Below are 56,078 nucleotides of genomic sequence, written 5' to 3'. Positions count from 1 at the left end.
CCGCATGTAGTCTTTCAGACATCAATACTTATAACAATGGGAAAACAGCTACTGCTAAAGTTAAGCATGAAAGCACTGGCTACTATCCAGATAAAAGAACAGATAAAGCCAAGAATGTTGTATCTGCCGATCCTAAACCCCTTCAGGATGAGGACTTCACAATATCATATCGGTCGCACAAAATTGATAAGAATACGGATATAAAAGAACTTATCCATAAGTGGGGTTACAGTGAGGGATACGATAGCTTCAATCGGGGATATATTAGTGGGAATGGAACCTACAGAAGATGGAACTTATCTTATCCTAACTATTTAGATTCAGAAATTCGATTTGTAGTTTTATCTAAGATCGAATTTGAAGGGGAGGAACCGGTTGATGGTGAAAGCTATTTAGTAGCCGTGAGCTTGGAAAATCCCAAGTTTGAAACTAAAAGAGGATTGAAAATCGGTGATACACTTGGCAAAGTACTGCAGCTCTACGGCCAACCCAGTGTCATAACAAATGGAAGTCTGCTTTACTCCAAAAATGGCCTGCATTTGAGTATTCATTGGGATACTAAAACAGAGAAAGTAGATAATATTTTCATTGAATATAACATGGAGAAATCCGTAAAGCAGCAACGTAGCGCTGATTATGTAGATGAAGATGCTCAGCCCGACCCTGATCTGGAACCATATACTATTCAAAGGGAACAATCATTTACCACCACTCTTAATGGATGGGGAGAAGTAAAGTTTATATCCACTTTGAAAGATGAGGATACGAATGATCTGATACAAGCAAAGTTTTTTTTGGAAGCTAACAGCGGGAAGCATGCGGAAAACAAGGTTCTGTACGAATTCCCCGAATTTTATGGTAACAACGGTAAGATGATTGATAGAATCAAAGCAGTAAGCTTTAAGGATTTGAATCAGGATGGACGTACGGATATTGTTATTATTGCTGATTATATCACCGGAGTTAATGCACACGGGATAGAGACACTGCCTGTCGCGGGGATTTACTTTCAGAAAAAGGACAATACGTACACTACCCTGCCTGAGTTGGATAAGAATATTAATCAAACAGGCCATAACCGAACACTTCAAAATGTCATTCAATACGTAAGCAAACAACGGATACACGTAAACTAGCTGAGAAAAGGAGCAGAAACATGGGATATCCAATCATAAAGTATAACGGGGCTGTTCTATCTCTTCAAAATCCGAAAGTTAAAGTTGTACAGAAGATGAATGAGCATGTGAAAGTCTTTTTGACGGGCGTGCTAACCGGTACTCAAATAGAAGAGTACACAGATCATATGGAGGCAGGAGCTAAGTTGGTTGTTTCTTATGTGAATGATGATCAGAAACAGATGGTATTGTTCATAGGATTAGTCACGCAGTTCAGAATCAAGTCGGTGTCCAATGTAGCCTATTGGGTCGTCGAAGCCCTATCCTGTACAAGCCAGCTGGATGAGGTAATTCATAGACAATCTTTTCAAAATGTGAAAATGAAGGTACAGGCATTGCTCGAACATGTACTCAAATCATATCCTAAAGCCAATTGTACGAGTCGCTTAAAAGATCAGCTTTTACAGGAATTTACGATGCAATTCGATGAGACGGACTGGTCGTTTCTGAAACGTATAGCGTCTCGGCTTGGCTGGGGACTGATACCTGATCCGATAGGAGAAAACCCGCAGTTTTATTTTGGATTACCCGATGGTGTCAATAAAGGTGAGCTGAAACAGTATAACTACTCCATGACCCGAAAGACCAAACCAGGGGCAAGCAAGGATGACAATCTTTTGTATTATAAAGTGCAAACGACGGGAGCGAAAGATGTGCTACAAATTGGAGCTGAGGTCAAATTCAAAGGGAAAGCCTTATACGTCTTGCAGTCTGTTGCCTTTATACGACACAGTGCCTTGTGGCATGAATATGTGTTAACTACATCAGATGGAATGAAGCAGGAATTGATCTTAAACGAGAGTATTCGAGGCATGTCATTGAAGTCGAAGGTGATTGGAATTGAAGAGGATCATGTGAAGGTATTCTTTTATGAAATGGATAAGGTCAAGCCGAATGTGAAGGAAACCTGTACTTTTCCACATGCTACATTTTATACATCGGAAGGAAATACGGGGTGGTACTGCATGCCGGAGCTTTTTGACTTTGTAGATATCTACTTTCCGACCCATAACGAAAAAGATGCCATTGTAACCCATTCAATCCGAAAGAAGTTCAAAGGGGGCGACTTTATTAAGGACCCGTCGACGAAAATATTTATGACGAAGTACCGCAAAGCCATTATTTTTGAGAAAAATGAAATTTTAATCACGGGGAACGACGATGAAGTGGTGATTCGACTGCTGGATGACCATGGAATTGAATTGCGGAGTAAAAAGGACATCCGGGTGAAGGCCGATGGAAACCTAGTATTCAATGCGGGTAACACTATACAAGTCACAGCGAAGGATGCCATCGGTTTAAAATGTAAAACGAGTTTGGTAGAAATGGATGGTAACATCAAAATGACTGGAGAAAAGATAAAGACGCAATAGCTAAAACCACCAAGAGAGGGTAAACGCATGGCTAAAGTAACTACAGGAGCAATCGTGAGTGAGAAACCGCCAACCCAAGAAGATATGATTCAAGAATGGAAACGTAAAATAAGCAAAGGCGAATATCCTTTTATTCATGTGACTCAGCATAGCATCAAAAGTGAAGAACGTTAAATGTGTCTAGCGACGACTGAATAGGGCTCCTAAGGAGCCTTATTTGGGCTTTTGGCTGTCAATCAACCAACCTAGTCCTGTAACATCCACGATTTTTTCTTTTTATAGTCATATAACCCAAAATACAATCCCTCCGAGTTTGTTCTCATTTGTATTCCGATGGATGCTCGAAATAAACATAATACATTATAATGATACTGCTTCCTGAGAATGGAAGAGTGATCTTATTTACTGAGAAAAGTGAATCTTATTTTATGGAACAGATACGTCCTTTTTGGGATTCCGACTGTCGATGAACCAATCAGGTCCAGTCACGTAGAGAACCTCTTTTTTCTCATAGTCGTAATTTATTGAAATGATTTGACCTTCATGCTCTTTTATATAGCCACGAAGATAAACGGTAGAGTTAACATAGCCGCCAATAAAGTCGTAATTTTTGTATATAAACTCGGCATTATAATATTTCTTAATGTATTCTTTTCCAATGGATATGCCAGATCTGACGTATTCTTCTTTTTCTGCATTCGCCGTATATTTCATGTAATAAAAGATTCCTACAAGGATGGTTATCAAGGTAAGAGCAGAAATCCAAATTTTATTTTTCAAATTTCTTTTCTCCTATAATGGAAATAATATCTTTTTATAATTTTATAATATATCAGCTATTTAGACAAGGTGGGGAAAAATTGCAATACGTTAAAGACGAAACCTACTGGATCATATCGAATGAAGCTTACGATTTGAATATTGTTCCAAACACTTATAGAAATGATCACATTCCCGGTTGGAAGGCTGTTAATTTGGATGAGAAACTATTACATGACACGAACGGTTCTGGATTCGATGCGACTGTATTCCACAATGAAAAAACCAATCAGGTCATTATAGGTTATAGGGGGACAGAACCGCCGGATCGCCCCAAGTGGAGTGTGGCCATGGACTGGGGAACGGATGTTAACGATGTCGTAGGTGGTCGGGAAAAAACTCTGAGTCAAATTCATGATTATTATGTAAATAATCTGGAAGAGGTAAAAACCTTTCCTCCACAGGTACAAAGTTCATTTCAACAATATGAGGCACAGTATCAAAATAATCAATTCACGCATGCCCAAAACTTATACGATGAAGTGAAGAAAAAGTACCCATTTGCTGAAATCTCTACAACAGGCCATTCTCTTGGAGGAGCCGAAGCAGAGTACGTTGCGGTACGAAACGAATTATCATCTGTGAGCTTTAATGCTCCCGGCATTGTACACCTACTACCAGAAGATCTTCAAACTAGGGTAGAAGCAGGAGAGTTCAAGAAAACAAATGTGGCTTTTGCCCATCCAGGAGATACAATTGGTGGAGGGGAAACAAGTGCTAATCGACATGTAGGAGAAACTTATTATATTGGAAAAAATTACAATACTGCCAATGTAGCTAAGGTTACTATTCCTGTTTCAATTCCCATGGAAAGAAAAAACGAATGGGAAAGACTTATTTTTGGCCCTAAGTGGTCCCCAACTGTATATGTTCCAGTCACACTGCCTATGATGCAGCAAGATGCATTTACCAAGTTCTATAACTCTCTATTAGGTGGAGAGCACACGCATAGAATGGCGCACTTTACGTTTGATAAAAACGGCAATATCACCAATCCATTGTACACCATAGACGGACAATTGGTGAAATTTAATCCGCGGCTGCAAGCATACGAACAAAGGCTGGCGGCGGAGGCAGACTTCAAAGAAGTCATGGGCGATCTGGTTGAACACTATGGTGGACAAATGGGATCATTCGGGCAGCTTGCTGCTACTGCGTTAAGAGTGAATATTATAGGAGAAGGACAACAGAGTGGCCGTTCCAATGGTGGGGCTTATTTGGGGGGGCAAAAAAATGGAGGAACAATTCAATTAACAACTGGGGAGCTAAAGCATGCGGCTAACCAGATGCGTTCCAGCCTGCACGGATTCTCTAGCGACACAAGGGCATCTATCCAGTCATTTCAGGCACATATCGGGACAAGTGAGAGTCGGTATCTGACCCCGATTGCGCATAGTGCAACGGCCGCGTTAGATCGGATTAACCGTTGGTATCAGGAATCGATAACGGAGATAGCGGAATATATAGATCGCAAGGGTCAGGAATTTACCATGATAGATCAATAGCATTTTACAAGCAATACATCTAGAAGCAGATAACAGGGGGTAAGAGAAATGAGCAGAATATCTGTGAGTCTGGGGGATCTGCGGAGGGCTGTACAGCAGTGCGGACAGCTAAAGCAAAGACTTCAGCTTCAGGAGCAGCAGATGAGAAATATATATGATCGTCTGCATGAGTGGAGAGGCGAATCAGCTACAGAATTAACACGTAAAATGGAGGCTTTTCTCCAAGGAACAACTGTAAGGATGCAGGAGTTAGACGAGCATAAGGAGCAATTGAAACGATATATCCATGAAATGGAAGAGAATGATCATCGGGAAAAATGTAAGTGGGAATCACAATGGTAATAGAAGGTTCCCCCAACCACAGTCAATCCGAGGAAATCTTTTGCTGTGTCTGCTTTACCAGAATCTACTTTGATCTGTCCCTGCACTGCGGTTAATATAAGTTTCGTCTGGTCATAGGAAATGGTGCTTGTTCCACAAAGTTCGACATATTGTTCGCTTTTTCGCGCCATATTCTATTTAATTAGGGATTTTGTTTGCTATTTAGCATATATTTATGTATAATCGAACGTATTAAAAGGTAGATTGTACGTAATATGCTGATGAGGGTGGGTCTATGACGCTGCTCGAAAGTAATGAAGGCAAGAAGCGAATGTGTCAGATTTACAACGAAATTTCAAAGGAACTGTTCGGCTTCGGGACCACGCTACTGCGGGCCACCGTTGAGAACAACATTGTTACCTTTGTGGCAAAGCACCGGCGTTCTCCACGCTCGGCGGCATTGGAAGCCGAAGCTCCCAGCTTGAAGCTGGAAGTGGATTTTCGAATGTCCATGCTGTATAAGAAGAGACTTCGCGAGAAGCTGATTGAGGATATGGGGCTCGATATTGAAGCTCTACTGCGCGACTATGATTCGGCAACGCAGTGGGCAATCACGAACATCATATTGAAAGTATCCTAATACAATTGGATATTCGGCTTTTCGCTTCGGATCTATCTGAGGGGAGAACCTGTTGTAACGCACAGCGGGATCAACTTATTCTTTGTTTACGAAGAAAAGTATTCTTGTTTATACAAGGGTACTTTTCTTTTTTGTTTTATCAGGTTCGCAGAATGAATAAATAGGGGGAGTTTCAAATGAGGAAATGGTTTAAAGGGTTCATGGTTTTGACCTTGGCATCTGTTGTGCTTGCAGGCTGCGGCAGCAATGCTACCGGAGGTCAGGAAAATGGAAAAAGCAGCTCGGCTGATGGCAAGAAGAAGCTAATCATTTCCACATGGGGCTTCTCCGAGGACTTCCTTAACAAAGAAGTGTACGAGCCTTTTGAAAAGGAACATAATGTTGATATTGTAGTAGAGATTGGGAATAACGCAGAACGGTTGAACAAAATTAGTCAAGGAAGCACAGATGTCGATCTGATTTATTTGTCTGATTATTATGCCCAACAGGGGATTCAACAGGGTTTGTTTGAAAAGCTGGATCGCAGCAAAATGCCGAACCTGAATCAAATTTATGATATTGCCAAAGCACCGCTGGGTGAGGAATATGGTCCTGCTTATACGATTGCCCGCCTTGGTATTGCTTACAACCCGGAACTGGTGAAAAAGAATGTGACCTCTTGGGCTGACCTGTGGGGCAGTGAGTTCAAAGGAAACGTGACTCTGCCGAACATTACGTCTACGGCTGGACCGATGGTCGTAGATGCGGCCTCCAAGGTAGCGGGTAGTAAAGAGTTTAATGAAGACCAGGCATTCGGGAAACTGAAAGAGCTGAGTCCACATATGGTTAAGTTTTATAGCAAAACATCCGAGTTCGTCAACATGTTCAGTCAGCAGGAAATCGCGGGCGGGCCGATTATGGAGATGTACTTCAAAGATTTGCAAGCAGCTGTGCCAGGAGCGAAATTTGTATCTCCAAGTGAAGGTGCTTATGCAGTAATGAACACGATCAACGTGGTTAAAGGCTCCGATCAAAAAGAACTGGCTGAGGAATTTATCAACTGGCAGTTGAGTAAGGAAGTGCAAGAGAAGTCTGCTAAGGCAAAGGTTGATTCTCCGGTGAATACCCAGGTGGTGCTGTCCGGTGCGGATACAGAAGGAATTACATATGGTACAGATGTGGTAAACAAGTTGACCAAGTTGGATATGAAATTCGTCAATGGCCATATCAAGGAATGGACGGATCGCTGGAACCGGGAAGTTGCCCAATAATGAAAAAAGAATGTATGCTGACCCGGAAGCCGCGCGGATCGTATGTCATGCCGGATTTGGGCGGTTGATACAGGTGGGACTGGATGTAACACGGAAGGCGCTGCTGACGGCGGACCATATTGCCCGTCTCACTGATCCGGGCGATTCGCAGCTATGTGGCTGAAAGCACCACCATTTATACCAAGCGTTATGAGGAACGTAACAGAGTAAAAGCGTGTGCGCTTCATGATCCACTTGCCGTAGGCGTGGCACTGAATTCGAGGCTGGTGGAAACTTCGCTGATGTATGTCGATGTGCAGAACCGTCTCCATCATAGCCCAAACATGAACGTGTGCGGACAGGTGGACAGCGAGACATTTCTGGAGCTATTTATTCAGATGCTGAACAAGGAATAACATTTTGACCGCAAGGAGCTACCCATGAAGAAAACATATTTGTATTGGCTGCTGCTGCCTGGTCTGCTCTTTCTGGCGGTGTTCATGGTCATGCCAATTGTGTTGACGATCAGCTCGACCTTCGTACAGAACAGCTCATTCACCCTGGAAGGCTATCTCCATTTCTTCAAGGACCCTTATTTTCTGAAAATATTGCTGACTACGCTGGAAGTCAGTGTCGTTACGACGCTCGTATGCATATTGCTTGGCTTCCCGACGGCTTATTATATTTCGCAAAAGGCCTCGCGTCGTAAAGGGATTTTGTTGGCCTTGGCTATCTTTCCCTTGCTGACCAGTCCGGTGGTTCGGTCATTTAGCTGGATGGTCATTTTGGGTCGCAAAGGGCTGTTGAATCATGTGCTTATCGGTCTAGGACTCGTTGATGAGCCGCTGAATATTTTGTATACCCCGGCGGCGATGATTATTGGTCTGGTTCATTTGTTTCTACCGCTGATGATTATTTCACTGATCGGTGTGCTTGAAAATATCGACGGTGATCTCGTCTATGCGGCTCAGAGCCTCGGTGCATCACGTTTCAGCGCATTCCGTAAAATTGTGTTTCCGCTGTCTGTGCCGGGCCTGATTATCGGAAGCATTCTCGTTTTCGTGGGCAGCCTGACGGCTTATACGACACCAGCACTACTTGGAGGAAAACAGCGCGTCATCGCTACATTTTTGTATCAAAATGCGATGACGTTGAATGACTGGTTTCTCGCCTCCGTTATTGCAACGATTATGATTGCCATTACGTTTATCGTGGTCGGTCTCTTAAATCAGGCGGCCCATAAACTCAATCCGAAGGGGTAGGTGGATATGCGGGAGAAACATTACGGACTAGGCTTCTTTAGCCTGCTGGTCTTCATCTTTCTGCTCGGTCCGCTGTTGATCATATCGGTCACTTCTTTCGAGCCGGGCACGGTATTAAAATTTCCTCCACAGGGCTTTTCCTTGCGCTGGTATGAAAATATTTTTGAAGTGAATTTGTTTATGTCCACGTTCAAAACGTCGATTGTCGTCTCTCTGCTGGGTAACGTTTTGGCGCTGCTGATCGGCGTGCCTGCCGCTTATGCGCTTAGTCGTTTTTCGTTTCGCGGGAAGGATGCGCTGAATGCTTTGTTCCTTTCCCCGCTGCTCATACCGGGTATTGTGCTGGGCTTTACACTGCTGCGTTATCTGATCATTGTTTATCATTTGCCAGTATATGCAGGGCTGTTGATCGGACATACAGTAATCATGCTGCCGTTCATTATCCGGGTCATTGCGTCCAGCTTGTCCAATTTTGATTTTGCGATTGAGGAAGCAGCGCTCAGCTTGGGAGCCGGACGGCTGGAAGCCTTTTTCAAGGTGGTTCTGCCCAACATCCGTTCAGGCATTATTGCGGCTATCCTGATTGCCTTTCTGGAATCATTCAACAACGTCGACATTTCCGTCTTCATGACAGGACCGGGATTTAGCACCTTGCCTATTCAAATGCTGACCTACGTCGAAAATTATTTTGACCCGACGATTGCAGCGATTTCGGTAATGCTGATGATTTTGACCGGTATTCTGATGTTCTTGATTGAACGACTGATGGGATTGTCTTACTTCACTAAAAGGTAATGGAGGCTCCAACCATATGGCACTGCTTACTCTGGATCGTGTATCGGTCGCTTATGACAACCAACTGATCTTGCAGGATTTCGATTTGCAGCTCGAACGGGGGCAACTGCTCTCGTTGCTCGGACCGAGTGGATGTGGAAAAACGACCACACTTCGTCTGATTGCAGGATTTTTCGAAGCTAAACAAGGAACATTTTGGTTTGGCGATAAGGATTACACTCGGGTTCCGGTGAATAAACGGAATTTCGGTTTTGTATTCCAAAACTATGCGCTTTTCCCGCATTTGTCTGTTTTTGATAATATTGCCTTTGGACTTCGGCTGCGCAAGGTGAAGAAAGATGATATAAAACGCCGTGTTATGGCTATGCTGGATACGGTCAGTCTGGGGGGCTTTGAAAAGCGATTCCCCGGCGAACTGTCCGGTGGACAGCGTCAGCGTGTTGCGATTGCGCGGGCACTTGTGATTGAACCCGATCTGCTGCTGTTCGATGAACCACTGAGTAATCTAGATGCGAATCTACGCGTGAATATGCGTGTGGAGATTCGCCGTATTCAACAGGAACTGGGGATTACCACTGTATACGTATCGCATGATCAGGAGGAATGTTTTTCGATTTCTGACCGGGTTGCGATTATGAACAAGGGGAATATCGAGCAATTGGATGCGCCATCGACGATTTTTAAATATCCAACCACCGAATTTGTCGCCCGTTTTATTGGATTCAATAATTTCCTGTCCTTTGACGAACGGGCTGAGGAGGGGGAGCGAATTTGCCTGAGTACAAGCGATCTTTCGTTCAGTGTGGCCCGTAATCAGGGTACAATCCAGCCGGGTGTCCTTCAGGGGGCTATTCGTCCGGATGATTTGGTTATCCGCACAGCAAGCGATGAGACGGGAGAAAATGAGCTTCCCGGCATCATTACAGTGAGCACTTACCTGGGGCGCAGCTATCAGTATGTGATAGAAACGGCGAAAGGAAGCTTCACCGCCAATCAGGAGATGGACACCCCGTACCTGAGCGGTCAAAGGGTTACCCTGCATTTTCCGGTGGATAAAATGGTGCTGGTCCAATAATCAGCGGGTTCAATGAAGGAGATACATCATGCGTGCAGACAAAATGATTTTACAAGTTAAGGTGTATAACAGCTATTACAAGACGTTCGAGGAAGGCAATGTTGCTATACTTGACGGCAAGTTTATGTATATCGGTCAGCGTGGCCTGGAGTCGTTTGAAGTGAATGAAATTGTGGAAGGGCGCGGGGGATATATGATTCCGGGCCTGATCGACATCCATCTGCATATTGAAAGCACAATGGTGACACCGGCAACCTTTTCCTATGGACTCATTCGCAACGGTGTGACGACGATTGTACCGGAACCGCACGAAATGGCGAATGTTTTTGGATTGGAAGGCATTCAGGAAATGATGGCGGCCAGCAAGGATTGCGTGGTTGATATGTTCTACGGTATTCCAAGCTCTGTCCCGGCTACGCCGCTCGAAACCTCAGGGGGCGAGATTAATATTCCTGAGATTGACGCACTGCTGCAAACCGGTGAGATGATCTGCCTGGGTGAAATTATGAACTATGTGGATGTGATTCGTGATCCGGAAAGCAAGACTAACCGCATTTTGCGCCATGTTCGTGAGCATTACCCGGACCTGATTATTGAAGGGCATACGCCGCAGTTGCTTGATCTGGACCTGCATCAGTTGATCTACGCGGGAATTGGCTCGGACCATACCCACCAAAGCATTGAAGGCATGAAGGCGCGGATGGCTGCGGGGATGTTCATCGAGATTCAGGAAAAATCCATGACCCCTGAAGTGATGGAGTATTTGATTCAGGAAGACGTGGCGCAGCATTTTTGTTTCATAACGGATGATGTGATGCCGGATTCCTTCGTAGAGCGTGGGCATCTGAACCATATTGTAAGCAAAGCAATCGGGATGGGCATGAAGCCTGAGGATGCCATTTATGCGGCTACGTATACGCCGGCTGCACGGATGCGTATGCATGACCGCGGGACGATTGCGCCGGGAAAAATAGCCGACTTTGTATTGTTGTCCGACCTGAGCCATTTTGAAATAGAACAGGTGTGCAAGGATGGGCAAAAGGTATTCGATAAATTTGAGGGATATTATCAAGAGTCGTTAAGCTGCCGTTTTCCACCTCATTTTTACCAAAGTGTAAAGCTGAAGCCGCTCACAGAGCAGGATTTCACCGTAGAGCTGGATGTAGCAGAGGGTACGCATCATTGCCGTATTATGATGGTGAAGGACGGATCGACATTTACGAGCGAACGAATTGCACCTGAGCAAGTGTCGAAGGGTGAGTTGATGTGGGAACAGAGTGAACACGGACTCATCGCTACTTTTGAACGGTATGGTAAGAACGGTAACCGGGCCTACGGTTTGATTGGGGGAGACACCATTAAGCGCGGGGCGGTAGCAACCACGTATTCGCACGATAACCATAACTTGCTGGTCGTGGGACATAACAAGCAGGATATGATGTTGGCGGCTAATACGGTCCTTTCCAGTCAAGGCGGATTTTGCGTAGTTGAAAATGGCAAAGTGCTGTCCCATCTGCCGTTAACCGTAGGTGGGATTTTAACAGAAGGACCGCTGGAAATGGTAGCGGCCCACGTGAAGGAGCTGCGTTCTGCCTTGCTGTCGCTCGGCTATCGCCATTACAATCCGATCATGTCGCTGAGCACTCATTCTTTACCAGTCAGCCCGGCTTTGAAAATTACGGATCACGGCCTGATTGATGTAAACGCAGGCAAGGTTGTACCCTTGATTGTGGACCCTTCGGAGATAAAAGAATAATAGTAGAGCCAACCCTCTTGCAGGTCGGCTCTTTTTTGTAGTGGTTAGGGTTAGGGTTGAAGTGATTTTATTTCAGCTTCTAATTATGTAGATACGGCTGTGAACAAGGTAGTGATACTGACGACGCTTTAGCAGACAAAACTAACATATTCTATACTCGTATGGATGTAACCTATGTATAACGCATGGGCAACGGATTTGATTGCATTTCGACGGGAATTGCATCGTTACAGACTCCATTTTTCATGATTAAGCCCTAATAAGCTCTTGCAAATAACTAATCTAGTGTTATAATTAAAACAGGATTTAGATTAAGTCTAAATTAATTACTGAGTATTGATTAGGATTACGCATGGGATTTACAGGTTAATCAAACACGAATGTCAGCGGGAATTCAGGCTTACTCCAACTATACTATTGATGAACATGAGAGGGGAATTACACATGAGTACATTAAATCACACGGACGTCCAACCTACACAAGAGGCTGTTCAAGAATTGCATAAGGCTTTGAACCGTCAAGTAGCTACCTGGTCGGTGCTGTACACGAAGCTGCATTATTTCCACTGGTACGTAAAAGGACCTCATTTCTTCACTCTGCATGCTAAATTTGAGGAGCTTTATAATGAAGCGACAGCTAATTTAGACACCATTGCTGAACGTTTGCTGGCTATTGGCGGCCGTCCGGCTGCTACCTTGAAGGAGCATTTGCAACTGTCAGCCATTCAGGAGTCCGCAGGTGAGCAGGCAGCCGACGCTATGGTAAAATCCGTGATTGCGGATTTCAAAACCATCACTACTGAGCTGGCTAACGGCATGGAAGCAGCGGATGCGGCACACGACAAAGCGACAGAGGATCTTCTTAATGGTCTGAGAGAAGCAGTGGATAAACATATCTGGATGCTCAGCGCATATTTGGGATAAGCTTTTTTGGGGGGGATTCCCACCGATATGAAGATCCTGTAAACAAGCACACATCCCGTTGGCTCCAAGACCGCCACTGGAGTATAATGACGGATAGGCGTGGAAGACAACTTGCTCATAAGTATTGAGGGCTGCCGGGATGGGGTGTACGTATGGAAGTGAAGCAACAGCTTTTGTGTGAAGCGGAGCAGTTTATATATACATGTTATGAGGAGCTGGGCCGAAGCCGCGATGAAGCGGAGGCCCGGCTTCTTGATATTCGCCATGACATAGATACTACGGGAACGTATGATCATACCTATGATGAGTTGGAGCATGGGGCACAGATGGCTTGGCGTAACAGCAATCGTTGTATTGGTCGTTTGTTTTGGGACAAGCTTCTGATCAGGGATGCCCGCGACGCTTCAAGTACAGCGGAAGTAGTCCATGAGCTGTTAGAGCATATACGTATAGGAACAAATGGCGGTAAAATAAAGCCAACGCTTACCGTGTTTCGCTCGTCCAAGCCGGGGCAACCGGATATTCGCATTTGGAATCATCAATTGATTCGGTATGCCGGATATGAGACCGCTGATGGAGTGATCGGGGACCCGATCTCGGTGGAATTTACAAATGCGTGCCGCTATATGGGCTGGCAAGGAGCCATGACTCCTTTTGATGTATTGCCGCTGATTGTGGAAGCAGGTGGACAGCCTCCTGAGCTGTTTGATATTCCCGAACATTTGGTGCAGGAGATACCTATAGAACACCCGGAAGTTCCGGGGTTGGCTTCGTTGGATTTGCGTTGGTATGCCGTGCCTATGATTTCGGATATGACGCTGGAGATTGGCGGCATCATCTACACAGCAGCTCCTTTTAACGGCTGGTATATGGGGACAGAGATTGGAGCGCGTAATTTTGCGGATACCTTCCGTTATAACATGCTGCCGCAGGTAGCTGAGCTGATGGGACTGAATACCTCAAGCGAAACGACGTTATGGCGTGATCGGGCGCTGGTGGAGTTAAACAGTGCGGTGCTGTATTCTTTTAAAAAAGCGGGAGTCAGCATTGTCGATCACCATACGGCAGCTGCACAATTCCGGCTGTTTGAGGAACGAGAAGCCCAGGCCGGGCGTGCGCTCACAGGTGATTGGACATGGCTGATCCCACCGTTATCTCCGGCGACAACGCATATTTTTCACAGTTCCTACGATAATCGGCTTGTAAAGCCCAATTTCGGAGTTCAAGTGAAGCCGTATATGCAGAAGAAGCCCCAAGGCTGCCCTTTTCATTCTTGATCATGGAAAGCTTTAAGTATCAGAACGGTCAAGTTGGAAAAATTGAGGCAGCGTTTATTTCTGCCGTTATTGGCGAGTCCTTGTTGGCCTATCGGGTCCCGGTTATGAAGCAGTCTGAAATGCATGAGGATTATGATCCGAGAGCCGACAGGCTCTTTTTTTGTGCGGCGAGATCAAACGCGGGTAATTGGAACGCTTCAAAGCAGAAGTTTTTTAAGCTGTGACACGCGTCCCTGAGACAATTCGAGCATCTCAGCCAATTCTTTTTGTGAAACATTAGGGTGCTCTTCCATGAGCAGTTTTAGTTTATACAGGAGTTCAGTCTGATTTCTGTAATTCCTTCTTTTCTTGGGCTGAGCAGAACGTGTTTCGCCTAAATGACTGGAGGGATTATCGCTCTTTAGTTTCTCAATGCAATCGTTGCATATCAGATGATCTCTGAAGTAGCTCAGGTTATCTACAGTACCGCAAAAATAACAAGATACCCCTGTGTATTTACGGATCATCAGGCCCTCTGGCGTAATAAAAAAATCAAGGGCATCTCCAATATTGATATTCATAGAATTGCGTAGCTCCTTGGGGAGCACGATGCGGCCCAGATGGTCTAATGGTCGTGTCATTCCTGTATTTTTCATTATTCATTTCCCCTTTCATAAATGCGCTTATCGGTGCAAAAATCGTAGGTTATGTATGTTGTAAAGTACTAAGCGCTTATATTGCAGTTTGAATTGTATTAGCTATGAACAAAAAAGAAGCTCCGGTATGACGAACCATGACGTCTGCCGGAGCGTGGTACAGCCCAATGAATCTAAGGTGTAGAGTCAAATTATTGTGGGTTGGTTGTCCAAATACCGGCTATTTTTAATTGAACTCGCGAAGGCAGCTTCAATGCCGCCAATGTCAGATCGGCCATATCTTGTGGCTGAAGCATGCGGTCCTCGTCGCCAATCGACAGACCTGCATTTGCCGCCAGTTCCGTATTGACTGTGCTTGGAGTCAGCGCGGTGACGCGAATGTTGGATTTGCGAACCTCCTGCATCAGCGCCTCCGTGAAGCCCATCAAAGCAAACTTGGAGGCGCAATACGCCGAACCTGTCGCAAAGCCTCGTTCCCCTGCTGTGGAGGATACATTAATAATGTTGCCGCTCTGCTGAGCAAGCATGTTCGGAAGAACCGCGTGTGTGACATAATAGGTTCCCAGCAAATTCACGCGGATCATGCGTTCCCACTCTTCGGGGTCCATGTCTGCGACTGTGCCGAACGTAGCAATTCCTGCATTGTTGATCAAAATATCGACAGCGCCCAGCTCATGCTCTAGCGAGGCTACAGCCGCAGCGGCCTGTGCGCGATCGGATATATCCGCGACAGCGCTAACCACCTTCACGCCGTATGTACTTCCCAGCGAATCTTGCAGCTTTTGCAGGTCAGGTAGTGTGCGCGAGATGAGTCCCAGGTTGACGCCTTCCTTGGCCAAGGCCTCAGCAATGGCTTTACCGATGCCTTTGGTGGCGCCTGTAATAATGGCTGTTTTATTTTTAAGTTCCATCCAGTCTCCTCCTTATGGCTACATGTCATAGTTGCGCATTTAGGCGCATGGTTATATTATACTGATTTAATTTCCCTGAACCAAATTTCAACTCCAACCAGATTACTTATTTGGCTTTGCTGCGATCTGGAATGGAAGGCCTCTGACAAAGGCCATGACGGCCTATTTGGAAATAGCAATATCGCCTGAAGTCGTTTCGACCTTCATAACGTTCACACTGCCGGGAACGGATTCGGGAGTATCTATACTTCCTGAGTCGGAGCGGACATTATAAATACCTTTAAAATCAGGAGCCTGCTTAATCCTCACATCACCGGAGTGTGAATCGACTTTCAAGTTGGCTGCGGTACGTTGTGTGATATTCGTACTACCGGAGGTCAGGGAAACTTGACCATTGCCGCTATAATCGCGAATTTTGGCATTCCCTGAAGTGAGGTGCAATTCCATATCTGCTGTAACCTGACTAGCCGTAAAATTGCCGGATGTTAACTTGGCGACCAAGCGGGTACTTTGTAGGTTTGAAATCTCAGCATTACCTGAAGTGGCTGTGATGCTTGTGTTCTGAATGGAGGCATCCTGTAGTTTTACAGTCCCCGAATATACATTTGCCTGTAATCCTTTTAGGGTTTCACCAGCGGGCATTTCTACTGTGATCGTTTGTTTCAACTCAGGAGAGATCAAGAATGCCAGGGAAAGGGATGGCTCGGATTGAATGGAAAGCTTACCGTTCTCAATGCGGGCATTGTGAATCTGGTCGGCTACTTGCGTCTGAACTTCTCCACTCATGCGTATCGTGCCCTGCTCTCCGGAACCGGGAGTAAACACAATAGAGACATCATCGGAGCTATTCACATTAAGATCCTGTAGCTGTCCACGTGTGAACGTCCATTTTTTATCAATAGCTGTTATTTCCCGCACCGCTTGTTGATTCCATGGAGCACCGTAGGCTACCATCCCGGCCACACCGATGATAATGCATAGACCCGCTGCAATAAACCATTTTTTATTCATGTTACTCGTTAGCTCCCCTCAGGATAGTCTGGTTCCATTTCCAGTATCGAACCGCACCTCTGACCAGAAGATTCAGAAGGTAGCGTACTCCAGGCAGCAGGAATAGGCCAATCCCGGTCAACGTGACGGCAAAAAAGAATTTAGCGGGATAAAAGTTGCCGTTCAGCGCATAATCTGCGACAGCGAGAAGGGGGGCCGCTATGAAGCTGACCGCTGCTGCGGCCAACGAAATCCATACCACCCACAAAGAGGCTAAGACAGGAATGGAGATTAGCAAATTAAGAAACAGCAGCCCCAAGAAAGTAAATAAATTGCGTGCGAAGTTTCTCTGGCGAGGCGGAGGAGTGGAAGTATCCCAGGTTGCGTTGGGATTATCCAGCGCTTCACGAGCGATATCCTTGGGGTTGCCTAGTTCACTGGCAATTTCGACCTCACTTTTTCCATTCACCAACCCATAGTCAAAATGCTGACTTAAATCACCAAGCAGCTCATTACGTTCCTCTGCGGGGAGAGGGGAGAGACGTTGCTCCACCTCTGTAAGAAACTGTTTTTTATTCATCGGGATTTCCTTCCTCCAGTAGGCTTGCGACATGGTGGACAAATTCATTCCATTCCCGTGTAAGTACTCTCGTGTAATTGCTGCCTGCATCAGTCAGTCGATAATATTTACGCGGGGGTCCCTCGGTCGATTCCTGTAAATAAGTTGTACAGTATCCCTCTGATACCAGACGGCGAAGCAGCGGATACAAAGCTCCTTCGGCTACTTCGATATGACGGGAGACGGCCTGAGCCAGTTCGTAGCCGTAACGGTCCCTGCGCCCAATTAAAACAAGAACGCACAGTTCCAGCACCCCTTTCTTGAATTGGATGTTCACATTCACGAGCGGTGCTCCCTTCCTGGATGTTATCATTGCTTCATAGGTGTCGTTTGGAGTATGAGGGAGAAATGTGTGCTTGATCATAAATTAGTTCAGGTACTAATCATAAATCAGTAGTCAGGTATAATTTAACATCATGTACTGATTAATGCAAGGTATTTAAAATTTAAAAATAAGTCTATGAGCTCATTTTAGGAGTTTTCTTTTGCTTTTGGAGTCAATGAGATAGCGAATGCTGTTGAAGAGAGAATCCGGATGAATACGCGCCATGCGTGGAGCAGTCGGAACAGCTGTTGTCCAAATCCTTACGGTCATAGCCTTTGGACAAGGCAACGAACGAGTAAGGACCGATAATAACAGGTTTACCTTCAATGCCCAGTTCCCGCCAATACATGGATATCACAGGTTACTGCTGATCAAGCCGGGCAACTCAGGCAATTCGGTAATGACATGTACTTTTCATCCTAGGCTGGTAGCCCGTTTGTTTTTGCGTACAAAAAAAAGACGATCCTTCCCGGTATGTGGACCAGTGGGTGTATCAACAACTGAAAATTTCCCGTTTACAGTGGCGGGACCGCGCCGGACTTGCACCGGCTTCCCTTTTGAGCCTGAACTGAATAGAACAGACACCTATCTCCAAGCTATGCGATTATGGTGTGGCGAATAATTATGCACTCGTATACTTGTTCACCACATAAGTGAAACTTGCAGGATCCGCAATAGAAACTCCGTTGGAGCCTATAATGAATCTGTTAGGCTAATGCAACTATAGATCCTGCCTGAATGCTGGCCTTCACATCCACCAGTCGTTGATTGCGGCTGCCCCGGAAGGGAAGGGTCAGATCCTTTTGCTGTTCTACAAAAGGGCCGTCCACAATCACATCGCACAGTAGCGCCAGCTCCCGCCGGGCCTGATCCGTAAGCAGCTCCTCATAGACAAAGCCCGTATAGGCCCACACGGTTCGGTCAGGGCAGGTTGCGCGGAAGTCGCGCACAAACTGCGAGCATTCCGCTGCCGAGAAAAAGGGGTCTCCACCGCAAAGGGTTAACCCGTCCAGCAGTGGATTATCTGCGATGTCACGGATAACCTCCTGCTGCCGTTCAGATGTGAACGGTTCGCCTGCGCGGAAGCTCCATGACGCCGGGTTGAAGCAGCCGGGACAGGCATGGCGGCAACCGCTAATGAACACAACGGTACGCAGGCCATGCCCTTCGTTCAGAGATTCTGGAATGTAGCCGCACAAATTCACCGATGCTTCACCCGGTCACGTACCTCCGCCTGTTTGGCGGCGTTGAAGCGAATGGTATAATCACCTGTCAAATATCCGGTTACCCGGCGCAAGCGCTGAAAATGCGTATGTTCCTCATCTGTGCCGCATTGGGGACAGCTCGTCCCGATAATGCCCTCGTAGCCGCATTCTGTGCAGCGGTCTACCGGATGATTGATGGAGAAGTACCCAATGTTCTGGTGGAGTGCGTATTGTACAATTTTAAGAAACGCCTCCGGGTTGTTCCGCGCATTCCCATCCAGCTCGATGTATGAAATCGCACCAGCGTTGCACAAATTATGAAATGGGGCTTCGAGGCTGATTTTGCGAGCAGCCGGAAGCGTATAGTACACAGGAATATGAAAAGAATTCGTGTAATACTCACGATCATTCACACCGGGAATGACTCCGAAATCACGCTGATCCAGCAATGTGAATTTGCCGGATAGACCCTCGGCAGGCGTAGCGAACAGCGTAATATTAAGGTTATGCAATTCACTCATCTGGTCGCAATAGACACGCATGGAAGCTATGATTCGTTGTGCCTCGCGGTATACAGCGTCATCCTCCCCGTGGTGTTTGCCGTACAGTGCCTTCATGCACTCAGCTAACCCAATGAATCCGATGGAAAGCGTACCGTGCTTTAGTATGCTCCCCACCTTTTCATCCGGCTCCAGCTTTTCTCCGCCTTCCCATACTCCTTCGCGCATCATAAAGTCTGAGGCTTTAGCCGGCTGGCTGGTCTGTATCTGGTAGCGATGGATCAGTCCGTCCACGGCAATGTGCATAACCTCTTTCAATCTGGTACCAAAGCCATCCCGGTCAGGTGTTTTGCGCTTGCCTGTGCAAATGCCGTACTCAATGCCAAGACGCACCAGATTAATGGTATTGAATGAGAGGTTGCCCTTGCCACTCTGGCGGTTTCTTCCGAAACGGTCAGCAAGAGTGCGGGTACGGCAGCCCATCGTCGCAATAATGGTATCCGGATCATCTGCGCGGTAATAGGGCAGGTTGAAGGTAGCATCCACATTGACAAAATTGGGATACATACGTTTGCTGGAGCATTCTACTGCCCGCAGGAACAAGTCATAGTTAATATCGCCTTCGGCCTGATTGATCCCTTTTTTGCATTGGAAAATATGCTGTGGAAAAATAGGAGTTTCCCCGCTGCCCAAGCCACGAATAGTGGCCTCCAGCAACGATTGCGTAACAAGCCGCCCCTCAGCAGATGTACACATGCCGTAATTCAGTGATGTGAACGGAATTTGCCCGCCTGCCCGACTGCTCATAGTGTTCAGGTTATGAATAAGTGATTCGGCGGCCTGCCGGGTTTCCGTCTCCGTTTCTTCGCGTGCGAATGCATATGAACGTGGGCAGGCCTCCTGTAATCGGCTGCTGGCTATATGTAATTCTTCATCAGGCAGGGCGGGTTCTATTTCTTCTCCGAACAGACGGAGTCCCTTGCGCAGATGCTTGCGGAAGGACCGGGCCACGAAAGGAGCAAGGTCCCAGTCTATTTTATTGGCAGAGACACCTCCGAACTGGCTGTTTTGCTGAGACTGAAATATGATAGCCACCAGTGCCATAGCAGACATAATAGTTTGTGGTGTGCGCACAGATCCGTTGCCTGTATTAAAACCATCGTGCAACAAGCGACCAAAAGGAATAAAAATACAGTTCGTAGTCCCGAGCGCATATTGGTCCAAATCGTGAACATACACATATCCGTGGTCGATAGCGTCTGTCAGTTCAGATGGAAGCACACGCAGGCGTGCATACCACTTGGCGTACTCAGAGCCAAGCTTGCTCATTTTGCCACTGAACGATTCTCCATTCAAATTCGCATTCTCCCTCAGCATGTCCAAGTCTTGTGCCCCAATGACCCGCTCGCCGATGTTGTATAATTGATGTTCCTCCAGCACCTTCATTGCGAAACCCTCCATATAGTAAAATATATATCATTCTCCAAAAACAATATATTGACGATATCGTGTACTAATCAATTGTTTCAGTCTATATATTGTATATATGGATAGAGAGAGAGTATGTGATTATTGTCACGTTAACAGAGAGGGATAGCATAAAAAACCAGATGAGAAATCAGGAACACATCGACGAATACGTTCCTGACTTTACATCTGGCGATCAAATGTTTGACGGAAAATAGCATGATGGCAGGCTCATTAGAGCTGATTGTATTTGGGATATATTGCTGGATAGTTTACAGCAGCTTTTTCAGCTGGGACACCCGGCCTTGTGAGATATCGAGCATTTCCGCATATACCTTTTGCGGCAGGTTGGGATGTTCCTGAATCAGCTTTCGGAGCCTTTTTACCATTTCTCCTTGCTGCACTCTGGATGGTTTAGGCTGCCAGGTTGTATGGCTACGAACCGGCTTGGTATGTTCCTGAGCCTGGATGGCTATGGTGCTGGTAGGATGTACATTTTCCTCTGTCTTTAATACCTGAATGCAATCGGCGCAAATAAAGCTATCACGAAAATAAGTTAAATGATCAATTGCGCCGCAAAATTTGCAGGATACACCTGTATATTTCTTTAATACAAATCCTTCTTCATTCACGAAAAATTCGAGCGAATCACCAATATTGATATCCATCGTGGTGCGCATTTCCTTGGGAAGCACGATTCGCCCCAATTGGTCCAGAGGTCGTGTCATTCCGGTATTTTTCATAATTTCATCCTCCTTCAATTATTTATCCTGATTATACCAAAAAATATTATTTTTTGCTTTGTTTATTGAAGAAAATATTTTTTATGATTTTGGCATAATTTTGTTCGGCCCTCATACGTATGCTTGAATATAATTAGTAAAATATGGTCCCCATGTCTGGCTCCCGTACTATTGCGACAAAAGGCCGCCGTTTGACCTTCACACGTATTGCCGGGGGCAGAAGACGTTTGTAATATCAGCCTTTTGCATCTCGATTCCCAACGCTTAAAAGTACAATATATAGACAAGCTAGACCGTTTTGATCTATATATTGCTGATCTGAAACCTGCTACAATAATATAAATTAATAAAGCAGTGCTGGATTAAAGATGTCACACGGCTGGGGATGGCTGCGTAACCCACACAAGGCGACTTACAATAAGGTGTACAATCGGTCAACGTTTGATATATTTAAAGTACTTGGTCAATTGTTCAAGTAGAGGAATTAAGTTATGGACACCAAGGGAAACATGGAATCGAAATGGGAAGAGATCACTGCAACAAAAAAATGAGCGAGAAGCCCTCTTCAAAAATTTCGAAGATAATAAAGATCGAATTGCTGAAATGCATTTTGAGGTTGAGATTAGCAATTGCAATATATGTTTTTAAAGCGCGAACAACTCGTGGGGTTGAAAAAACTGCAATTGATCCAGATAGCGTGATGGAAATTGAAAATATAAACGAAACTGTGTGGCGCTTGTTAAAAAACGACTCATTGAATACGGTTATGGAGAACGCCTCAAACGAGAAGGACTCAGTTAACAAAGGAGATTTGGATATTTCGATAGTGTAGATTTATGATAGCGTACTACGGGACAGTGAATAAACACAAGCAATCCCCGCCGACCAATTAGAGGTTAGCGGGGATTTTTGCTTACGCTGACCCAATTGTTTCCTGGGGTTGAATAACCTTATGACTATTCGGCACAGGCATAGCTAAGGTAAAAAAAGCTAGTTGCGACGATCAGAAGAACCATTTTCCTTAACATTGTTTATCCACACCCTCTCAATGAAATCGAAAAACTCTGTTTTGATTTCAGTAACTGCATGCACTTGAAAGTGAGCAAATAATCCTATACATTTTATAAATTATGCCTCATTTTTTAATCCAATTTTATCAACTTTTTTTGTCCACCCACTGAACTATTAAATATATTCATATATGCCATAAACAGGTTGACAATATTGATAGACTCATTTATTCTATTTATGGATTTACAAATTTTTCAAGGAAGCGTTTTGTTATGAAAGTAAAATTTCTACCACAAGCTCTTCTAGCTGCAACGTTACTCATCTCTTTGGGGGTCGTCAGTCCAGCAATCTCTCATGCTGAGAAAGGAGAGAAAATCCCTGACCAAATGTTAGCGGGTACCATCATCCAATATGATGAAAACAATAACATGGTTGTATTGGAAAAAGGAACTCCGGTACCTGAACAGCAAAAATCTAAAACTGCTATTGCTCACTTACCGCTGAACAACAGGTTGAGCTAGAAAAAGAAAAACAACAGGATAAAGAGATCGAAGAAGCAACCAAATCACTGCCGGTATATCATATTGATAACCCTGACCCTCAGCCTGGTTTAAAAGTAATTTATGATGGCGAAGGTTTTATCAAAGATATTATCATGCCTGATCAAAAGGAAAATGCGATTACTACTAATAATGTTTCACTTCAAGCATTACCACGCGGTGCACGCAAATCACCTGGGACTTATACATATGGAGATCATGATAATCAAATTAAAATTCGCGGAACATCTGATGGCTATGTTCGAGGCACAGGGAGAGGAACAAACTTCACAGACACGTATGGGGAAAATTCCAATAGACTCGAAAAAGGTGACTGTGCAACAAAAGGGGCAATTGATAATCCTGAATTCGGAACAAGAATTCGGGTAAGGAACTATGATAATGATACAGTCCATGTATTTAGAAAGGCCGATAATGGGAGTCTTCCAGATGCAGTCATTGATATTTGGAAAACGGGTGTAGAGGATCTAGGTTTAGAATGGCATTCGTACGTCTCATTTTCAGCAAGATATTCCTATGATTTTTAATATCTTTATACTAAAAAAGGATGGGATCTCGTGTTCTATCCTTTTCTCTTTGTTATCATCTTCAGTTTGATTCATCACTTATCTCAGAAAGGATGCTTCGTTTTGAGAACAAGCAGCTACAAATTCTTTAGATTCTTTATACTTTCCCTGCTCGTGCCAGCCTTATTGTCATCCTGCTCTCCCTCTTCTACCCCACCAGCAGAATCATCTGTACCCATAAATGAAAAAGTAGCGTCGGCCGGGAAAGGCCAGTATCTATCCATGACTTATACAGAGTATGTGAATGGGAAAAACACAGATCAAGGCATGGTTATGCGAGTTATGACGTACGACTTAAGCAGTAAAAAATTGACCAAACTGGCCGATGTTCCTTATACCTCTCAATACCCGCTTTCTGTAGTGTCCTTGCCTGATCACAAAATTTATTACTCTGCCGATGTTGATGACAAGGGAGACCAATTATTTTCGTACGACTTGAATACCAAAAAAACCGAACAGCTTTCCGATAATTTGTTTGCCATTAATCGTATCGTACCAACTACTCCAGATGGCCCACTCGTTCTGGTTGCGGTCAAAAAAGGAGAGCGGACACTTAAAACTATTTTCTACAATAAATCAACGCGTATCATGAAATTTATGCATGATGAAAACCAAGATGAAAACACTTGGTCTGTAGCATATAATCCAGCAAAAAAAGCAATTTACAATACACAGTATTCAGAGAAGGAAGAGCGTAAAGAATTCGACATTGCCTCAAAAAAAAATACTAATTCAAGACCTCCAGACTACAAGGTAACAGAAATCAATTGCATCACCAAGCAAGAGCGTTCTATCATCACACTGAAAAAAGAGGGAATATCTTCAATGTCCAGCGGTAATGATAAGCTGCTCCTTGTAACTACCAATTTAACTAATTTCGGCAATATTGAGTATAGTCTGGTTGATATTGCAACAGGTAAACGTACCCCAATAAAGTTGCCTATTTTATCCCGCCAATTTATCTATATGTCTCCGGACGGCAAGGGAGTTTATTATTTAGGCAGCACCTCTCTGAAAAATCAGGAAGAAGGACGCGGTGTATACTATTACGATTTCACATCGAAAATCCAAACCCCCATTTTCATACAAGAAGAGGGTTTTATCAATAACTTCATGCTGCTGAACAAGTAATCGTTCTGATTAGCGCCGTGCCAAAAAGCTGGAAAGAAGCAAGCTAACGCTATCTTTCTGGCTTTCTTTAGCTGATTCCAATCACTAACCTTCTGCGGAACCTCTCCTACAGTCGCACCTTTGAGTACTCCCCTCTAGGCTACGGAGCAATAGCCTTTCCACTGCTCTAAGGCGGCTTGAGTCCAATACCGCAGGAGTTGAAACACCGTGAATTTGCGGGCTGTATCTTCATAGCTTTGCTCCTCAGCTCCGGCTTTCACTTTGGATTCATTAAGGATAGTGGGTAGCAAGTTCTGAAATAAGAGGGCCGCCTCCTTTTGGAATGGTTGGGTGGTACTTTCCATTACCCGAAAAGGCGGTTCTTTTTTTCTATTTTTGGTTAATCAACTGGCCTGATAAAACATTGAATCCTATACAAAAACATTCCAAAAGATGGTATGATTATTCCAGAAATGGTATTCTACCATTTGATTGTGCTAGACCCTGTTTAAATTGATATCCTAAAAAGTTACCTTATAAAGGGGTGGTTAAATTTTGACAACCACGATACTCGCAGAGATATTTAAGTACATGGGCACAAATGGTGTAAACATTAGCAATCTAGCCAGGCTGGTAAAAATGAATCCCGGTACGGTCAGTAGTCTCATTAATGGTAATCGGAAGTTTTCAGTCTTTCATTTGGATCAAATGACGGAATTGATGGGACACCCTGTTGGTTACTACTACGAACGGTATATCCCTGAATATCTAGCCGACTCTACTCCGAATTGGCGCAGAATGAGTCCATTTTTGGAAAGTTGTGCAAAGTTGAATAAATTGGATTGTATTCAGCGAGTTGTGAATATGTTATTAGATAAGTTAGGCTATGCTACTCCATTATTTGAACTGGCTGAACAATTTTTTGAAGAAGGATTGTATGAAGCGGCGGCTATACTTTATGAGAATGTGGCGCTCACTGAGAATAAGCAATACTCCGAACGTTTGGCTGTGTGCCAGTACCGCCTGTTTCAGAGCAGGCAAGGGGATGACCAGGAAAAAAATTATGAAGCTGCTGTCCAGTTTGAGACTTACGTTGATCGTCTTGATGTAATTGTCCAACTAGATGCGTTAAAGGATTTAGTGAACACATATCGCAAATTGCGCAAGTGGGACAAAGTAAACAAATTTGCTTCTGTTTTGGGAGACAGAGCTGAAATTCAATACAAGCTAGATCGCCAGCAACATAAAGAAGAGAAAGAAAATCCACATAATCTGATTTACCCTCCATTTGCTTACTGGGCATTTTCACATTTACTTCAGGCTGAAGTCTGTGATGTTAATAAAGATTATAAGACAGCGCTCCAGCATATCCAAAAATATGCCGATTTAGGCTGGGTAGAAGAAAGCGATGAAACGACACTAAAATGGAAAAATCAATTTAAAGAGTGGGCAAGTGCTAATACCTATGTGAATAGGCTTATGTCAGGCGACGTAAGCGTACTCCCTGATTATGTTGCTTATTTCTCTTCGAAAAAAGATGAAATCCTTCCCGCATTAGATAACATAATTGATGCAGCTAACCAATACAATATAAATGTAGATGATATACTTATCCAGTTTGAACCAGAGATATTATCACTTCTGGAGGAGCAAAAAGGTGGCGGCGTTTACGATCAACAATTTATCACAGAACGATTTACTCATTTCACGAAACAGTTGGCTGTTTACTTTTTACGGAAAGAGATGTATTCAAAGGGCTTTACGTTTTTGTTAAAATGTTTGGAAAAATCCACTACAATTAATAATAATTCATATATACTAGAACATGTGAGGCTATTTGAGTCTTTTAAAGAGAATGCATCATCTGAGACAAAAGAAGCCAGGTGGACGGACATGAAGAGTAAATTGGCTTTGACCTTATTGATGTATTATTGACAGTAATTACTATCTCTTTCCCATATCAGGGAAATGGGAATAATTACGAACCAACAGGACAACATGGAGGATTTTGATCATTCTTGGATTGAAAAATATTTCATTCCAGGACCTGCTTATAAGAGCAGGTCTTTTTTTGATCGGCATAAAAAATATAACAAACTATTATTTTTTGTAATTTTATACATACTTCTCTAAACTGAAAAACATGAAAAGGAGGGATATATTATGATAAGGGACGACATTTTGCGTCAAAAGCTTGAGAAGGCTCGACAAAAGATGTATGCCTTGCAAGCAAAACACGGATTCGATCACGCCAGTGTACTCAAACAATCTATGATCCTGGACGAACTCATCAATGATTATCACCACACTTTTTATAGACGAGGAAAAAATCCGATTGCTTAAATGCAAACAAATGGGCGAGAAACTTTTGGAGGGGGCACTCGTCCCCTTAGTGTAACCTGTAGTTATTTAATTTAGGATGATCATTTATTCGCCTTATTTTTTTAGATGGGATACATAGGTTGGCGATGTCTCTAGCATAAGGGCATAAGTCTTTAAGGTAGCACCCGGATACTGTTTCATTAGGTCTAATAGCTGATTGATTATTTGCGCTTCAGATACTTCTTTAGAAGGTAACTGATCGTCTGGAATAGGATTACCTTTTAGATCATTTGCACAGTAGATGCATATCAAAGAATCTTTAAAATGCATCAGGTGCTTTTTTTGCTCGCAAAGGGTACATGATTCGCTATGTAACCGGCGCATCACAATAGCTTCTTTGGTTGTGGTAAACTCCACTTTGGCATAATTGTTTAGACCTAAGTGATTTCTTATTTCAATCGGTATGGCGATCCTGCCCAGGCCATCTAAATTTCTTACCATTCCCGAATTTTTCATTGAATACACCCTCCATCTTATATAATCCTTATATTATAAAATAAAACAATATATGATTATAATTGTAAAAATAATAGAATGGAAAGGGCGAATATGGGTATTACTTATATTAAGTGATAGAATTAGAGCCATAAAGCATGAATATAACGGATTACATCTCTAAAACCTAAACTAAGCATACAGACCGTGCTATGTATTTCCATTTAAAACGCAAATAAAAGCCTGTAGTGGTTTTCTACACTACAGGCTAAAAATGCTTGATATTATTGGTATTTTTACTTCGTCAGGACAAGCTCCTCACTAGTTGGCTCTCTTGGATTAGATTTATTTTCCTACATACTTATCCAAAAAGCGATCTACTCTTTTGAAATATTCAGTGGGGTAATGGTTGATGGCATCGATATGCTCCGTATTTTGCGGGTACCATACTTCTGCATTGGGGTCATCTTTTAAGGACTCGTAAATAACTTCTGTATTTTTATAACTAATTTGCTGATCTCCAGTACCATGAATGAGCATGACTGGCTTGTCTTTCATCTTTTTTACCGCATCCATAGGAGATATGGAATCAAGATCAACCTTAAAGGCCCAATTTGCCATCCATGTCGATGTATAACTGAATGGAAACGCAGGTAAACCTGAAAAGAAGGGCAAACCCTCTCTCAGAAATAGACCAGCATTACGAAAAGGACTATCCGCAATTACGGCTTTGATGTCATTACTTTCACTTGCGGCTAGCAAAGAAGTAACAGCACCCATTGAAAAGCCGATAACTCCAATGTTATCACCCGTATGGCCTCTGGATTTTAAATAGCTTACAGCTCCTAGCAAATCGTATTTTTCATTGAGGCCCAGTGTAATCAAACCACCATCGGATTTACCTTGCGAGCTGAGGTCAAATGCCAATACATTGTAGCCTTTCGGAACGAAATGCTCTACTAACTTTTTGGTCCGCCCTTTGACTAAACGATTGCTCGTATATCCATGGACGACAATAATCGTCTTATTACTTGTTTTACCATAAAGACCGTTCGCAGGAAAGAAGGAACCTCTAATCGTATTATCATTTTTCAAACTCTTGAACTCGACCTCTTCGTAGGGAGTTTTATCGATATTCAATTCGTAGCTGACATTAGTGTCTCTAGGATGGTGCAACAAGGTGTCTATTACTTTATAAGATATAAAAAATACAAGAGCTATCACAAGCAAAAGCACGATCCCTAGGCTCCATAAAATTTTCTTCCGTTTTTTTACACGAACGTTAAATGTCAGATCGGGTTGTAATGAGGTTTGACTCATTCAGACTCCTCCAGTTTTTCTTTAGGTTGTATGGGTGCGAACAAATAAAAGGCATGCCCCTTCAAATTTTCCCACTCGGGATGATGAATAATACTTTCTTCAAGAGTTAAGGCCACTCCATTAAAGAAAGAGATATAGGCACGAGAGATCATTGCTGGAGAAAAGCTTTTGTTGAATTCTCCCATTAACTGTCCCTTGGCATAGACGCATTCGATCGCATCTGTCATTACCTTTGTACTTTCAAGGACCTTTTGTGTAAGTTCAGGGAATCTTATTCGTTGTCCTAAGACAGATTGAACAAGCCGCAATTCATTTGTATATAAGTAGATATGGTTGAATTGCTCTGCCACCATGTTCTTAATCAATACGCCCGGCGTCCCCTCTTGTTGTAGACAAGCAAGCGATTTCGCCTGAATATCAGCAAGCGGCCCAAGGACAGCGGCGTAGTATAAAGCTTCTTTGCTAGGGAAATATTGAAAAATGGTTCCAGGAGTCACTCCCACACTCTGCGCAATGATAGCCGTTGTGGTATTAGAATATCCACTTTCTGCGAACAGGACAACAGCTTCTTCTAGGATACGTTTACGCCGCTCCAGTCTTTTTTCTTCATTAATGGGTCTTGCCAAATGTATTCTCCTCTCTTTAAGCTAAACTTTCATTAATTAAATGATCGGTTATTTAATTAAAATATATCTTAAATTACGACTTATAGCAAGAGTGAATTTATCTTACTTCTGATAGTTGATTATGCCGAAAATATCCATCCTTCATTTGGTGAAGCAGAAGAAATCTACTTTCACGATACGACTTACATATGCATTGCGGCGTTCAACGGTGTTCAAGATGATTTGCATATCATTACGGATACCTGTTGCCTCAGGAGGGATATTGAGCATATTGATTAGATCATTGGTGGATAGGTCAGGCTTGAACTTGCTTCTTACTTCACGTACAATGCATTCAACGAAGTTTCTACACTTAGGGGTGTCATTTCATTTGAATAGTGAGAAAAGACTACGCACTGCAACGCCCAAATGGCTTGGAGTCGCGGTCAAGGCGCTTGTCTATTTGGAGAAGCATGGAGAGCTCTGTGCCAGTGGTTCCATTGCCCGCTCCATTGACTGCGAAGTAACCTTGGTGCGCAGGGTGCTGACGCGACTTGTACAGGCAGATTTAATTGCGGCACGCGAAGGCCGTGAGGGGGGCTATGTGCTTACCCGCTCGGCAGATCATATTACACTCGCTGATTTATACCACGCCATTGAAATATGCGATCCGATTTTTCCCGGCATGATGCACGAGCCGCAAAGCAGCCCCTTTTGCGAGGATGTGGCGACAGCAGTTTTCGAAATTGTAGCCGAGAGCGAACGCCGGATGCTGGAAGTATGGAAATCCCATACCCTGGCTTCGCTTGCCAAACGTACCAAGCTGGTGGTGGGCGGCAGCAGCCATAGTGAAGGCAAGGATGCCAAGGCTTCTTCCAAAGGGGATTAGCACATTTTTTAAAAACGGATAATAGCCGATACAGCTCTTCCGAGAGAGGGTTGTATCGGCTATTTCTGTAGGGTGCTCATATTGTGCGAAGTCGTAAATGAAAAGAATGCCCCGGCTTTATACCTCATAGGAGCAGACCCGATTGCGCCCTGCATTTTTAGCTTCGTATAGTGCTTTATCCGCCTGCTCCAGCAGAGCCGCCCCGGACATATCCTCCCCGGTATCGGGAAAGGTCGTTACGCCGATAGACACCGTGACTTTGATTACAAGCCCGTCCAACAAAACGAACTCGTACTGTTCTACCCCGCCAAGGAGCTGATTCGCTATGCGCAACGCTTGCCGGAGCGCACAATTTGGCAGAAGTATGGTGAATTCCTCCCCACCGCTGCGGGTTACCACATCAGAGGAGCGACATTTTTCTATCAAAATCTGACCTAGCTGACGCAGCACCGCATCCCCGGCCGCATGACCATAGGTATCGTTCACTTTCTTAAAATGATCAATATCCAGTACAAGTACAGATAGATGCTCATGGCGTTGACGAGCTTGGAGAAGCTTCTCTTCCAGTGAAAATTCAAGGTGTCTCCTGTTGCCCAGATTCGTGAGATGGTCTGTAAAGGAGGTATGCTCCAGACGAAGTAACAGCTCATTGGACGTGTTGATGGATTCGGCAATGAGATACAGGAGACATCCGCCGACCATGGAAATGAAGAACTGAAGCGGATAAACGCGCAGAACATCATAGATATCGCCCAAATTGATCAGTAGAGAGCAGAAGATTATCCCTAAGGCAAAAAGATTCATGGTTATAAGCTTGGGTAAACGTGACCAGGACAGACGTGACAGCAGAGCGCATCCCAGACCAATAAGTATCATGAAAAACGCGCTGACGATGGCTTGCGTAGTTACACCAAACAGCAATAATCTGCCCACGCATAAACAAAGGGTAGCTATGAGTGCTGCCGGACCGCCAATGTATGTTGCGGTAGCTACAACGGCCAGATGGCGAAGATCGGCAATGGTATTCAATCCGACTGGAATCGAGTAGTACATGATCACAATACCGTAGCTACCCAATAGAGCGCCACCGATCCAATGAGCCTTACGTTTTAAACTTTGGAGACGTATTTTATATCTTTGCGATATGAGACCAGTTATGTACAGAAAGGTGACAAGGATACAGGTATTTACAAAAAACGTACTAAACAAGATGCTAACCCTCCCAAGAGGCATATTACTTCATTTTATCAAAAAAAATGAAATTAAGCTTGAAAATGAAGAATTTTGTTGAAATTTAATACGTTTGGCGTGGGATATACGTTTCAGGCACAGGGGTCAGTGCATAACTGGGAATTGATTGAGCATACTCCAAACATACAAGAATAAGGAAAAGTAGATGATATCTATTGCTGCCTTACTGGAGATGAGGTTTGCTTATGATTCGCTATCCCTATCGCAAACATAACAAAAAGTCGGGTGCGGACAAGAATAATGGAAACTCGAATAATGGAAACTCTTCGCGTTCCTTAAAGATCGAGACTCGTTTGGAAACCAACTTGCAGCAAATTAAAGAATTGACGTCAGACAGCCCAGACTTCTTGATCCGCCGTTTTAATTTGGGCATGAAGGCTGATGTCCCTGCCGCCATTGTATTTCTGGATAGTATGGTCAAGACGGATACGGTAAATGAACTCGTCATGAAATCATTGCTTAGCCGCCCATCCGCCGAGGTGGCTGCTGAGACAGAAAGTGCGGAAGGGCTCTACAGTCAGATACAGGGCCATGCACTTGAACTGGGTGAAGTGAAGGAATGCGAAGATTGGAATTCCATGATGGAACAGCTCTTGATGGGAGATACGATTATTTTACTGGAGGGCTGTAAAAAGGCGATTGCGTGCGGGACACGTGGAGGAGAGGTGCGGGCGGTCAACGAACCCTCCACACAGTCTGTCGTTCAGGGGCCGAAGGACGGGTTTGTGGAATCCCTGTTCACGAATATCTCTCTTGTACGCCGGCGGATTAAAAGCTCCGATCTTACGATGGAGATGTTCAAAGTGGGAAGTACGTCTCTCACGAATGTGGCTATGCTGTATATGAAGAATATTGCAGATGCAAGTGTCGTAGATGAAGTTCGTCAACGGGTAAAATCCATCAATATTGACGCAATATTCGAAGCTGGCATGGTAGAAGAGATGATACAGGATGACAATCTTACACCATTTCCAACGATTTATAACTCGGAAAGACCGGATTCGGTTAGCAGCAACATCATGGAGGGACGGGTGGCACTCATTGTGGATGGAAATCCATTCGTACTGGTGATGCCTACTGTATTTGCCCAATTTTTTCAGAGTTCTTCGGATTATTCGGAGCGTTATGATATGGCGACTGTCGTCCGACTCATACGGTATATCAGCTTTATTATACTGATTTTGGGGCCTTCACTCTACATTGCGTTAACGACGTATCATTATGAAATGATACCGACCCCACTACTCATCAGCATACTGGCACAGCGGGAATCCGTTCCTTTTCCGGCATTTCTGGAGGCGTTTATCTTGGAAATCACCTTTGAAATCTTGCGTGAAGCGGGTATTCGAATGCCACGTGTGGGTGGACAGACCGTATCTGTTATCGGTGCGCTTGTATTAGGACAAGCGGCTGTGGAGGCTGGAATCGTCACCCCGCTGCTCACGATTGTAGTAGCGCTGACGGGGATTGCCAGCTTCGCAATTCCGGCATATAACATGGCGGTGGCTGGGAGATTGTTCCGGTTTGTTTTTATGATATTGTCGGCGTTTATGGGGCTGTATGGCATTACATTGGGGTTGATTGCGCTGATCGCCCATATGAACAGCCTGCGTTCTTTTGGGGTGCCCTACATGGCCCCTTTCAGTCCCCTCGTGCTGCAGAGTCAAAAGGATGCCGTATTGCGGCTCCCATTTTGGATGATGCGGAAACGTCCTAAAAGTATCGCATCTACGAATCAGAAACGAATGAAGGATGGAAGCGGAATTCCCCCTTCCAATAAAACCTCACCGATGCAGGAGGGGGGTGTTCGGGGTGCATCAGGGGAAGGGGAGTGAACGTAGAGTAGCCCTCAAATGGAGAATATGGATTCTGAGTTTGACGGGGATATTATTGATGCCACTTCTATCTGGCTGTTGGGATTCCGTGGAGCTTAATGAGAGGGCAGTAGTAGCAGCTATAGGTATTGATGTGGATGAGGAGTCGGGCTATGCAGTTTCCCTGCAGGTAATCGTGGCAGATGAAATTGCCGGAGCCAAAGCGAGGGGAGATACCCCTGTCGTCCTGTATCAGGAAAAGGGCAAGAATCTGTTTCAAGCGATCCGCAAAGCTTCACGAAAGATTCCGCGGGTCATTTCTCTGGCGCATGTCAGACTGGTGGTTATTGGAGAAAAGCTGGCACGGGGTGGAATTGGCGATACGCTGGATTTTCTGGAAAGGTCTGCAGAAATCCGGCTGCCGGTGAAAATGATGGTGGCACGTGCTAGCACTGGGAAGGATGTGCTGGGAGTCATGACCGCGATTGGTCGTATTCCCGCCAATGATATTTCAGGAAAGTTGGAAACATCGGAGCGTATGTATGCTGGGGATTACGCGGTGAATATCGACGATGTCATTCGCAGTATGTCCAATAAGGGTGGCGGTCCTGTACTGACGGGCATAGAGGTCGATGGCGATTTGGAGCAGGCCCCAAGTAAGGGAAATGTGGACAGTATTTTACCGAAAGCAATTGTTCAGATTCACGGGATGGGGGTGTTCCGAAGGGATCGGCTTGTGCGCTGGCTGGACGATGACCAGGCCATTGGACTGTCTATAATCAAAAACAAGGTAAAAAGTGCTCAAACAACATTGAGCTGCGGTAGGAATAAGGAAACCATTGGCATCGAAACCTTGTTCTCTGCAACCAATATATACACTCAGATGGAGCGAGGGGAGCCTGTTTTTGTCATTAACTTAAAACAAGTCGGGGCGTTACAGGAAGCCGAGTGCCCGATTAACTTGAAAAGTCGAGAGGAGACGAAAAGATTGCAGGAGCAATGGACAGAGGTAACGAAAAAAGTGATCACTTCAACAGTCAGGGAGGTTCAGCGCATCCGTAGCGATGTGCTCGGCTTGGGTCTTGCGCTGGAGAAAAGCCATCCCAAGCAATGGAAAAGGTTCTCTTCCGAATGGAGCCGTTATTTTGCGGAAAGCACCGTTCGTATTCAGGTGACTTCGGTACTGAAGCATACGCAATCGCGGACTAACCCGTATCCTAGGGGAGACTCCAATTAGTGAAACGGGAAAGGAGGCAAGGCAATGAAAAAGACACAGATGAACGCAATAGAGATGATCTCTCTCATGGTGCTGTTTGAATTGGGCACGTCCATGATGTCCATCCCCGGAAGGGATGCGGGCAAGGATGCATGGCTCTCTATCCTCATCGCCACGGCTTTTGGGGCATTGCTTTTTCTATGCTACGGCAGCCTTCACCGGCGCTTTCCCGACTTGCTCATGACACAATATTGCAAGGTCCTCTTGGGCAAGAAAACAGGGAGTGCGCTTGCTTTTTTATATATTGTGTTTTTTCTTTACGGCGGAGCACGGGATCTTCGAGATACGGGGATCCTGATTGCCGACCGGACACTTCAGCATACGCCGTTGACAGTCATCTGTGCCTTGATGATTGGACTTGTGATGTATGTGATGCATTTGGGAATCGAGGCAGCGGGCCGAACGGCCATTATAATGTTGATCTTGTTGCTGTTGCTGGGCCTGGCTACGAATAGTATGATTTTGTTGTCAGGCATTGTTGATCTAGACAATGTATTGCCTATAGCCCAGCACGGCTGGCAACCGATATGGCAAGTCGTTTATTCACAAGCCCTGATGCTGCCATACGGCGAGATGGTGACGTTTGCGATGCTTCTTCCCACTTTAAGAAAAGACTACCGTGCCAATGGGGTAGGGGTGACCGCTGTATTGTTGGGGGGGCTGCTCCTGTCCTTTGTGACGCTCTCCAATGTACTTGTACTGGGAGAGAATGTGTTCAAACGGGCGACTTACCCGCTGCTCTCGATGATCAGCAAGGTACAAATATCTGATTTAGTCGACAGGATCGATGTAATTGGGGTCATGACCGTTATTATTTTTGATTTTTTCAAAATCTTCATCTTCTATTATGCGGCGGTTAAGGCTGCGGAGGATGTATTGAAAATATCCTACAGTAAACTGATTCTGCCATTTGGACTGATTATGCTCGTTTCTTGCGTATTGATGGCTCAGGGCTATCAAGAACATCTTTTAATAGGCGAGTATGTGCTGAAATGGCTGTTTCCGATATTTGCTGTGTATTTCCCTTTCTTGCTACTTATCGTGCCATGGCTAAAAAAGATCCGGAATAAAGAAGGAGAGGAGAATGCGTCGTGAGCTATATTCATCCATTATTTGTTTACCTTTTCCCCGTTCTGTTTTTTCTGATTACTCTGGTGCGAAGAATCAGAGTTAGAAGAGGGAACTCTCAGAAAACGTGACCATTGTGAGAAAATGAAGCGAAACGCGTTTCCTACTTGCTTTTTGCCCGCGTTTACAAAGAGCGAAAGGAGCATTCCTGCCAGGACGATATATTCCGATGGTCGCATGGTGCGAAAAGCCAATAAAATAGTCTCCCAAGGGGTATGAGCACCGAATAGCCAGTTCACCAGCAGATTGGTTCCGAGCATGAGTATCATAAAGAATGTGAATATCCAGAGTATTTTCATAAAATATCCCTCCGATGTGTATGAGCTGAGCGTGTATCCTGTATACATTGTGTTGCAAAGCGGCTCAATTTATCCGATTCCATTGACTTGAAATGAATCAGGATTTATACTTATTCTAAATTAATTTTTATTGTAATTATAAGTTGAGAATAAATATAATCTGTGTTCGTTAAGGGAGATGCGGTATGAGAACCTTGAATTTAACTTCGCAGCGCCAAGCAGTGTACGATGTGGTCCGCGAGGCTCACGATCATCCTACTGCGGCTGACGTTATGAACCGGTTGATGGAGCGCGGATATAATCTTGCCTATGGAACGGTCTATAATTCACTGCGTTATTTGACGGATAAGGAATTAATCCGCGAATTAAAGCTGGGGGAGGCCGCCAGCCGTTATGATGGACGGATGGACGACCACCAGCATATTATTTGTCAGGTGTGTGGACGGGTAGATGAAGTGATGAGCGAGGTTCCACACGATTGGATTGAGACGGTTGCGCATGAAACGGGGTACACTATTGCCCATGCCCATGTCGTATTCGGAGGAGTGTGTAAGGAATGCCAAAGCAAGCGAATCAGGTAACGAATCGGCTCAAAGCGGCAGATATGCCCAGACGGGTCAAGGGTATCTGGACATCCATGCTGTCAGCTCCCTCTGCCCCTGCGTTCCAGGCGGTTCCTTCCAATGAGCCGTTGTACTGTCCAACGACGCGTCGCATCGTTCTGATCAGTTCGGTTCCGGGTGTGGTTCACGGCTTGGTGCGTACGTTGTCAGATGCATGCTTTGACGTGATGGTTTTCCACCGCTGGGAGCCTGAAGTACAACGTCATCTGGGAAGCGATTTGTTGATTTACGATTTGACCGCTACCGATACACGGAGTGAATTACTGGATATCCGTAATCGTCTTGAGGCAGAACAGATGAAAGACACACCTGTCATGTATGTGGTTCAGGATCGGATGGCTGTACGTGCGCATGAGCTGCTTCCTTCGGAAGAGGTGCTGGTATGGGCGTTGGCTTCCAATCATATGGTGCATGATATTGAACGGATGATTGTGCGCAATCCGGCAGCTTCCCGTCAGGCAACGCAAGGTAACCGTCGTACGGTGTTCAAGGACATCTGGATTGATCGTGATAAAATGTTAGTATATAAAGAAGAGAATCCATTGAATCTGACCAAAACGGAATATGATTTGCTGTTGAAGTTGATGGATGCTCAAGGCAAAGTCATTTCTCGTGAGCAGATGATGCACGATATCTGGGAGACGGATTTTGTAGGCGGTAGCAATGTCGTGGATGTGCATGTCAAAAGCTTGCGGAAGAAGCTGGGCGATCGGCCTGCGGAGCCTGAATATATTGCAACGGTAAGAGGTGTAGGCTACAGATTGGCGGATTGAACTGAAGCTGATCAGGCCATGATTGCCGCCGAATGAAGACATTCGGCGGATGTATATAAATCCCTTCGAAGATACTGCCATTAGGTGTGATGGTTGACTTTATCAGGATGTATACACTACAATCGGTAGTGTGAGGTGCTTCTTATGAAACGACTGAATTTTAAAACTGGCGAAACCGGACTCAACCGTTTTTTCGGGCCTCTGGAAGCCAAAATTATGGATATTTTATGGTCCGCTTCGGATCGGAGTATCAAAGAAGTACAGACCGCGTTGGAGGGGGAACGGGACTTTAACTTCAATACGGTGATGACTGTTATGAACCGTCTGGTGGAAAAGGGAATACTGAGCAAGAGTATACGCGGGAGAACGTCTTTGTATCGACCGGTTTTGAGCAGGGAAGAATTCATGAATGAACAGTCCAAGGAGTTAAGCCACGAACTGGTGAATGAATTCGGTCTACTCGCTGTAAATCATATGATTGATGCTCTGGAGGTGGCCGATCCTGTGCTGATCGAACGTCTGGAACAAAAAATTAAACAATGGAAAAAGGATATGTAGACGATGTGGAAAACACGTTCTAAATTACTGTTTACAGCAGGCGCCTTTATTTCGGGTTTCGCCCTTATACATCGGAAGTGCATTGCTCAAACTGCTGAGTATGACGCCCACCAATGCCCATCTGGTGAATTCCGTTGCTTGTTCCTCTTTTGCGGAAACGTCCATCAACTATCGGATCTCACGTATTCTGGACCCTCAGCAAGAGAGCGCACAGGTCTAAATGACCATAGAATCGCACCCTTAGTCGCATAGGATGCGGTTTTTTTTGCTTGTTTATGAAAATTTACTGTAAATTATTTGCTTCCTCTAACCGATATAGTTTTCATAAGTGTATTTTAAATACATAGCTTTTCAAGCAAAGGGGACAAACACATGGAAATAACGCGAAAGAGAAAGACTATATGGACACTCAGGAACAAGCTAAGTTTAGGTTTTTTGCTTGTTTTGTTGATTCCAAGCTTAAGTATCGCTATTGCGACCTATAGATCATCGTATGATGCTATGGAAAAGCAGCTTTACAGCAGTGCAAATCAGGGGGTAACGACGGCTAACTCGATTATTGAATATACAATTTCTTCTAAAATGAAAGATGTGCGTTATTTGGCGAATCGCATAGACGCTTCTATGATGGATGGTCGAAATAGCCCGTTGATTCAGCCCAAGCTGATCCAATACAAAGGCTTGCACGAAGATACGAACGATATTTTTGTCGGTACAACAGAGGGCTTGATGATCCGGGGGGTGCCTAAGCGGGACGAAGGGACATTTGATCCTCGCAAACGACCATGGTACATCGAAGCGATGAAGCAACCCGGTAAGGTAGCGATCACCTCTGTTATCATCAATTCATCGGGTATTCCTGTTGTGGTGGTATCTCAGACGCTTTCCGACCAGTCCGGGGTTATCGGGATCTCTCTAAATCTGGAAAGTGTACGTAAACTGGCCTCTATCAAAGTGGGCCAGGAGGGGTATATTATTATTTTAGATCATACGAAGAAATTTGTGGTCCACCCTACGGCTAAAGCGGGTTCCTCTCCAGAGGGAAATGTGCTTGATCCGATGTATGATGCACCGAGCGGGAGCTTTAACAATGTGATTGATAATCATGAAGAATATTTGACCTATGTAACGAATGAGGCTACAGGCTGGAAAATCGCGGGTACATTCTATCATTCCGAGATTAGTGATGCGACCGCAGGCATGCGTAATGTAACCATTATCGTGCTGACAGCCTCGTTGGTGATTGCACTTATTGCTATCTTCCTGATTTCCCGTTCGGTTCTGGTGCCGATCCGCAGGCTGCAAAAATCGGCGGAGCGAATCAGTGAAGGAGACTTGAACGGAGATCTGGAAACCGGAAAAACAGATGAGGTTGGCGAGTTATCTTCCCATTTTCAAACGATGGTGGATAGTTTACGCACGATGATTCGAAGCGTACACGAAACAACAGATTGGGTAAGTTCCTCGGCAGAGGAACTGGCTGCAGGTGCAGACCAGACGACCAGAGCTATCGAGCACGTCACCATTGCAATTCAGGATGTAGCCGTAGGCAGCGAACGCCAGGTCCAGAGTGTAGAATATGGCACCGAGCGTATGGAGGAGCTTGCCCGGCAGGCTGAGAACGTATCTGAGCGTATGATGGGCGTATCTGAGAATGTGAAGCGAAATGCCAAGTCAGCTCAAGAGGGCAGCAAGGCAGCTTCGCAAGCTGTACAGAAGATGTATGACATCGACGAGACGGTTAATGATCTCGGACAAGCGATGAATTCTCTTAGTGAGCGCTCCGGTGAAATTGTGGATATTATCAGCGTTATATCTGGAATTGCCAAACAGACGAATCTGCTGGCACTGAACGCGTCCATTGAGGCGGCACGCGCCGGGGATCATGGTAAAGGGTTTGCTGTGGTTGCGACAGAGGTACGTAAGCTGGCCGAGGAATCGGCCAAATCGGCTACATTGATTTCGCAGCGCATTGATGCGATGCAGGTGGATATGAACCATGCTTTGAAGGCTACGCATCAAGCACGGATACGGGTTACGGAAGGAATTGATTCGGTAAGCACGTCGGAGCAATCCTTTGCAGAAATTAGCCATGCCGTGGAACGAGCGACGGAGCATATCAATGACGTTACCGAAGTGACACAGGAGATGGCTCGGGGAGCAGCGGGTGTCGTAGGCATTATGAACGACATTTCCCATATTTCGAACAAGGCAGCGGGCAACACCGAGTCGATCTCAGCTGCCGCTGAGCAGCAGCTCGCTTCCATTGAGGAAATCGCTTCTTCCTCAGCGGACCTGAGCCAAATGGCAGAGGAACTGCGCAAACTGGTCGGACGTTTCCAGGTGGAAGGAAAAGACCAATAAAACCAAAAAAGCGCCCGGATCCATGAGTTTATCTCCATGTCCGGGCGCATTTTTACATGCTTTTTGCCACAACTTCTTGTCGAAGGTATAAAAATTATCTTTGGAATGACTTGCGACGACCCAGCCCAAAACGCATGCGGCGCGGGCTGCCGGAAGTGCGTAGAGAACTTCTTTGAACCATATTGTTGAGCAGCAGTGCGAAAATGACCAGCACTGTCCCGTACAGCTCAAAGTGGCTGATGGTATAGCCTTGGAAATACATAAGCACCAGCGTGGTAATCGGTACAAAGTTAATAAACAAAATTCCGTTCAGCGGTGAAAGCATTCGGATTCCAGCATTCCAGCTCAGCAAGGCAGCCAGCCCCGGAAGCAGGATCATAAAGCTCATTTCGTATTTGACCGACCATACATGCTGCCAGTCCGGTATCGCAACCCAGTTGAAGGCAGAGGCGGTCGTGACGACTACAAAGGAAACCAGGGTTCCGAGCAGGCAGGTTAAGGTAGAGTAGCGAAGGGTAGACCATCCTGCAAAATGGTTACCTCCCATGGAATACACAACCCATCCAATCACCCCTGCGAAAATAAGCAGCAGCGGCAGCAAATGCTGTCCGGCGAGTGTGAAGAAGGTCCATTTTCCGTTCGTAATCACGAGTACAGCTCCAGCCAGTGCGATTATCATACTGATCAGTGTATATTTTGGAGGCATGTTGCGGGTCATGACCCATACCAGTGCAATGGAGATCATCGGCATCAGCACTTCCATAATAGACGCAACAATCGTACCTGCTGCACCCATTGCGTGCTGTCCCTGGAAAACGGCCATATTATAGATGGTAAATCCCATCGTACCGAAGAACAGCAATGTCTTGCCCTTGCCCTCAAAGCGAAATGCAGACCGTCCCTCTTTGAGCCACAACAGTACAATTAATATGAGCGTAACCGAGAAATAACGTAAAAATGAAAAGTACAGCGGATTGACTTGTTGCAATGCAATGTGCGAAACCGGAAACATGGCTCCCCAGGACATACTGGCGATCAGGCACAATAAAGATCCTGTCATGATTTGTCTATTCATGGTGAAAAAAAGCTCCTCCTTGCCGGCATCAGCGGACATATCTTATGGACACATCATAATGGATAGAGAGCTGTTGGTAAAATGATTGAAAATAAATGTTATCATCATTTAAAATGATAATAAGTGACAAGACCCGTCAATTTTCGATGGCCTTGCCCTTCACCATAAGGAGGAGCAGTAGTGGATCTGAACGACTTAAACATTTTCCAGACGGTGGCTGCTCATGGCAGTGTCAGCAAGGCGGCAGTCGAGCTTAGCTATGTCCAGTCCAATGTAACGGCCAGAATCAAGCTACTGGAAAAAGAACTGCAAACGCCTTTATTTTATAGACATAAGCGGGGCATGGTCCTCAACGCGGAGGGCAAGCGTCTGCTGCAATATACGAAAAGCATTTTGTCGCAATTCGAGGAAATGAAACATGCGTTTCAGAGTACCTCTGCACCTTCGGGGGTACTGGAGATTGGCATTGTGGAGACGGTGATCGCGCTCCCGGCGATTTTGCATGCTTATTACAGCAAGTACCCGGATGTCGAGCTGTCCCTCAAAGCCGGGGTTACGGAGCGCTTGGTACAGGAGGTTGCGGAGATGAGGCTGGATGGAGCCTTTGTGACTGGGCCGGTGAAGCATCCCCTCATTGAACAGTTGGATGTGTTTCAGGAAAAGCTGGTCCTTGTTTCCCAAGGAGATGACTTTTCCGTTGAGGATGTAACGACTCGTCCGCTCCTGTTATATAAAAAAGGCTGCGGCTATCGCGGGCGGTTGGAAACCTGGCTTAAGATGGAGGGCATCATTCCCAAGCAGATTATGGAGTTTGGGACATTCGAGACGATTATCGGTAGCGTGGCGGCTGGCATTGGAATGACGGTTTTTCCTGAATCTTCAATCAGCGGGCTGGCGGCCCAAGGTCTGGTGCATTGTCATGCAATACCTGAGCCGTACAACGAAGTGACAACGGTGTTTATCCGCCGCAAGGAAGCCTATGTGACTAGTACCTTGCAGTCTTTTATGGATGAAATTATCGCTCAGACAGAGGCATAGCTTTATCGTTGGGGCTTGGGTACAATGAAAAAAGGTTTGATCTCATTTTTCTTCCTGAAGGAGGGCTACTATGTTCACAATATATCCGGCTGCTTCCCGATTCAGCTTCGATAAGGGATGGCTGCGGGGCAGTCACAGTTTTTCATTCGCGGAATATCAGGATGAGAACAATACAGCGTTTGGTCCCATGCGTGTCTGTAATGACGACGTGATCGCACCGGGACGGGGCTTTGGGGCGCATCCGCACAGTGATATGGAGATTGTCTCCATCGTGCTGTACGGCGAGCTGCGTCATGAGGACAACCGTGGACATGTGGCGGTGACGAATTTTGGAGGTATCCAGCGGATGTCCGCGGGTCACGGGATCATCCATACGGAGCACAACGCTTCGCAAACGGAGGATGTCAGTCTGCTGCAATTGTGGTTTAGCCCGCATACGAGAGGGCTGGAACCCTCGTATGAAGCTACAGCATTCAACCCTGAGCGTCTGCACGGTCAGCTTCTGCCCGTCGTTGCCGGGAAGCGTGTTCCGGGCACAGAGGGCGAAATAGCGGCCATTCATCAGGATTTGACGATTTATTTAAGCAAGCTTCAGCCCGGAGAGTGTGTGGAATTCGCACAGTCTGAAGGGCGACGCGTGTTCTTGTTTGTTATCGAAGGCTCGCTGCGTGTGAACGGTGAACATATCCTGAGCGGGCGCGATTCGGCCCGTATTGAGCAGGAGCCGAAGCTGTCGCTGAAGGCGCAGGAGCCTGTCTTTTATATGCTGATTGATTTGCCCTAATAAGGAGGTGCGCGCAATGGCGCAGCAGGAAACATGGCTGATCAAGCATGCCGTCACGGGTCGCAGCTTTGCTGACAGCCGCAAGCAGACTTTCGATTGCCGTTTGGCATCGGCAGACGGCGTGTTTCGCTTCACGCTTCAAGAGCTGCCGCGTGAGGCGGCGGAGGTGATTGTGCGTTATAGCGGGGAACTGAATGTATTCCGTTTTGTAACGCCGGAGAACGGAGCCGTTGTGAAGCATTGGTATTACGTCACCCCGGAAAGCGTACAATACGATGATCAAACCGGGGAGCTTACGTTTGAAGCCGGTTCTGAGATTGAGTACCATCCTGACGAATATTGGGGAGATTAATCACTATTTTATTCACCATTTTATAATGATGTTTTCGAAGACTCTGCATGATTGGGGGCCACTGAAAAAGTCCCCATTGTTGAGCGTAAGAGAATATCTAAAGAAAAACGAGCTTCTAGAATCGCTTCTAAGGCTCGTGTCGCGTTCTGGGAGACATATTTGTACCCCAAAAATCTTAGCGCTCTATACGGGTGTTTAATTTGGACTTGATTTCAGCATTGTAAATGCGGATTAAGATGTAGTAACACTCTATATGAGTGTTTATTTTAAGCCTAAAGTGCCAAAGAAAGTACCGACTCCACTAGCAATTAGACTGCCAGTGGAGTTTTTTTGTTGAGCTTATCCGATTAATATTTACATAATACTCCAAACCGATTATACTGATAACAACACATACGGAAGCACCGTTGTGCAATCCGAAAGCATCGGTGATACCCTACTGGCTAAGCTGGTGGGGTGTTTTTATTTACTAACATGCCCAGTCACAGAGTGTATTCACACATATATTAAGGTGACGACAAATAAAGGAGGGCTTAGCTATGAGTGGATGTGCAGGTCCAGCTGTTTGCAATGTGTGGACTTCTACAGCTGCAATTTTGGTGCTCTATATCCTTTTAGTTATTATCCTTAAATCGTGTTGGGTTTAATTTTCTGAAAAGAATCTTTAAATTGCACGCCTACTTCACCTTATTCTGTATAATTTGATTCCTTCTAAAAAAACGTGTAAACACCCTACCGGCTGAACTGGTGGGGTCTTTTTATGTTTGCAGGAATTTACCACCATGTGCCGAATGGATTACTGAGGTGATCAGCATGAAACATACATATAAAGTGTTGAAATCGGATATCGAATTGTTCGCAGCTGCATTAAGCCAGGTAAGAGTATATGTGGTCCAGTCGTTGGGAGAAGATTACACCAGAGTCGATTAAGATTAAAGGATATTATTTTTTACGCAATCAGTTTGAATTTAGAGTAGATAAAAAGCCCAGTTAATTTTAATGGGTCGGCGGGGATTTTTTATTATTTGAAATGATTAAGATTTCCTCAAAATACAACGAACCTAAGAAACAAAAAAAGAAGCCCCAAACCTTCATCGTCGGTCTGGAGCTTTTCTTATACAAAGCTTTAACTTTTAATTAAAGTTCATATGGGCTATTGGCTGAGATACCCCATGCCGAGGCGTTTACATAAGCTCCGCTAGCATGCCACTGTATTTCATAGTTTCCTGATCGCATTCCGTTTGGAAACCCATCCATGCTATACCAATTAAATCGTTCACCACCACCCACATACTTGGTAAGTAAATAATCCCCTGTATCGACATTCTTTAAGGTAAAAGTAAGCGTCGACTTGCTGTAGTTTCTTACACGTAGCTTAACATGACCATATCGAGGAGATATGGAGAACTCTGTTAATGGCGACTTGCCGTCAAGGTTCACATTAAAAAGATCTTTTCTCTTAAAAAGGCCCACGTCATGATTACCAGGTGTTTTCACCTCATCATGGGTCCCGTAAGTCAATGTACTTGCAGAATTAGTTACAGCATCTGAATCTGCAAAAATCGCACTCGGCAAAGCAATAGCCCCCAGCAAACTAACAGATAAGGCTGATGCAATTAAATGTTTTTTCTTCATATATATCCCTCCTTATATTAAACTATCGTATCATTATACCAGAAGATTCAACCTTTTATATAATTTAGAAAAAAATAAGTCGTGATATTACAATTAATAAGCTTTTTTCTAATCTAGTCTAGCTAAAGTAAATACCAGAAGCGAATACCTCACAAAAGTTACAAAAGTTATTGACAGCTGTTAGATTTTGGACAACAATAGAATGCAATAATATAAAAATTTTGTAATTTTTATGTGAGAGGTGGCTATGACATGAAGCATACACCTACGATAAGAGCAGAATTGGAAAAATATCTGAGACGGAAAGGATTGAGTATGACCAAGTTTGGACATATCTCAGGATTGAATCCGGGCACCGTCAGTGGTATTGTGACGGGGAATAAGCCCATTTCCATGAATCAATTGGATCTGATTACGCTAGGAATGGAGGTACCACCGGATCATTTTTATGAGTGCTATATTGAAGAGTGCATTATAGAAGAACCCCTCGACTGGCGAAGAATCGGCCCCCTTTTGTACCGATGTGTGCAGTTTAATCGGCTGGATTGCTTGCAAAAAGTAGTGAGCCTGTTGTTAGATAAACTAATCTATCCCCCCTTACTCTTTGAACTAGCCGAAAATTGTTTCAAACATGGTTATCAAGAGGCAGCGGCTTACCTTTATGAAAACGTGTCCGAGAGTGAAAAGTACCAGCACTCTGATCGCTTGGCAACCTGTCAATATCGTATATTCACGATTCAGATTGGAGCCGATCAAAAACGCAATCTCAGGGCAGCTACAATATTTGAAGCTTTTGTTGAACGCCTAGATGAAATAGACCAGCTTGACGCATTGAAGGATTTGGCGAACGTGTATAGGTCTTTGCGTGAATGGGACAAGGTAGAGGAAATGGCGAGAAAAATGAAGGTGAAAGCGAAAGTTCAATATTCGATGAAACATCAACAGAAGAAGCTAGAGCGCAATGAGTCTGAAAAGAAGCTGAGTCGTCCCATGTTTGTGTACATCACCTATGCCGATTTGTTGTGTGCAAGTGTCTGTGAAGCCCAAGGCGATTATCAACAAGCTCTACAATATACATACGCCTACGCAGACTTGGATTGGGTCAAAGAGACGGACGAGGATACTCTGTATTGGATCAAACTGTACAAAGATTGGACGCAATGTAATACTTACGTTAATAAACTTCTGTCTGGTGATATCAGTGTGCTTCAAGATTATGTTGAATATATAGCAGCAACATCAGGTTCTAATGAACAAGAGAAAATCTCCAAATTGTTGAATGTTATAATTGCAGCAAACCGATTTGAATTGGAAGTGGATGATATACTTCAACGGTTTGAAACGGAGATTAATTCGTTTTCTAAACAACCTCTATCCGATGATATGTATAACCAACAGGTGATACCGGACTATATTGCGTGGTTTGGTTACGAGTTAGCTTATTATTATTTACATCGAGGTTCTTACATTGATGGTTTTAATCACTTGTTGTGTGCAATGGTAAACGCGCATACACTAAATAATAAGGATTATTTTATAAATTATACAGGGCTTTTTGCACACTTCCAAGCATATGCGCTTCCTGAGACCAGAGAAGAGTATTTCAAACTATTAGAAAAGGTGTGGATTAACAATGTTAAAAAAAATGGTACTGCTGATCGTCGCAGCTAGTTTTTTGTTTATTGTTACTGTACCTGTTCAGTCGCATGATATACGGCCTCAAGTACAGGTTGGAGGTTCTTAAACGTAAACAAAATAATCCCCGCTAACCTTAACTGGTCGGCGGGGATTGTTTTTTATAGCGCTGCTTGTAATATAGACTTTTTTGTTGAATGATGACTTTTTTGTATAAAATATATAAAGAGTGAAATCTTTTGGTATAATGACATGGTATTTTAATATAAGGAGGAATATATATGAACAAAAAACATTTAATTGCATCTGTCTTATCTTTAGGTTTACTAGCAGTGGGCTGTTGCCATAACAAGTGCAATTTTTGCAGATTCAGACGTAAGTGATTCTGCGAATACATCCACTACTGCGACCCAAGAGGCGGGTACAACAGCTACTGGTGACCATGTCATAACTCCGCAGAGCGTGGGAAACACTTTTAACTTTACTGTAGGGGGAAGTGCAACTGCACCAGGCAGCTTCGAGGTTCCTAAGGGTTTCGGGTATGTTAAATTGCGCATTAGAAACTATGCAAATACCCCGGTTGATTTTACTGTAGAGCACAATGATTCTGGTAAAGCGTATGTTGACGGCCAGACAATCAGCAAAAACAGTGAAACTGTTTGGAGAAGTGCTGGTTCTATGCGTTCCGGACGATATACAATTCAGTTCCGCGGCAGTTCAAACAAAGTTAATGTGGAAGTATGGGGCGTATCCGGTTCATTGTCTTCGGACGCAAAATAATAGCTTCTTTGGCAATATCCGCCCCTTGATGCAATCGCAAACTATGCGCGTCTGCTAAATAGCCTCTAGCGAGCTTATCCCACTGGTCGAGGACAGGTCTATGGTCATTAGACCATGCTTACGGTGCTGATCCACAATGGATTTAAGCAGGCTTTCAAATTCATCATGACTATTCATGAACAGACCCCCCATATGATTACCTTGTGTTACCGCTTTTCTAAAGGATCAATACCAAGGCTCCGCTTCAATCCTTCCTGTAGCACCTGAGAGGAATTAAGGTGTTGTCGGCTGTTCAGCCCTTAATCCCCGCTGTCTTTACGATACTTGCTTGTGTCTTAGGAGGAAAGCTTTTCTTAGGTGCGTAACCGTAACCGTAATCTTACCGTTTTTAGCCCGTTCGACGATATGGTTATGACTGGTATAGTAACATCCATTGAACGCTCAATGAGTATACATCTTATGTTACAGTAACTGATACAAGAAAAGCTTGGAAGTGAGGTGTGAATTGCAGATGAAGCGTAGATATATCTTGATCTTGATTGCTATACTAGTTACAACTACTACTCTAATTTTACTGTTGAATTCTGGGGATAATACGATATATAAATACCCATCAGGCAAAGATACCGTAGAATATTTTGGTGACGGGACTTTTCAAATTTTGAGAGGGGGGCCGGACGACCCTTTAATACTTTATAATCATCTTGCTGATCCAACGGAAAATACTGTTGATAATATTGTGTCATATAAGATAGAAAAAAATATTGTGTATTTGGTTGGTGAAAAAAGCTTCATTAAATTGGATTCAAGTACCAACACATACAAGCAAAAGAAACAGATTTCCGACTTTACTTCCGAAGATAGAGAGATATTCAATGAATTAATGGAAAAATAGAGGATATCATAAGCAAATATCGTCCTTACGTTTGATGTAAGTGAATACTCAAAATAAAAACGAGCCTTTAGAATCGCTTCTAAGGCTCGTTTTGCGTTCAGGGAGACATATTTGTACCCCAAAAATCTTTTTATTTTCGGAAATCAACAGTTTTTCAATGGCCTCCATGATTGAAGGTTCTTTTTGTCATTGGTTCAACATGCTGAGTTTGTTGGATACATAATCCTGTACAGGCTGGTACATCCTACATGTTATATTACCTATCCGGATCATTCGTAAAGGGGGGATACCGATGAAGAAAGGACGCTTTCCTAAGTTGCCGAGATTGCCATGGAGCCGAAGAGCGGTTCCGGCTCAGGACCGCAGGATGCGAGATTACCGTGTTCCCAAGGGCCTCCCTGAACCGCCGTGGCTGGAACAGCCGTTGCGGAGCAGTCTGGAAGACAATTTGACCGCATTGCGCGATATTTTCAAGGATTGTTCTGATATTGTCTATCGTGAGCTGAAGATTTCCCCCGACCGCAAAGGGCTGTTGGCTTATTTGGAAGGCACGGTGAAATCGGAAGACTTGCAGGATCATATCCTACGGCCCGTCATTTTGGGCATGATGCTTAAGGACTCCGAAGTGAACGGCTCATTGGAGCCGCTGGACGAAACTCGTATTTCCATGTCCCAGACCAAAACGATGGATCAATGGAATAAGGTATCGGAAGCCATATTGGATGCCAATGCAGCTCTGTTCGTGGAGGGTACGCCCCGTGCTTATATTTTCAGCGCCAAGGGAGGCGTTCGTCGTGGAGTAGAGGAGCCGCAGACCGAGTCGGTTATTCGTGGTCCACGTGAAGGTTTCACGGAAACGATTCGCGTTAATACGGCACTGCTACGTTTCAAGCTTAAAACGCCGATGCTCAAAATGTACAGCATGACGCTCGGTACAGAGACTAAAACAAGCGTAGTGCTTACCTATATTGAAGGCATTATAGATCCGAAGCTGGTAGAGGATGTAAAGAACAGGCTTACGGATATTAAGATTGATGGTTTATTGGAGACTGGATATATCGAAGAACTGATTGAAGATCATCCGTTTTCGCCGTTTCCGCAAATGGAATATACGGAACGGCCGGATACCGTCACTGCGCAATTGCTGGAGGGACGGTTTGCCATTTTTGTAGACGGGACACCTTTTGCCCTGATTGGGCCAGTGACGATGTGGCAGATGCTTCAGGCCAGCGAAGACTATTACGAGCGTTTTTTTATCAGTAATATGGTGCGCTGGATTCGTTATCTTTTTCTCATCCTGGCTCTCTTCCTGCCTGCATTATATGTAGCGGTCACGACCTATCATCAAGATATGCTGCCGACGGCGCTCATTTTGAGCATTGCCGCAGCACGTGAATCCATCCCTTTCCCCGCCTTGGTGGAAGCATTGATGATGGAGATTTCCTTTGAGGCATTGCGAGAAGCGGGGATTCGTCTCCCCAAAACGGTCGGTCAGGCTGTCAGTATCCTCGGCGCGCTCGTCATCGGGCAGGCATCCGTACAGGCGGGGATCGTATCGGCGCCGATGGTCATTATCGTGTCGCTTACAGGTATTGCTTCGTTTACCATTCCGCGTTTTAACTTTGCGATTACAGTTCGTCTGCTGCGGTTTCCGATCATGATGATGGCGGGGGCGTTCGGATTGTTTGGAATCATTATCGCGACAACGCTGATTGCTACGCATTTAACCAAGCTAACGTCGTTTGGCGTGCCTTATATGAGCGGATATAGCCCGTACAAACATATGGATCAAAAGGATATCGTCGTTCGTGCGCCTTGGTGGAAAATGATCAAACGCCCTTCATGGGTTAGGAAAGACAACAACAAGCGGGCGAAAGAAAAAATGAATGGATCGCCCACAACTGAGGAGGGATGGTGATGAAGCCCCGAGGGTCTGATGTAGGGAAAATACGTAAAGCAGCTGTGATCGGCTGTCTGTTGCTCTGTTCTGTTCTTTTGGGGGGATGCTGGGATCGCCGTGAGGTGAACGATGTGGCCTTTGTGATGGGTACCGGGCTGGATAAGGAAGGTGACCAATACCGGGTTACGATGCAAATTGCGCTCCCCGGACAGCTCGGGTCTTCGGGAAGCACAGGAGGCGGGGGAGGTACAAGTGGAACCAAATCCTACTACCTGGTGTCCAAAACGGGCCCAAGCTTTCGGGGAGCAAGTACCGAGGAACAGCGAGGGATTTCACGAACGCTGAATTACTCCCATCGCCGAGTGTTGTTAATCGGCGAGGCACTGGCACGGGAAGGGATTAGCAATATGATGGATGTATTGGCACGTATTCCGCAGAACCGTCTGTCTTCTCTGGTGGTCATCACAAAGGGATCGGCGCTGGAGGTGCTTCAGGCGGATGCCCCGATTGAGCAATATCCGGCAGAAATGGTGCGTGAACTGAATTATTCCTATATGAAAAAGCCCCGTTCTATTAAGCTGCTGATGAACTCCATCCTGCTGGAGGGCATTGATCCGGCTGTACCAGTGATGTCCGTGGTGAAGAACGGCCCCTCTAATTTAAAGGATAAGAAGACGAATATTCAGGTCGATGGGCTGGCTGTATTTTGCAAGGATAGATTAACTGGCATTATAGATAACCATCTCAGTCGGTTTTTGCTGCTGGGTATGGATCAAGCCAAGGATACGGAAATATTTATAACCCCTCCCAAGGGCAGTGGTTATTTGTCCGTGCATCTCATCGAAAACAGCGTTCAGATCAAACCCTATGTTCGGGGAGATGATATCCGGATGAACATTCAAATGAACTGCAACGGGAATGTAAAGGAGAATGAGACGACTTTCGATATTTCCAACGAAGCAAACCTGAAGTGGCTGGAGCAGCAGGTAGAACGTCAGATCAAGGAGGATTTGGGGGAGGCTGTCCGGGTTATTCAACAAAAATATCGTTCGGATGTGCTTGGTTTGGGCCGGGTTATCATTACAAGCCTCCCGGATGAATGGGAACGGATTAAACCCCGTTGGGATCAGTTGTACCCCAAGGTGGAAGTCACCATAGATCCGGTTGTGCATATTGAAAATATCGGTGCGGTTACCAAGCCATTCGGGATCAAGAAGGAGCAAATCCAGAATGAATAAAGTGTTTCTGCTGCCCTTGGTGCTGGCGATCATCTTCATGTATCTGATTGACCGTAAAAGTCTGAACGCCGCACCTGCTGTCAATCGCTGGATCTCACGTGTATTGTACGCCTGTAGCATAGGCATCTGGATCTACGGAACGTCGACAAAGAGTACTGTCTATGTGGCTACATGGCTAACCCGATTCATTGGTATGTGGCTGCCCCCTACATTGTAACGAGTGTAATGATGCTTGTGGAAAAAGGAGACGCACCCCATGAAACAGTTCACAACCAGACAAATCGTGCTGCTTGGTGTATTGATGGAGGTCAGTATTACCATTGTACATGCTCCGGCGCAGGCAGCAGATTACGCGCATCAGCATGCCTATTGGACCTGTGCGGTTGCAGCCATCGTGTTATGCCTGCCGATCTGGGCGATGCTGAAGCTCGGGCAGCGCTTTCCCGATCAGGATCTGCTTCAGGCCATGGTGAGCTCTCACCCCGTGCTGGGGCGTATGCTGCTCTCGGTGTATTTCATCCTATTCCTGATCATTTTCGCGCGGGATTTGAGAATTATTACGGATATGGTGGAGGTTGCGCTTTTGCCGCTGACTCCGCTAGTCGTGATTTCCCTGATTCTCCTGCTAACTTTAGTGTTTATGGCTAAAGGGGGAATTAGCACTATCGTAAATATGGCGGAATTTTTCGTGCCGGTGTTGATTGTGACACTGTTGACCATGACCCTATTTTTCGGGCGTAATATGGACTTTTCGGTGATGAGACCGTTTTTACATCCGGATGTAGACGGAGTAGCCAGAGGAAGCTGGCGCATGTTGGGTTATATGGCGGACATCATGATGTTGCCCTTTGTGATTTCCGGGAGAAATTATAATCCCCGTAGTGCGTGGCTTGGACATCTGACAGGAACCGTTTTTATGATCATGACTGTGCTGCTGACAGAGCTGGTAATCGGTATTCCCATTATGTCACGGTTGTTTTATCCTTCGTATGAATTGGCGCGTCAGTTACAGCTAACGGATTTTCTGGATCGGTTCGATTTGTTTGTAGCTGCTTTAACCGTGCCAACTCTGCTTACAAAGATAGGGTTCGATCTGTACGTTATCAGTTTGACTGTAAAGCGTATGTTTGCTCCGGCCTGGGGGAGTTTGATTGTATGGCCAGTCGGTTTGTTGGGTTACGTCTGTTCCTTTATGCTGTTCTCCAACATTGTACAAATATATGGCTTTAGCCGGGAATGGGCCATGGTTATGACTGTTTTCTTTGTGCTGATGCCTTTTGTGCTGTGGCTGGTGATCAGGCCCAAACGTAAAGAAAAAAATGACGGAGATGAGCCATCTGAAAGACAAGTGGACTTATAAGCTTACTATATCCATCGGAAAAGCAATTCTGATTTGTCTTTTAGCCCCTTGATTGTATACTTGGTATAAAGGAGTACGACTTCTACAAGGGGGGAAACAGGATGGCCCAACGCATGGTAGGCAAGAGAGTCGCCCTTGCCAGTTCCCGTAAAGCAGATGAAATGGCGCTGCTGGTTGCAAAAATGGGAGGCGAGCCAGTGCTGCGTCCGGCTCAGGGCACGGTTTTTCTGGACGATATCGAGCTGCGTAACGCTATTGTATCGTGGGTGAAGCAGCCGCCGGACTGGAACATTTTCACGACAGGCATGGGGCTGGACGCGCTGTTCGATATGGCGGAGGATATGGAAGTAGCAGCACAGATTATGGAGCTGTTGTATTCCTCGAACATTGCAGCGCGGGGCTACAAAACGGTCAATGCACTCAAAAAGCACGGCTTCACGCCCTGTGTACGGGACGAGGACGGAAGCTTGATCGGGTTGACGCAGGCCTTTGCTCCATATGATCTGAAGGGGAAGGAAGTGTTTTTGCAGCTACATGGTGATCCGGCTCCCCGGCTGGTGAAGTGGCTGGACGAGCAAGGCGCCGTTACCCGGCAGGTGCTTCCCTATAAGCATATTCCGCCGGAGGAAGGCAATTTACAAGCATTACTACAGGATATCGTGAACCGCAATGTGGATGCAGTTACGTTCACCAGCGGTCCCCAAATCCGCTTTTTGGCTCAATATGCGAGAGAACAGAAGCAGATGGAAGACGTGCTGGAAGCCTTTCGCCAGGATGTGATTGCTGTGTCGGTAGGCAAGGTAACGGCGCAGTCCATTTTGGAGGAAGGGATTGAGCGGATCGTGTTTCCGGTGGAGGAACGCATGGGTGCAATGATGGTGGAACTGGGAAGATATTTTGAGCATAGCGCTTCGGCGCACGGCTGCGGTCTGGAAATCGTGAACTGAAAACTAACCCAGATCCTTGCGATAAAGGGTAAAATAAAGATAAGGGCCTACAAGGCCTTTATCTTTTTTTGTTGGAATGCATCGACAGAAGTTTTTGTTATAGCGAAAATATGTATTCAATATAATGAAAAAGCCTCGATACGGGATACCAGAACAAGGAGCTGAGATGTTATGAATTCTATTTGTGTATTTGCCGGGTCCAGACCCGGACATTCATCGGTATATCTTCAGGAGGCAGGCAAGCTTGGAGAGGCTATGGCCCGACATCATGTCCGTTTGATCTATGGAGGCTCCAGCAAGGGGCTGATGGGCGAGGTCGCGGATGCGATGCTGGCAGGGGGCGGTCAGGTCACCGGAATTATGCCGACTCTGTTATTCGATGCAGAGATTATTCATCGGGGGGTTACCGAATTTATTGAGGTTGCAAATATGCATGAACGCAAAGGGGCGATGAGTGAAATGGCCGATGCGTTTATTGCCCTTCCGGGTGGCTTGGGAACCTTCGAGGAACTGTTCGAGGTGCTGTGCTGGGCGCAAATTGGTATTCATCGCAAGCCCATCGGGCTGCTGAATGTGAGCGGATATTTTGACCCGTTGGTGGAAATGGTGCGGCATAGTGTGCGGGAGGGCTTTGCCGGGGCTGATCATCCAGCGCTGCTAAGTATCTCTGCGGACCCGGATGAATTGCTGCATATGCTAAAAAATAAGGCGGAGAGCTTGAATTAAAGTGTTTTTCATGCTCGTTCCAAGCTGTATGATATGTCGTTCACCCACGGATACCGGAAGGGAGTGAAGCCTAGTGAACGACTTCGTGTGTACGCCAAAAAGGCCGGGTCCCTTGATGACAAGAGTCCGGCTTTTCTAAACTTAGATAAGATTCAACCTTACATTACACGAAAGCGTATTCATTACATTTTTGGTAATTCGCTCACATGAGCTTTTTCAACTGGGAAATCCTTCCCTGACTCACGCCTAGCATAGAAGCGAGTTGTTTTTGTGAGGAGGCTGGATGCTCTTTCATAAGGTCTCTCATTTTTCCCAAAATAACATCTGTACGCTGATAAGGCTTTTTCATATGCATATTTTGCTTGATTGGAGCCGGATTGGTTTCTGTCGCCGTGACCGGAAGCCAGTCTTCCGTTTTCATCGCGGCTGCACATTCGTCGCAAATAAATTGGTCCTTAAAATAGGTGTTCGTATCAACCGCACCGCAAAATATGCAATGGGTTGATTTGTACTTACGGAGCATGAGTGTCTTGTCTTCAATAAAAAACTCTAATGGATCGCCGATGTCAATCTCCATCGTCATGCGCAATTCTTTAGGGAGCACAATTCGTCCCAAGCTATCCAAGGGTCGGGTCATTCCAGTCCTCTTCATTCACGCAACCTCCCCGGTTTTTAAAATTCATAAAATGTATAAGTAGCAAGACTAACAATTCTATAACCGCAAGCATAAACTTCTTACTAAAAGCGATCCAGCTTTTTTTAGAAAACACATGGACACGCTTTTTTTCTTACGAGTATACCATAAACGGATTAATTCGCCAGCGTTCAAGCATATAAATTTTTGAATATGTTTATTCCGATCGAATATATATGCTATAATCTTCAGCTAAAGGATTTAATAGCCCGCCTGTAGAATTATTATATATGCCGTAGCTCGGACGATGATGGCGGTGTTATGCACAACAGGTGAGGGCTAATTAAAATTTGGGAGCGCCCGACCCACACAAATAAGAACAAATGACACGGGGCATCACCTTTATAGTCCTTATATACAGATCAGGTAAGGAGGATTCATCATGGAAAGAAGAAAAGCATTGTTGTTAGGAGATTATACGTATCCGGAGTTTCACCCGTTACAAGGGGTGGACGGAGAGATTAGCCATATTTTACAGGATTGGATGACGGTACAATGCAGCGAAAATC

The 56,078-nt window shown here is 45.1% G+C and carries 62 protein-coding genes, 2 pseudogenes and 1 riboswitch (2 of these 65 cut by a window edge); of the genes and pseudogenes, 44 read left to right on the top strand and 20 right to left on the bottom strand.

Annotation, left to right across the window (positions count from 1 at the left end; translation table 11 throughout):
- The 3 genes in view from ACWGOO_RS12955 to ACWGOO_RS12945 are tightly spaced (at most 27 nt apart) and all read left to right on the top strand, a layout consistent with a single transcriptional unit that may run on beyond the window.
- Positions 1 to 1,136 carry the 3' portion of a hypothetical protein gene (locus ACWGOO_RS12955; RefSeq protein WP_452483953.1) on the top strand. The gene continues 58 nt to the left of window position 1, outside the view, so only the last 1,136 of its 1,194 coding nucleotides appear in the window; the start codon falls outside the window, past its left edge; the stop codon is at positions 1,134 to 1,136.
- A 20-nt stretch (positions 1,137 to 1,156) separates the two neighbouring features.
- On the top strand, positions 1,157 to 2,548 hold the full coding sequence (locus ACWGOO_RS12950; RefSeq protein WP_452483951.1) for a hypothetical protein: 1,392 nt from the start codon (positions 1,157 to 1,159) through the stop codon (positions 2,546 to 2,548).
- Between the two features lie 27 nt (positions 2,549 to 2,575).
- Complete coding sequence (locus ACWGOO_RS12945) at positions 2,576 to 2,722, top strand: hypothetical protein (RefSeq protein ID WP_452483949.1); 147 nt, start codon at positions 2,576 to 2,578, stop codon at positions 2,720 to 2,722.
- A gap of 252 nt (positions 2,723 to 2,974) precedes the next feature.
- On the opposite strand, the gene ACWGOO_RS12940 is transcribed toward ACWGOO_RS12945, so the two are convergent.
- Complete coding sequence (locus tag ACWGOO_RS12940; RefSeq protein WP_452483947.1) at positions 2,975 to 3,328, bottom strand: hypothetical protein; 354 nt, start codon at positions 3,326 to 3,328, stop codon at positions 2,975 to 2,977.
- Between the two features lie 80 nt (positions 3,329 to 3,408).
- Here ACWGOO_RS12940 and ACWGOO_RS12935 point away from each other — a divergent pair, with 80 nt between their 5' ends.
- The 12 genes and pseudogenes from ACWGOO_RS12935 to ACWGOO_RS12880 all read left to right on the top strand — a co-directional run bounded on the left by ACWGOO_RS12935 (position 3,409) and on the right by ACWGOO_RS12880 (position 14,375).
- On the top strand, positions 3,409 to 4,872 hold the full coding sequence (locus tag ACWGOO_RS12935) for a lipase family protein (protein ID WP_452483945.1): 1,464 nt from the start codon (positions 3,409 to 3,411) through the stop codon (positions 4,870 to 4,872).
- A 48-nt stretch (positions 4,873 to 4,920) separates the two neighbouring features.
- Positions 4,921 to 5,214, top strand: coding sequence for a WXG100 family type VII secretion target (locus tag ACWGOO_RS12930; RefSeq protein WP_452483943.1), 294 nt, complete (start codon positions 4,921 to 4,923; stop codon positions 5,212 to 5,214).
- A 274-nt stretch (positions 5,215 to 5,488) separates the two neighbouring features.
- A complete protein-coding gene (locus ACWGOO_RS12925) occupies positions 5,489 to 5,833 on the top strand; it encodes a DUF2294 domain-containing protein (protein ID WP_452483941.1) in 345 nt (114 codons plus the stop codon).
- A 176-nt stretch (positions 5,834 to 6,009) separates the two neighbouring features.
- The gene (locus ACWGOO_RS12920) at positions 6,010 to 7,083 is read left to right on the top strand and encodes an extracellular solute-binding protein (RefSeq protein WP_452483940.1); all 1,074 of its coding nucleotides are present in this window, start codon (positions 6,010 to 6,012) and stop codon (positions 7,081 to 7,083) included.
- Positions 7,076 to 7,478: pseudogene (locus tag ACWGOO_RS12915) on the top strand (nucleoside hydrolase); the annotation flags it as partial. The gene ACWGOO_RS12920 and the pseudogene ACWGOO_RS12915, both read left to right, overlap by 8 nt.
- A gap of 24 nt (positions 7,479 to 7,502) precedes the next feature.
- On the top strand, positions 7,503 to 8,324 hold the full coding sequence (locus ACWGOO_RS12910) for an ABC transporter permease (RefSeq protein ID WP_452483938.1): 822 nt from the start codon (positions 7,503 to 7,505) through the stop codon (positions 8,322 to 8,324).
- 6 nt (positions 8,325 to 8,330) lie between these two features.
- On the top strand, positions 8,331 to 9,119 hold the full coding sequence (locus ACWGOO_RS12905) for an ABC transporter permease (protein WP_452483936.1): 789 nt from the start codon (positions 8,331 to 8,333) through the stop codon (positions 9,117 to 9,119).
- 16 nt (positions 9,120 to 9,135) lie between these two features.
- On the top strand, positions 9,136 to 10,194 hold the full coding sequence (locus tag ACWGOO_RS12900; RefSeq protein WP_452483934.1) for an ABC transporter ATP-binding protein: 1,059 nt from the start codon (positions 9,136 to 9,138) through the stop codon (positions 10,192 to 10,194).
- A 28-nt stretch (positions 10,195 to 10,222) separates the two neighbouring features.
- Positions 10,223 to 11,950, top strand: a complete 1,728-nt coding sequence (locus tag ACWGOO_RS12895; protein ID WP_452483932.1) for an adenine deaminase C-terminal domain-containing protein — start codon at positions 10,223 to 10,225, stop codon at positions 11,948 to 11,950.
- Between the two features lie 444 nt (positions 11,951 to 12,394).
- Positions 12,395 to 12,874, top strand: coding sequence for a Dps family protein (locus ACWGOO_RS12890; protein ID WP_452483930.1), 480 nt, complete (start codon positions 12,395 to 12,397; stop codon positions 12,872 to 12,874).
- 152 nt (positions 12,875 to 13,026) lie between these two features.
- Positions 13,027 to 14,151 carry a nitric oxide synthase oxygenase gene (locus ACWGOO_RS12885; RefSeq protein WP_452483928.1) on the top strand — a complete coding sequence of 375 codons (1,125 nt, stop codon included), beginning with the start codon at positions 13,027 to 13,029 and terminating at the stop codon, positions 14,149 to 14,151.
- Positions 14,152 to 14,153: 2 nt separating this feature from the next.
- Positions 14,154 to 14,375, top strand: a complete 222-nt coding sequence (locus tag ACWGOO_RS12880; protein ID WP_452483926.1) for a hypothetical protein — start codon at positions 14,154 to 14,156, stop codon at positions 14,373 to 14,375.
- Here ACWGOO_RS12880 and ACWGOO_RS12875 read toward each other — a convergent pair.
- From ACWGOO_RS12875 to ACWGOO_RS12835, 9 genes are all read right to left on the bottom strand, one after another.
- The gene (locus ACWGOO_RS12875; protein ID WP_452483924.1) at positions 14,349 to 14,786 is read right to left on the bottom strand and encodes an AbrB/MazE/SpoVT family DNA-binding domain-containing protein; all 438 of its coding nucleotides are present in this window, start codon (positions 14,784 to 14,786) and stop codon (positions 14,349 to 14,351) included. The two genes, ACWGOO_RS12880 and ACWGOO_RS12875, sit on opposite strands and share 27 nt — an antisense overlap.
- Positions 14,787 to 14,977: 191 nt before the next feature.
- Positions 14,978 to 15,697, bottom strand: coding sequence for a 3-ketoacyl-ACP reductase (locus tag ACWGOO_RS12870; RefSeq protein ID WP_452483922.1), 720 nt, complete (start codon positions 15,695 to 15,697; stop codon positions 14,978 to 14,980).
- 162 nt (positions 15,698 to 15,859) lie between these two features.
- Positions 15,860 to 16,708 (bottom strand): DUF4097 family beta strand repeat-containing protein, encoded by an 849-nt coding sequence (locus ACWGOO_RS12865; RefSeq protein ID WP_452483921.1) that lies wholly within the window; start codon positions 16,706 to 16,708, stop codon positions 15,860 to 15,862.
- Position 16,709: 1 nt separating this feature from the next.
- Positions 16,710 to 17,267 carry a DUF1700 domain-containing protein gene (locus tag ACWGOO_RS12860; RefSeq protein ID WP_452483919.1) on the bottom strand — a complete coding sequence of 186 codons (558 nt, stop codon included), beginning with the start codon at positions 17,265 to 17,267 and terminating at the stop codon, positions 16,710 to 16,712.
- Positions 17,260 to 17,589, bottom strand: a complete 330-nt coding sequence (locus ACWGOO_RS12855; RefSeq protein WP_452483917.1) for a PadR family transcriptional regulator — start codon at positions 17,587 to 17,589, stop codon at positions 17,260 to 17,262. Before ACWGOO_RS12855 ends, ACWGOO_RS12860 begins: the two co-directional genes overlap by 8 nt.
- 214 nt (positions 17,590 to 17,803) lie before the next feature.
- Positions 17,804 to 17,980 (bottom strand): hypothetical protein, encoded by a 177-nt coding sequence (locus tag ACWGOO_RS12850; RefSeq protein WP_452484027.1) that lies wholly within the window; start codon positions 17,978 to 17,980, stop codon positions 17,804 to 17,806.
- A 56-nt stretch (positions 17,981 to 18,036) separates the two neighbouring features.
- Positions 18,037 to 18,235, bottom strand: a riboswitch (cobalamin riboswitch).
- 103 nt (positions 18,236 to 18,338) lie between these two features.
- Entirely contained in the window at positions 18,339 to 18,836 is a 498-nt protein-coding gene (gene nrdG / locus ACWGOO_RS12845; protein WP_452483915.1) for an anaerobic ribonucleoside-triphosphate reductase activating protein, read from the bottom strand.
- The gene (locus ACWGOO_RS12840; protein WP_452483914.1) at positions 18,833 to 20,782 is read right to left on the bottom strand and encodes an anaerobic ribonucleoside triphosphate reductase; all 1,950 of its coding nucleotides are present in this window, start codon (positions 20,780 to 20,782) and stop codon (positions 18,833 to 18,835) included. Before ACWGOO_RS12840 ends, nrdG begins: the two co-directional genes overlap by 4 nt.
- Positions 20,783 to 21,075: 293 nt before the next feature.
- Positions 21,076 to 21,546 (bottom strand): AbrB/MazE/SpoVT family DNA-binding domain-containing protein, encoded by a 471-nt coding sequence (locus tag ACWGOO_RS12835; protein ID WP_452483912.1) that lies wholly within the window; start codon positions 21,544 to 21,546, stop codon positions 21,076 to 21,078.
- Between the two features lie 520 nt (positions 21,547 to 22,066).
- On the opposite strand from ACWGOO_RS12835, the gene ACWGOO_RS12830 reads away from it, so the two are divergent.
- From ACWGOO_RS12830 to ACWGOO_RS12815, 4 genes are all read left to right on the top strand, one after another.
- Positions 22,067 to 22,378 carry a hypothetical protein gene (locus ACWGOO_RS12830; RefSeq protein WP_452483910.1) on the top strand — a complete coding sequence of 104 codons (312 nt, stop codon included), beginning with the start codon at positions 22,067 to 22,069 and terminating at the stop codon, positions 22,376 to 22,378.
- A 451-nt stretch (positions 22,379 to 22,829) separates the two neighbouring features.
- The gene (locus ACWGOO_RS12825; protein ID WP_452483908.1) at positions 22,830 to 23,078 is read left to right on the top strand and encodes a hypothetical protein; all 249 of its coding nucleotides are present in this window, start codon (positions 22,830 to 22,832) and stop codon (positions 23,076 to 23,078) included.
- 134 nt (positions 23,079 to 23,212) lie between these two features.
- Entirely contained in the window at positions 23,213 to 23,644 is a 432-nt protein-coding gene (locus ACWGOO_RS12820; protein WP_452483906.1) for a hypothetical protein, read from the top strand.
- A gap of 102 nt (positions 23,645 to 23,746) precedes the next feature.
- Complete coding sequence (locus tag ACWGOO_RS12815) at positions 23,747 to 24,814, top strand: hypothetical protein (RefSeq protein ID WP_452483904.1); 1,068 nt, start codon at positions 23,747 to 23,749, stop codon at positions 24,812 to 24,814.
- 134 nt (positions 24,815 to 24,948) lie between these two features.
- Here ACWGOO_RS12815 and ACWGOO_RS12810 read toward each other — a convergent pair whose 3' ends face one another.
- On the bottom strand, positions 24,949 to 25,104 hold the full coding sequence (locus ACWGOO_RS12810; protein ID WP_452483902.1) for a hypothetical protein: 156 nt from the start codon (positions 25,102 to 25,104) through the stop codon (positions 24,949 to 24,951).
- 280 nt (positions 25,105 to 25,384) lie between these two features.
- On the opposite strand from ACWGOO_RS12810, the gene ACWGOO_RS12805 reads away from it, so the two are divergent.
- Together ACWGOO_RS12805 and ACWGOO_RS12800 are read left to right on the top strand one after the other, a co-directional pair.
- Complete coding sequence (locus ACWGOO_RS12805) at positions 25,385 to 26,728, top strand: transcriptional regulator (RefSeq protein WP_452484021.1); 1,344 nt, start codon at positions 25,385 to 25,387, stop codon at positions 26,726 to 26,728.
- 228 nt (positions 26,729 to 26,956) lie between these two features.
- Positions 26,957 to 27,136 carry an aspartyl-phosphate phosphatase Spo0E family protein gene (locus tag ACWGOO_RS12800; RefSeq protein WP_452483900.1) on the top strand — a complete coding sequence of 60 codons (180 nt, stop codon included), beginning with the start codon at positions 26,957 to 26,959 and terminating at the stop codon, positions 27,134 to 27,136.
- Positions 27,137 to 27,229: 93 nt separating this feature from the next.
- Here the strand turns inward: ACWGOO_RS12800 and ACWGOO_RS12795 are convergent, their stop codons facing one another.
- The 3 genes from ACWGOO_RS12795 to ACWGOO_RS12785 all read right to left on the bottom strand — a co-directional run bounded on the left by ACWGOO_RS12795 (position 27,230) and on the right by ACWGOO_RS12785 (position 29,556).
- Positions 27,230 to 27,631 (bottom strand): AbrB/MazE/SpoVT family DNA-binding domain-containing protein, encoded by a 402-nt coding sequence (locus tag ACWGOO_RS12795; RefSeq protein WP_452483899.1) that lies wholly within the window; start codon positions 27,629 to 27,631, stop codon positions 27,230 to 27,232.
- 324 nt (positions 27,632 to 27,955) lie between these two features.
- A complete protein-coding gene (locus tag ACWGOO_RS12790; RefSeq protein ID WP_452483897.1) occupies positions 27,956 to 28,930 on the bottom strand; it encodes an alpha/beta hydrolase in 975 nt (324 codons plus the stop codon).
- On the bottom strand, positions 28,927 to 29,556 hold the full coding sequence (locus tag ACWGOO_RS12785) for a TetR/AcrR family transcriptional regulator (RefSeq protein WP_452483895.1): 630 nt from the start codon (positions 29,554 to 29,556) through the stop codon (positions 28,927 to 28,929). The genes ACWGOO_RS12790 and ACWGOO_RS12785 overlap by 4 nt, the downstream gene beginning before the upstream one ends.
- Positions 29,557 to 29,926: 370 nt before the next feature.
- Here ACWGOO_RS12785 and ACWGOO_RS12780 point away from each other — a divergent pair, with 370 nt between their 5' ends.
- Positions 29,927 to 30,424, top strand: a complete 498-nt coding sequence (locus ACWGOO_RS12780; RefSeq protein WP_452483893.1) for an Rrf2 family transcriptional regulator — start codon at positions 29,927 to 29,929, stop codon at positions 30,422 to 30,424.
- A gap of 117 nt (positions 30,425 to 30,541) precedes the next feature.
- Here the strand turns inward: ACWGOO_RS12780 and ACWGOO_RS12775 are convergent, their stop codons facing one another.
- On the bottom strand, positions 30,542 to 31,633 hold the full coding sequence (locus ACWGOO_RS12775; protein WP_452483891.1) for a diguanylate cyclase: 1,092 nt from the start codon (positions 31,631 to 31,633) through the stop codon (positions 30,542 to 30,544).
- Positions 31,634 to 31,860: 227 nt separating this feature from the next.
- On the opposite strand from ACWGOO_RS12775, the gene ACWGOO_RS12770 reads away from it, so the two are divergent.
- Genes ACWGOO_RS12770 through ACWGOO_RS12760 form a run of 3 tightly spaced genes read left to right on the top strand, consistent with a single transcriptional unit; the run spans position 31,861 to position 35,860 of the window.
- Positions 31,861 to 33,510 carry a spore germination protein gene (locus tag ACWGOO_RS12770; protein WP_452483889.1) on the top strand — a complete coding sequence of 550 codons (1,650 nt, stop codon included), beginning with the start codon at positions 31,861 to 31,863 and terminating at the stop codon, positions 33,508 to 33,510.
- Positions 33,428 to 34,726, top strand: coding sequence for a Ger(x)C family spore germination protein (locus tag ACWGOO_RS12765; protein WP_452483887.1), 1,299 nt, complete (start codon positions 33,428 to 33,430; stop codon positions 34,724 to 34,726). Before ACWGOO_RS12770 ends, ACWGOO_RS12765 begins: the two co-directional genes overlap by 83 nt.
- A 24-nt stretch (positions 34,727 to 34,750) precedes the next feature.
- Positions 34,751 to 35,860: a GerAB/ArcD/ProY family transporter gene (locus tag ACWGOO_RS12760; RefSeq protein WP_452483885.1), complete on the top strand. Its 1,110-nt coding sequence runs from the start codon at positions 34,751 to 34,753 to the stop codon at positions 35,858 to 35,860.
- 14 nt (positions 35,861 to 35,874) lie between these two features.
- Here the strand turns inward: ACWGOO_RS12760 and ACWGOO_RS12755 are convergent, their stop codons facing one another.
- A complete protein-coding gene (locus tag ACWGOO_RS12755) occupies positions 35,875 to 36,192 on the bottom strand; it encodes a hypothetical protein (protein ID WP_452483884.1) in 318 nt (105 codons plus the stop codon).
- Positions 36,193 to 36,377: 185 nt separating this feature from the next.
- Here ACWGOO_RS12755 and ACWGOO_RS12750 point away from each other — a divergent pair, with 185 nt between their 5' ends.
- From ACWGOO_RS12750 to ACWGOO_RS12735, 4 genes are all read left to right on the top strand, one after another.
- Complete coding sequence (locus ACWGOO_RS12750) at positions 36,378 to 36,773, top strand: Fur family transcriptional regulator (protein WP_354450173.1); 396 nt, start codon at positions 36,378 to 36,380, stop codon at positions 36,771 to 36,773.
- The gene (locus ACWGOO_RS12745; protein ID WP_452483881.1) at positions 36,749 to 37,588 is read left to right on the top strand and encodes a winged helix-turn-helix domain-containing protein; all 840 of its coding nucleotides are present in this window, start codon (positions 36,749 to 36,751) and stop codon (positions 37,586 to 37,588) included. Before ACWGOO_RS12750 ends, ACWGOO_RS12745 begins: the two co-directional genes overlap by 25 nt.
- 144 nt (positions 37,589 to 37,732) lie before the next feature.
- Positions 37,733 to 38,146, top strand: a complete 414-nt coding sequence (locus ACWGOO_RS12740) for a BlaI/MecI/CopY family transcriptional regulator (protein ID WP_452483879.1) — start codon at positions 37,733 to 37,735, stop codon at positions 38,144 to 38,146.
- Positions 38,147 to 38,518: 372 nt separating this feature from the next.
- Positions 38,519 to 40,510 carry a methyl-accepting chemotaxis protein gene (locus ACWGOO_RS12735; protein ID WP_452483877.1) on the top strand — a complete coding sequence of 664 codons (1,992 nt, stop codon included), beginning with the start codon at positions 38,519 to 38,521 and terminating at the stop codon, positions 40,508 to 40,510.
- Between the two features lie 94 nt (positions 40,511 to 40,604).
- Here the strand turns inward: ACWGOO_RS12735 and ACWGOO_RS12730 are convergent, their stop codons facing one another.
- Positions 40,605 to 41,585 carry a DMT family transporter gene (locus ACWGOO_RS12730; RefSeq protein WP_452483875.1) on the bottom strand — a complete coding sequence of 327 codons (981 nt, stop codon included), beginning with the start codon at positions 41,583 to 41,585 and terminating at the stop codon, positions 40,605 to 40,607.
- A 180-nt stretch (positions 41,586 to 41,765) separates the two neighbouring features.
- Between ACWGOO_RS12730 and ACWGOO_RS12725 the strand changes: the two genes are divergently transcribed.
- The 5 genes and pseudogenes from ACWGOO_RS12725 to ACWGOO_RS12705 all read left to right on the top strand — a co-directional run bounded on the left by ACWGOO_RS12725 (position 41,766) and on the right by ACWGOO_RS12705 (position 44,753).
- The gene (locus tag ACWGOO_RS12725) at positions 41,766 to 42,623 is read left to right on the top strand and encodes a LysR family transcriptional regulator (RefSeq protein WP_452483873.1); all 858 of its coding nucleotides are present in this window, start codon (positions 41,766 to 41,768) and stop codon (positions 42,621 to 42,623) included.
- A gap of 70 nt (positions 42,624 to 42,693) precedes the next feature.
- Complete coding sequence (locus ACWGOO_RS12720; RefSeq protein WP_452483871.1) at positions 42,694 to 43,407, top strand: pirin family protein; 714 nt, start codon at positions 42,694 to 42,696, stop codon at positions 43,405 to 43,407.
- Positions 43,408 to 43,423: 16 nt separating this feature from the next.
- Positions 43,424 to 43,759: a hypothetical protein gene (locus tag ACWGOO_RS12715; RefSeq protein WP_354450165.1), complete on the top strand. Its 336-nt coding sequence runs from the start codon at positions 43,424 to 43,426 to the stop codon at positions 43,757 to 43,759.
- Positions 43,760 to 44,298: 539 nt separating this feature from the next.
- Positions 44,299 to 44,406 (top strand): YjcZ family sporulation protein, encoded by a 108-nt coding sequence (locus ACWGOO_RS12710; protein ID WP_226001023.1) that lies wholly within the window; start codon positions 44,299 to 44,301, stop codon positions 44,404 to 44,406.
- Positions 44,407 to 44,572: 166 nt separating this feature from the next.
- A pseudogene (locus ACWGOO_RS12705) lies at positions 44,573 to 44,753 on the top strand (hypothetical protein).
- A 143-nt stretch (positions 44,754 to 44,896) separates the two neighbouring features.
- On the opposite strand, the gene ACWGOO_RS12700 reads toward ACWGOO_RS12705, so the two are convergent.
- On the bottom strand, positions 44,897 to 45,394 hold the full coding sequence (locus tag ACWGOO_RS12700) for a hypothetical protein (protein ID WP_452483869.1): 498 nt from the start codon (positions 45,392 to 45,394) through the stop codon (positions 44,897 to 44,899).
- Between the two features lie 252 nt (positions 45,395 to 45,646).
- Here ACWGOO_RS12700 and ACWGOO_RS12695 point away from each other — a divergent pair, with 252 nt between their 5' ends.
- On the top strand, positions 45,647 to 47,065 hold the full coding sequence (locus ACWGOO_RS12695) for a helix-turn-helix domain-containing protein (protein WP_452483867.1): 1,419 nt from the start codon (positions 45,647 to 45,649) through the stop codon (positions 47,063 to 47,065).
- 426 nt (positions 47,066 to 47,491) lie between these two features.
- Entirely contained in the window at positions 47,492 to 47,809 is a 318-nt protein-coding gene (locus tag ACWGOO_RS12690; protein WP_452483865.1) for a hypothetical protein, read from the top strand.
- Positions 47,810 to 47,863: 54 nt separating this feature from the next.
- Here ACWGOO_RS12690 and ACWGOO_RS12685 read toward each other — a convergent pair whose 3' ends face one another.
- Complete coding sequence (locus tag ACWGOO_RS12685) at positions 47,864 to 47,986, bottom strand: hypothetical protein (protein WP_452483863.1); 123 nt, start codon at positions 47,984 to 47,986, stop codon at positions 47,864 to 47,866.
- A 334-nt stretch (positions 47,987 to 48,320) separates the two neighbouring features.
- On the opposite strand from ACWGOO_RS12685, the gene ACWGOO_RS12680 reads away from it, so the two are divergent.
- The 7 genes from ACWGOO_RS12680 to ACWGOO_RS12650 all read left to right on the top strand — a co-directional run bounded on the left by ACWGOO_RS12680 (position 48,321) and on the right by ACWGOO_RS12650 (position 54,875).
- Complete coding sequence (locus tag ACWGOO_RS12680; RefSeq protein ID WP_452483861.1) at positions 48,321 to 48,704, top strand: hypothetical protein; 384 nt, start codon at positions 48,321 to 48,323, stop codon at positions 48,702 to 48,704.
- Between the two features lie 292 nt (positions 48,705 to 48,996).
- Positions 48,997 to 50,622: a spore germination protein gene (locus ACWGOO_RS12675; RefSeq protein WP_452483859.1), complete on the top strand. Its 1,626-nt coding sequence runs from the start codon at positions 48,997 to 48,999 to the stop codon at positions 50,620 to 50,622.
- Complete coding sequence (locus ACWGOO_RS12670) at positions 50,622 to 51,842, top strand: Ger(x)C family spore germination protein (protein WP_452483857.1); 1,221 nt, start codon at positions 50,622 to 50,624, stop codon at positions 51,840 to 51,842. The genes ACWGOO_RS12675 and ACWGOO_RS12670 overlap by 1 nt, the downstream gene beginning before the upstream one ends.
- A complete protein-coding gene (locus tag ACWGOO_RS12665; protein WP_452483855.1) occupies positions 51,835 to 52,059 on the top strand; it encodes a hypothetical protein in 225 nt (74 codons plus the stop codon). Before ACWGOO_RS12670 ends, ACWGOO_RS12665 begins: the two co-directional genes overlap by 8 nt.
- A 39-nt stretch (positions 52,060 to 52,098) precedes the next feature.
- Entirely contained in the window at positions 52,099 to 53,202 is a 1,104-nt protein-coding gene (locus ACWGOO_RS12660; RefSeq protein ID WP_452483853.1) for a GerAB/ArcD/ProY family transporter, read from the top strand.
- 101 nt (positions 53,203 to 53,303) lie between these two features.
- Positions 53,304 to 54,149 (top strand): uroporphyrinogen-III synthase, encoded by an 846-nt coding sequence (locus ACWGOO_RS12655; protein ID WP_452483851.1) that lies wholly within the window; start codon positions 53,304 to 53,306, stop codon positions 54,147 to 54,149.
- A 171-nt stretch (positions 54,150 to 54,320) separates the two neighbouring features.
- Positions 54,321 to 54,875 (top strand): LOG family protein, encoded by a 555-nt coding sequence (locus tag ACWGOO_RS12650; RefSeq protein WP_452483849.1) that lies wholly within the window; start codon positions 54,321 to 54,323, stop codon positions 54,873 to 54,875.
- A gap of 202 nt (positions 54,876 to 55,077) precedes the next feature.
- Here ACWGOO_RS12650 and ACWGOO_RS12645 read toward each other — a convergent pair whose 3' ends face one another.
- The gene (locus ACWGOO_RS12645) at positions 55,078 to 55,527 is read right to left on the bottom strand and encodes an AbrB/MazE/SpoVT family DNA-binding domain-containing protein (protein WP_452483847.1); all 450 of its coding nucleotides are present in this window, start codon (positions 55,525 to 55,527) and stop codon (positions 55,078 to 55,080) included.
- 424 nt (positions 55,528 to 55,951) lie between these two features.
- On the opposite strand from ACWGOO_RS12645, the gene ACWGOO_RS12640 reads away from it, so the two are divergent.
- A protein-coding gene (locus tag ACWGOO_RS12640) for a ThuA domain-containing protein (RefSeq protein ID WP_354450123.1) crosses the window boundary here: on the top strand, positions 55,952 to 56,078 show its beginning. 512 nt of this gene lie beyond the right edge of the window; only the first 127 of its 639 coding nucleotides appear in the window; the start codon lies at positions 55,952 to 55,954; its stop codon lies beyond the right edge, outside the window.

This window comes from Paenibacillus sp. NPDC055715, assembly GCF_053617595.1.
This window is presented reverse-complemented; position numbering and strand designations above follow the sequence as displayed.

Coding starts and splice junctions, on each gene's coding strand:
- ACWGOO_RS12950 (WP_452483951.1), top strand. CDS start 1,157: ATGGGATATCCAATCATAAAGTATAACGGGGCTGTTCTATCTCTTCAA.
- ACWGOO_RS12945 (WP_452483949.1), top strand. CDS start 2,576: ATGGCTAAAGTAACTACAGGAGCAATCGTGAGTGAGAAACCGCCAACC.
- ACWGOO_RS12930 (WP_452483943.1), top strand. CDS start 4,921: ATGAGCAGAATATCTGTGAGTCTGGGGGATCTGCGGAGGGCTGTACAG.
- ACWGOO_RS12925 (WP_452483941.1), top strand. CDS start 5,489: ATGACGCTGCTCGAAAGTAATGAAGGCAAGAAGCGAATGTGTCAGATT.
- ACWGOO_RS12920 (WP_452483940.1), top strand. CDS start 6,010: ATGAGGAAATGGTTTAAAGGGTTCATGGTTTTGACCTTGGCATCTGTT.
- ACWGOO_RS12910 (WP_452483938.1), top strand. CDS start 7,503: ATGAAGAAAACATATTTGTATTGGCTGCTGCTGCCTGGTCTGCTCTTT.
- ACWGOO_RS12905 (WP_452483936.1), top strand. CDS start 8,331: ATGCGGGAGAAACATTACGGACTAGGCTTCTTTAGCCTGCTGGTCTTC.
- ACWGOO_RS12900 (WP_452483934.1), top strand. CDS start 9,136: ATGGCACTGCTTACTCTGGATCGTGTATCGGTCGCTTATGACAACCAA.
- ACWGOO_RS12895 (WP_452483932.1), top strand. CDS start 10,223: ATGCGTGCAGACAAAATGATTTTACAAGTTAAGGTGTATAACAGCTAT.
- ACWGOO_RS12890 (WP_452483930.1), top strand. CDS start 12,395: ATGAGTACATTAAATCACACGGACGTCCAACCTACACAAGAGGCTGTT.
- ACWGOO_RS12885 (WP_452483928.1), top strand. CDS start 13,027: ATGGAAGTGAAGCAACAGCTTTTGTGTGAAGCGGAGCAGTTTATATAT.
- ACWGOO_RS12880 (WP_452483926.1), top strand. CDS start 14,154: ATGGAAAGCTTTAAGTATCAGAACGGTCAAGTTGGAAAAATTGAGGCA.
- ACWGOO_RS12875 (WP_452483924.1), bottom strand. CDS start 14,786: ATGAAAAATACAGGAATGACACGACCATTAGACCATCTGGGCCGCATC.
- ACWGOO_RS12870 (WP_452483922.1), bottom strand. CDS start 15,697: ATGGAACTTAAAAATAAAACAGCCATTATTACAGGCGCCACCAAAGGC.
- ACWGOO_RS12865 (WP_452483921.1), bottom strand. CDS start 16,708: ATGAATAAAAAATGGTTTATTGCAGCGGGTCTATGCATTATCATCGGT.
- ACWGOO_RS12860 (WP_452483919.1), bottom strand. CDS start 17,267: ATGAATAAAAAACAGTTTCTTACAGAGGTGGAGCAACGTCTCTCCCCT.
- ACWGOO_RS12850 (WP_452484027.1), bottom strand. CDS start 17,980: ATGTATTGGCGGGAACTGGGCATTGAAGGTAAACCTGTTATTATCGGT.
- ACWGOO_RS12840 (WP_452483914.1), bottom strand. CDS start 20,782: ATGAAGGTGCTGGAGGAACATCAATTATACAACATCGGCGAGCGGGTC.
- ACWGOO_RS12835 (WP_452483912.1), bottom strand. CDS start 21,546: ATGAAAAATACCGGAATGACACGACCTCTGGACCAATTGGGGCGAATC.
- ACWGOO_RS12830 (WP_452483910.1), top strand. CDS start 22,067: ATGGGAAGAGATCACTGCAACAAAAAAATGAGCGAGAAGCCCTCTTCA.
- ACWGOO_RS12825 (WP_452483908.1), top strand. CDS start 22,830: ATGAAAGTAAAATTTCTACCACAAGCTCTTCTAGCTGCAACGTTACTC.
- ACWGOO_RS12820 (WP_452483906.1), top strand. CDS start 23,213: ATGCCTGATCAAAAGGAAAATGCGATTACTACTAATAATGTTTCACTT.
- ACWGOO_RS12805 (WP_452484021.1), top strand. CDS start 25,385: ATGGGCACAAATGGTGTAAACATTAGCAATCTAGCCAGGCTGGTAAAA.
- ACWGOO_RS12800 (WP_452483900.1), top strand. CDS start 26,957: ATGATAAGGGACGACATTTTGCGTCAAAAGCTTGAGAAGGCTCGACAA.
- ACWGOO_RS12795 (WP_452483899.1), bottom strand. CDS start 27,631: ATGAAAAATTCGGGAATGGTAAGAAATTTAGATGGCCTGGGCAGGATC.
- ACWGOO_RS12790 (WP_452483897.1), bottom strand. CDS start 28,930: ATGAGTCAAACCTCATTACAACCCGATCTGACATTTAACGTTCGTGTA.
- ACWGOO_RS12770 (WP_452483889.1), top strand. CDS start 31,861: ATGATTCGCTATCCCTATCGCAAACATAACAAAAAGTCGGGTGCGGAC.
- ACWGOO_RS12765 (WP_452483887.1), top strand. CDS start 33,428: ATGGAAGCGGAATTCCCCCTTCCAATAAAACCTCACCGATGCAGGAGG.
- ACWGOO_RS12760 (WP_452483885.1), top strand. CDS start 34,751: ATGAAAAAGACACAGATGAACGCAATAGAGATGATCTCTCTCATGGTG.
- ACWGOO_RS12755 (WP_452483884.1), bottom strand. CDS start 36,192: ATGAAAATACTCTGGATATTCACATTCTTTATGATACTCATGCTCGGA.
- ACWGOO_RS12750 (WP_354450173.1), top strand. CDS start 36,378: ATGAGAACCTTGAATTTAACTTCGCAGCGCCAAGCAGTGTACGATGTG.
- ACWGOO_RS12745 (WP_452483881.1), top strand. CDS start 36,749: ATGCCAAAGCAAGCGAATCAGGTAACGAATCGGCTCAAAGCGGCAGAT.
- ACWGOO_RS12740 (WP_452483879.1), top strand. CDS start 37,733: ATGAAACGACTGAATTTTAAAACTGGCGAAACCGGACTCAACCGTTTT.
- ACWGOO_RS12735 (WP_452483877.1), top strand. CDS start 38,519: ATGGAAATAACGCGAAAGAGAAAGACTATATGGACACTCAGGAACAAG.
- ACWGOO_RS12730 (WP_452483875.1), bottom strand. CDS start 41,585: ATGAATAGACAAATCATGACAGGATCTTTATTGTGCCTGATCGCCAGT.
- ACWGOO_RS12720 (WP_452483871.1), top strand. CDS start 42,694: ATGTTCACAATATATCCGGCTGCTTCCCGATTCAGCTTCGATAAGGGA.
- ACWGOO_RS12715 (WP_354450165.1), top strand. CDS start 43,424: ATGGCGCAGCAGGAAACATGGCTGATCAAGCATGCCGTCACGGGTCGC.
- ACWGOO_RS12710 (WP_226001023.1), top strand. CDS start 44,299: ATGAGTGGATGTGCAGGTCCAGCTGTTTGCAATGTGTGGACTTCTACA.
- ACWGOO_RS12700 (WP_452483869.1), bottom strand. CDS start 45,394: ATGAAGAAAAAACATTTAATTGCATCAGCCTTATCTGTTAGTTTGCTG.
- ACWGOO_RS12695 (WP_452483867.1), top strand. CDS start 45,647: ATGAAGCATACACCTACGATAAGAGCAGAATTGGAAAAATATCTGAGA.
- ACWGOO_RS12685 (WP_452483863.1), bottom strand. CDS start 47,986: ATGAATAGTCATGATGAATTTGAAAGCCTGCTTAAATCCATTGTGGAT.
- ACWGOO_RS12680 (WP_452483861.1), top strand. CDS start 48,321: ATGAAGCGTAGATATATCTTGATCTTGATTGCTATACTAGTTACAACT.
- ACWGOO_RS12675 (WP_452483859.1), top strand. CDS start 48,997: ATGAAGAAAGGACGCTTTCCTAAGTTGCCGAGATTGCCATGGAGCCGA.
- ACWGOO_RS12670 (WP_452483857.1), top strand. CDS start 50,622: ATGAAGCCCCGAGGGTCTGATGTAGGGAAAATACGTAAAGCAGCTGTG.
- ACWGOO_RS12665 (WP_452483855.1), top strand. CDS start 51,835: ATGAATAAAGTGTTTCTGCTGCCCTTGGTGCTGGCGATCATCTTCATG.
- ACWGOO_RS12660 (WP_452483853.1), top strand. CDS start 52,099: ATGAAACAGTTCACAACCAGACAAATCGTGCTGCTTGGTGTATTGATG.
- ACWGOO_RS12655 (WP_452483851.1), top strand. CDS start 53,304: ATGGCCCAACGCATGGTAGGCAAGAGAGTCGCCCTTGCCAGTTCCCGT.
- ACWGOO_RS12650 (WP_452483849.1), top strand. CDS start 54,321: ATGAATTCTATTTGTGTATTTGCCGGGTCCAGACCCGGACATTCATCG.
- ACWGOO_RS12645 (WP_452483847.1), bottom strand. CDS start 55,527: ATGAAGAGGACTGGAATGACCCGACCCTTGGATAGCTTGGGACGAATT.